We start from the raw sequence: 57,671 nt of genomic DNA on the forward strand, positions 1-57,671 counted from the left end.
AAAGGGCTGAAAAGGCCCGGACAGAGCCGGACACGGCTCAGGGGCACGCGGGTGGACGTGCCCTGATGGATGCAGAAACGTTCCTTCAGGCGTGGGAGCCGGGACTCCCGCTGGTGGTGGACACCAGGCGGTTGCGCGCCCGGCCCATCAGCTCTTCGCGCTCGTCCTCGGTCAGCCCGCCCCACACGCCGTACGGCTCGCGCACCGCCAGCGCGTGGGCCGCGCACTGCGCTCGGACCGGGCACCGCATGCAGACCTCCTTGGCCGAGTTCTCACGTGCACTCCGCGCCGCACCGCGCTCGCCCTCCGGGTGGAAGAAGAGCGAGCTGTCCACCCCTCGGCAGGCTGCCAGCAGCTGCCAGTCCCACAGGTCCGCGTTCGGTCCGGGAAGGCGGGAGAAATCTGCCATTACGTGACCCCTTGTAGCCGTTCTGGGCGGATACCGTGCCTTCGACCGTACATCTCCGGTCTAAGGAGATGAAAATATGACTCATTGCGAATCTAGCCTCAGACACTGGCAAACGACACCAAAAGCGACTAAATGGGGCACAAGTTGTGCGGAAAACCCGTGGGTCCGTCGCGCATCACGGCACTGTGTCCGACCCCTCACGTAGAGTGCCGAAGTCAGTACGCCGACCCGTAACTCTTTCGGGTGACCGTCGTTGAGAGTGCGGAGGCGGTTGAAAACACAAGTGCTCGGGCAGGCGTCCGAGACGGTCGACCGCACAGGTGACGATTCCGTACCAGCCTGGAGGCTCAAGGTGACGCGCATCAGCTCCGGAGGGCGGTCATGACTTCCGTCCTCGTCTGCGACGACTCCCCGCTTGCCCGAGAGGCGCTTCGCCGCGCGGTTGCGACCGTGCCCGGCGTCGAGCGCGTGACGACGGCTGCCAACGGCGAGGAAGTCCTCCGCCGCTGGGGCGCCGACCGCTCCGACCTCATTCTCATGGACGTACGCATGCCCGGCCTGGGCGGCGTCGAGACCGTGCGCCGTCTGCTGTCCGCCGATCCGGGCGCGCGCATCATCATGCTGACCGTCGCCGAGGACCTCGACGGCGTCGCCCTCGCGGTCGCCGCGGGTGCGCGGGGCTACCTGCACAAGGACGCCTCCCGCGCCGAGCTGCGGGCGACGGTGACGCAGGCCCTCGCCGACCCGACCTGGCGGCTGGCCCCGCGCCGGCTGCGCTCGGCCGAGATGGGCGCGGCGCCCACGCTCACCGCGCGCGAGATCCAGGTGCTGGAGGGCATGAGTCACGGCCGCTCCAACGCGGAGATCGGGCGCGAGCTGTTCCTCTCCGAGGACACCGTCAAGACCCACGCCCGGCGCCTGTTCAAGAAGCTCGGCGCCTCGGACCGCGCCCACGCGGTGGCACTCGGCTTCCGCTGGGGACTGGTCCGGTAACGCATGCGCGGCCGCTGCGCTCGGCCTTGGCCCTCGGGTTCTTGGCGGGCGTCGGAGGGTGTGCGCGGGCGGTCGGCCTCGGCGGCGGGGTCGGTCCCTGCCGGTGCCGGGAGCGTTGCCGGGGAGGGTTCCCGTCCGGCGGGGCTCACTTCGGCCGACGCCAGCGGTGCGGTGTGCGGGTGCGGCCGATCGAGACCGCCGGCGGGGTCGGTGGCGGCGGTCGGTGGTACCCCTCGCGGGGGCGTCGGGCTGAGCCCGGCGCCGATCGGTGGACGTCGGGCGCCGCGACATCGGGCTTCGACTGTCGGTGATGCCCCTCATACGCCGGCCGGCCCGGGGCGGACCCCGCGCAGTCGGGCGGCTGCGGTCGCCGGAGGTGTCTCGCCCGGGGGGCCGTCGTGGCTCCGGGTGCCGGGCCGTTCCGTGGGTGCCCGCGGGCGCGAGTGCGCCCCGCCGGGGTCGGCCGCGGCTGGCGGGCGCGAGTGGCCGAATCCGCTCTCGGTCGACTCGCAGCGGCTCGGCTGTGGCGACGGTGCTGCCCAAGCGCGGGCTCACCTGCACCCCCGTACCCACCCTGCCGGAGGCACGCGTGGCGGAATCGACCCCGTTCACGCCCCGCGAGGGACCGCGTGCTGCTTGTTTCGGCGGGGATGCCGCATCCTTGAGGTGTGGAGTCTCTCGGGGACGAGTCGAGCGAGCGGAAAACGAGCGGAAGGGGAGGGCGCAGGAGATGAGTGCCGGCGCACCTGCTCATAACGCTTCGGTGCACAACCACGAACGCGATGCCACGGACCGGACGGCCGCAAGGCACCATGGACCGATGCGCGAGGACGAGGCGGGCACGGCCCCCGGGCCGATCGGCCCCCTGGTGCACCGTGCCGTCGACGGGGACGAGCAGGCCACGCACGACCTGCTCGCACACGTCCACCCCCTCGCGCTGCGCTACTGCCGCACCCGGCTGTCCCGGCTGCCCGGCGACGCCCGCCACTTCGTGGAGGACCTCGCCCAGGAGGTCTGCGTGGCGGTGCTGCTCGCCCTGCCGCGCTACCGCGACACCGGCCGGCCCTTCGAGGCGTTCGTCTTCGCCATCGCCTCCCACAAGGTGGCCGACCTCCAGCGCGCCGCGATGCGCCATCCCGGCTCCACCGCAGTCCCCTCGGACGAGATGCCGGAGCGCCCCGACGACTCGCTCGGCCCCGAGGAGCGCGCCCTGCTCAGCTCCGACGCCGCCTGGGCGAAGAAGCTGCTGGCCAACCTCCCGGAGAACCAGCGCGAACTGCTGCTGCTCCGGATCGCCGTGGGCTTGACCGCGGAGGAGACAGGGCAGATGTTGGGAATGTCACCAGGAGCGGTACGCGTGGCGCAGCATCGCGCGCTGAGCCGCCTGCGCGCCCTGGCCGAGCAGTAGCCTCCGAGCAGTGGCCTCCGAGGCTCCCGTGCTGAAATTCGTACGAACATACGAAGCCTGAAGCGCCCCCATAGCGTGGAATTTGCTCACGACGCTTCCCGTTAGCATGGACATCCGCACCGATCAAGGCCATTTGGGGAAGGTGTCATGACTGCCAACGTCGACGGAGTGCCCGGTAAATTCCAGACACTCGGGCTGACCTACGACGACGTGCTGCTGCTGCCGGGCTCGTCGGACATGGCGCCCGACGACATCGACACCGCCTCGTACGTCTCCCGGAACGTGCGGGTCAACATCCCGCTGCTGTCCGCGGCCATGGACAAGGTGACCGAGTCCCGCATGGCCATCGCCATGGCCCGTCAGGGTGGCGTGGGCGTGCTGCACCGCAACCTGTCCATCCAGGACCAGGCCAACCAGGTCGACCTGGTGAAGCGGTCCGAGTCGGGGATGGTCACCGACCCGATCACCATCCACCCGGAGGCCACCCTCGCCGAGGCCGACGCGCTGTGCGCCCGGTTCCGGATCAGCGGTGTGCCGGTGACCGACAACGACAAGAAGCTGCTCGGCATCGTCACCAACCGCGACATGGCCTTCGAGAGCGACCGCACCCGGCGCGTCCACGAGGTCATGACGCCGATGCCGCTGGTCACCGGCAAGGTCGGCATCTCCGGCCCGGAGGCCATGGAGCTGCTGCGCAAGCACAAGATCGAGAAGCTGCCGCTGGTCGACGAGCACGGTGTGCTCAAGGGTCTGATCACGGTCAAGGACTTCGTCAAGGCCGAGCAGTACCCGAACGCGGCCAAGGACTCCGAGGGCCGGCTGCTGGTCGGCGCGGCGGTCGGCGTGGCCGGTGACTCCTTCGAGCGCGCCCAGGCGCTGATCGAGGCGGGCGCCGACTTCATCGTCGTCGACACCGCGCACGGTCACTCCCGGCTGGTCGGCGACATGATCGCCAAGATCAAGTCCAACTCCTCCGGCGTCGACGTCATCGGCGGCAACATCGCCACCCGGGACGGCGCCAAGGCGCTGGTGGACGCGGGCGCGGACGGCATCAAGGTCGGCGTCGGGCCCGGCTCGATCTGCACCACGCGGGTGGTCGCGGGCGTCGGTGTCCCGCAGGTCACCGCGATCTACGAGGCCGCGCTGGCCGCCAAGGAGGCCGGGGTCCCGGTCATCGGCGACGGTGGCCTGCAGTACTCCGGCGACATCGCCAAGGCCCTGGTCGCGGGCGCCGACACGGTGATGCTCGGCTCGCTGCTCGCGGGCTGCGAGGAGTCGCCGGGCGAGCTGCTGTTCATCAACGGCAAGCAGTTCAAGTCGTACCGGGGCATGGGTTCGCTGGGCGCGATGCAGACGCGCGGCGACCGCAAGTCGTTCTCCAAGGACCGGTACTTCCAGGAGGGCGTCGCCTCCGACGAGGCGCTGATCCCCGAGGGCATCGAGGGCCAGGTGCCCTACCGCGGCCCGCTGTCCTCCGTGGTGCACCAGCTCGTCGGCGGTCTGCGCCAGTCGATGTTCTACGTCGGCGGCCGTACGGTGCCGGAGCTGCAGGACAACGGCCGGTTCGTCCGGATCACCTCGGCGGGTCTCAAGGAGAGCCACCCGCACGACATCCAGATGACGGTCGAGGCGCCGAACTACAGCAGCAAGAAGTGACGCACGCGCACGCGTGCCGGTCGTGACGAGGGCGGTCCCGGGGCATCCGGGACCGCCCTCCGCGTCGCCGGGGACGGCCACCGCACGGCCGGTCGGCGATACTGGAAGACGCTGAAAGCATTCAGGGAAAGGCATGACGTGACTGAGATCGAGATCGGGCGCGGCAAGCGCGGCCGCCGGGCGTACGCCTTCGACGACATCGCCGTCGTCCCCAGCCGCCGTACGCGGGACCCGAAGGAGGTCTCGATCGCCTGGCAGATCGACGCCTACCGCTTCGAGCTGCCGTTCCTGGCCGCTCCCATGGACTCGGTCGTCTCCCCGGCCACCGCGATCCGCATCGGTGAGATGGGGGGCCTCGGCGTCCTCAACCTCGAGGGCCTGTGGACCCGGCACGAGGACCCGCAGCCGCTGCTGGACGAGATCGCGGAGCTGCCGGCCGAGGCCGCCACCCGCCGCCTCCAGGAGATCTACGCGGCTCCGGTCAAGGAGGAGCTGATCGGGCAGCGCATCAAGGAGGTGCGGGACGCCGGGGTGGTCACGGCCGCCGCGCTCTCCCCGCAGCGCACCGCCGAGTTCTCCAAGGCGGTCGTCGACGCGGGCGTGGACATCTTCGTCATCCGCGGCACCACGGTGTCGGCGGAGCACGTGTCCTCCTCGCACGAGCCGCTGAACCTGAAGCAGTTCATCTACGAGCTGGACGTGCCGGTGATCGTCGGCGGCTGCGCCACGTACACAGCGGCCCTGCACCTGATGCGCACCGGCGCGGCGGGTGTGCTGGTCGGCTTCGGCGGCGGCGCCGCGCACACCACGCGCAACGTGCTGGGCATCCAGGTCCCGATGGCGACCGCGGTCGCCGACGTGGCCGCCGCCCGCCGCGACTACATGGACGAGTCCGGCGGCCGGTACGTGCACGTCATCGCGGACGGCGGGGTCGGCTGGTCCGGCGACCTGCCCAAGGCGATCGCCTGCGGCGCCGACGCGGTGATGATGGGCTCCCCGCTGGCCCGTGCCACGGACGCGCCCGGCAAGGGCCACCACTGGGGCATGGAGGCGGTCAACGAGGAGCTGCCGCGCGGCCAGAAGGTCGACCTCGGCACTGTCGGCACCCTGGAGGAGGTCCTCACCGGCCCCTCCCGCACCCCCGACGGCTCCATGAACTTCTTCGGCGCCCTCCGCCGCGCCATGGCCACCACGGGCTACAGCGAACTGAAGGAATTCCAGCGCGTAGAGGTGACGGTGGCGGACAGCCAGCACCGCCGCTGATCTTTTTCGCACGTAAAGGGCCCGGTCACTTCGACCGGGCCCTTTCGTGTGCGCTCAGAGGCGGTGCGCCGCGCCCGTCGGGGTCGCTCCTCGGGTGTCCAGCAAGAGCTGGGCCTTTACCGAGAGGCCCTGGAGGTCGTAGGTGCGGTGGGGTTGGAGGAGGAGGGTGAGGTCGGCGGCTGCGGCGGCTTCGTAGAGGGAGTCGGCGCGGGGGACCGGGCGGTCGAGCACGTGCCAGGCGGGGATGTGGGGATCGTGGTAGCTGACGGAGGCGCCGAGTTCCATGAGGCGGACGGCGATCTCGTGGGCGGGGGCGCCCTGCTGGTCGGCGAGGTCGGCCTTGTAGGTGACGCCGAGGAGGAGGACGCGGGCGCCGCGGGCGGACTTCCCGTGCTCGTTGAGGAGCGCGGCGGCGCGCTGGACGACGTAGTGCGGCATGCGCTCGTTGACCTGCTGGGCCAGCTCCACCATGCGCAGGCCCCGGCTGGCGTGCCCGGTGAGGTCCTGCGGCACGCCGTGGCCGCCGACACCGGGCCCCGGCCGGAACGCCTGGAAGCCGAACGGCTTGGTCTCCGCGCAGCGGATCACGTCCCACAGGTCGACGCCCAGCTCGTGGCAGACGACGGCCATCTCGTTGACCAGCGCGATGTTGACATGCCGGAAGTTGGTCTCCAGCAGCAGTACCGCCTCCGCCTCGCGCAGCCCCCGCGCCCGGACCACCTTGTCGGTGAGCCGGCCGTAGAACGCGGCGGCCGACTCGGTGCAGGCCGGGGTGAGGCCGCCGATGACCCTCGGGGCGGGGGTGTGGTCGCGGCTGCCGGGGTCGGTCCGGCTGGGGGAGTAGGCGAGGTGGAAGTCGCGCCCGGCGCGCAGTCCGGAGCCCCGCTCCAGGATCGGCCGCAGCAGGTCCTCCGTGGTGCCGGGCAGGACGGGCGACTCCAGGATCACCGTGGTGTGCGGGCGCAGCCGCCCGGCGAGGGTGCGGGCGGCAGCCTCGACCTGTCCGAGGTCGAGCTCGCCGTCGGCGCCGCGCGGGGTCGGCGCGCAGATGACGGCGGTGCGGACCCGGCCGAGCTGGGCGGGGTCGGTGCTGGGCCGGAAGCCGGTGGAACGCATCCGGCGCAGTTCGGCGGGGCTGAGCGACCCCGCCTCGGGGCCGGTGGCGTACCCGACGGTGGGGATGCCTGCGGCGACGGCGGCCTGGGCCAGCGGCAGGCCGTAGGGACCGAGTCCGATGACGGCGAGATCTGCGGGCATGGCGTGAGCCGTCCTTCCCGATAGCCGAAGTGGGAATGGCGCGCAAGCCCGGTGGACCGGCTGAGCGAGCGCACAGTCAGACTAGGTACAAATATGACCGTTATGTGTGATTGTGTTCGTGTGTCTTCCGGGTGTCTTCGGAGGGATACGCGCAGGTTGTCCACAGGCTGGGGCCCGTGGTGGCCGAACCCGGCCGGGCCCGCCACACTTTTGAGCATGAGGTTCTGGGCATGAGGAGGGGACGAAGGGGCGGCGCCGCACCGGGCGTGGCCCATCAGGGGGTTTGCGAGAGCGGGAGGCAGCGGTGAGGACAGCGACCCTAGACCCGGCGCAGCGCGCCGAGGCACTGGCGGAGATGGCCGAGCGCGAACTGGACGTGCTGGTGGTCGGCGGCGGCATCGTGGGCGCGGGCACCGCGCTCGACGCGGCCACCCGTGGCCTGTCCACCGGCCTGATCGAGGCGCGGGACTGGGCGTCCGGCACCTCCAGCCGGTCCAGCAAGCTGATACACGGCGGCCTGCGCTATCTGGAGATGCTCGACTTCCCCCTCGTGCGCGAGGCACTGAAGGAACGCGGCCTGCTGCTGGAGCGCCTCGCCCCGCACCTGGTCAAACCGGTGCCCTTCCTCTACCCCCTCCAGCACCGGGGCTGGGAGCGGCTGTACGCGGGCACGGGCGTCGCGCTGTACGACGTGATGTCCATGGCGAAGGGGCACGGCCGCGGCCTGCCCAGCCACCGCCACCTCAGCCGCACCCGCGCCCTGCGCGTCGCCCCCTGCCTGCGCAAGGACGCCCTGGTCGGCGCCCTGCAGTACTACGACGCCGAGGTGGACGACGCCCGCTTCGTCGCCACCCTCGTCCGCACCGCCGCGTCCTACGGCGCCAAGGTCGCCAATCGCGCCCGGGTCACCGGCTTCCTGCGCGAGGGCGAGCGGGTCGTCGGGGTCCGGGTGGAGGACGTGGAGGGCGGCGGGGAGTACGAGATCCGCGCCCGCCAGGTGGTCAACGCGACCGGGGTGTGGACCGACGACACCCAGGGCCTGGTGGGGGAGCGCGGCCAGTTCCACGTCAAGGCGTCCAAGGGCATCCATCTGGTCGTGCCCAAGGACCGCATCCACTCCAGCACCGGCCTGATCCTGCGCACCGAGAAGTCCGTCCTCTTCGTCATCCCCTGGGGCCGGCACTGGATCGTCGGCACCACGGACACCGAGTGGGACCTCGACAAGGCCCACCCGGCCGCGTCCAGCGCCGACATCGACTACCTGCTGGAGCACGTCAACTCGGTCCTCGCGGTCCCGCTCACCCGGGACGACGTCGAGGGCGTCTACGCGGGCCTGCGGCCCCTGCTGGCCGGCGAGTCGGAGGCCACCAGCAAGCTGTCCCGCGAGCACACCGTCGCGCACCCGGTGCCGGGCCTGGTGGTCGTCGCGGGCGGCAAGTACACGACGTACCGGGTGATGGCGGAGGACGCCGTCGACGCGGCGGTGCACGGCCTGGACCGGCGGGTGGCCGACTCCGTCACCGAGGAGATCCCGCTGCTCGGCGCCGAGGGCTACCCGGCGATGTGGAACGCCCGCGAGCGCATAGCCGAGCGCAGCGGACTCCACGTGGCCCGGGTCGAGCACCTGCTCAACCGGTACGGCTCGATGGCCGACCAGCTCCTCGACCTGATAGCCGCCGACCCCACCCTCGGCGAGCCCCTGCGGCACGCGGACGACTACCTGCGCGCCGAGATCGTCTACGCGGCCTCGCACGAGGGCGCCCGGCACCTGGACGACGTCCTCACCCGCCGCACCCGCATCTCCATCGAGACCTTCGACCGGGGCACCCGCAGCGCCCGCGAGGCCGCCGAGCTGATGGCACCCGTGCTCGGGTGGGACGAGGACCAGATCGCCCGCGAGGTCGAGCACTACGAGAAGCGGGTCGAGGCCGAGCGCGAGTCCCAGCGCCAGCCCGACGACCTCACGGCGGACGCGGCCCGGCTGGGAGCGCCGGACATCGTGCCGCTGTAGGGCCGGCCGGAGCTTCACTCGAACGAGTGGCCGGGTGCGGGATCTCCGTTCCCGGCCCGCTCGTTCCAAGGGGGTGTGGGGGCACAACTCGGCGGCGGGCAGGGCCTGGTCGGGACGAGGTTCCGTCGTCGCGGGAGCAGAGTCGGCTCGGTCGGTGATGCCGCTGGTGCGGGTGAGCAAGGTGCGCCGGACGGGGTCCGATTCCCCGCCGGAGTGCCGTGTCCCGGCGCGGAGTCGGGGCAGGAGTCCGGGGACGTTCAGTTCGACCGTGTCGGACGGGGAAAGCCGGTGTTGGGGGTGAGCGGCAGAGCCACGAGAACCGGTATGGACAGGACTGTCCGAAGGGTCGGCATCCCTGCGCCCTTCCGCGCCGGGGGAGATCATCCCGGCAACTGGAACATCTGGTTCACAGGGGGCGCCGGCGCGGCGGACGAGGTGCGCCCGGAGGGGCCCCTGGGCGTCGGCCGGTTGCCGGGTGAGGGACAATGAAGGCTCTGTCAGGGCGGGTTGCATGAGGGGACGCATGTCGGAGGCGGAGCGGGCGGGGTCATCCCGTCAGGAGACTCGTCAGGGCAAGAACGAGCGTCGTCTTCTCGCCGGGCGGTACCGGCTGGGGGACGTGCTGGGCCGGGGCGGCATGGGCACGGTCTGGCGTGCCGAGGACGAGACCCTGGGCCGGACGGTTGCGGTCAAGGAGCTGCGGTTCCCGTCGAACATCGACGAGGAGGAGAAGCGCCGCCTGATCACGCGCACGCTGCGCGAGGCCAAGGCGATCGCCCGTATCCGCAACAACAGCGCGGTGACCGTCTTCGACGTGGTCGACGAGGACGACCGGCCGTGGATCGTCATGGAGCTGGTCGAGGGCAAGTCCCTGGCCGAGGTCATCCGTGAGGACGGCGTGCTGACGCCCCGCCGGGCCGCCGAGGTCGGGCTCGCCGTGCTGGACGTGCTGCGGTCCGCGCACCGCGAGGGCATCCTGCACCGCGACGTGAAGCCGTCCAACGTGCTGATCGCCGAGGACGGCCGGGTCGTGCTCACCGACTTCGGCATCGCCCAGGTCGAGGGCGACCCGTCCATCACCTCCACCGGCATGCTCGTCGGCGCCCCCTCCTACATCTCCCCGGAGCGGGCCCGCGGCCACAAGCCCGGTCCCGCCGCCGACCTCTGGTCGCTGGGCGGCCTGCTGTACGCGTCGGTCGAGGGCGTGCCGCCGTACGACAAGGGGTCGGCCATCGCCACCCTGACCGCCGTGATGACCGAGAACCCGGAGGAGCCCAAGAACGCGGGCCCGCTGGGCGACGTCATCAAGGGCCTGCTCACCAAGGAGCCCGAGCGGCGGCTCGACGACGCGGGCGCGCGGGCCATGCTCAACAAGGTCATCAACGCCGGCGACCGCGAGCCGCTGGACGCCACGCGGGTCGTGCCGATCCCGGCACAGGCCGAGTCGCCCGAGTCTTCCGGGTCCTCCGCGACCCGTCGCGAGGAGTCCGGGGACAAGGTGCGCGGCTCGGTGCGCAAGGCCGCCGGTGCCGCTTCGGCCGCGGCGGCCGCCCGGTCGAAGAGCGACTCCGGGACCACGGCCGGTACCGGTGGCACCGGTGGCGGGGGTACCGGCGGGAAGTCCGACACGCCGAACTCCGTTACGAACAAGCCAAGTTCGAGCTGGCCCGTGATGCCCCGGCCCGACATGGACCTCCCGCCGAGGCCGGCGCCGAAGGCGTCGCTCACCGATGTGGTGCCCCGGCGCACGCTGATCGTCATCGCGGCGGTGATCGCCCTGATCCTGGTGGTGGTCGGCACCGTCCTCGCCCTCACCCTCGGTGGTGACGACGACAAGGGCACCGGTGCGCAGGGCGCGCCCAGCGCGAGTGCCTCCGGCAAGCAGGACACGGGCAAGGACGGTTCCGGCGGCAAGCAGGCGGACGGTTCGGGCTCCGCGCCCGCCACCGACGGCTCCCGCTCCGGCGGGGCCAGTGACGCGAGCACCGCCGACGACTCCGACGGCAAGGGCAAGGACGGCAGCGGCGATTCGGACGACGACTCCTCCGGGGGCAAGGGCTCCTCGGGGAACAAGGGCTCCGGCAGCGCCCCCGTCGTGACGACCCGTAAGGCCCCCCAGGGCTACTCGATCGGTCTGCCCAAGGGCTGGAAGTACGGGTCGTCGAGCGCCGCGGGCGACCGCTACACCGGCCCCGACGGGCAGAAGCTGCTCGTCGCCTGGACCAGCACGCCCAAGAGCGACCCGGTGAAGGACTGGCAGAACCAGGAGCGCTACATGGTGCGCTCCCAGTACGACCGCGTCCGGATAGAGAAGGTGGACTACCGGAGCTGGACCACGGCCGACTGGGAGTTCACCTACGTGGACGGCGGCACCAAGTACCGCTCCGTCGACCGGGGTTTCAAGGTCAACGACCACCTCGGGCACGCGCTGATGTACACCGCGAAGAGCGCCGACTGGGACAGCGCGCTGCGCGAGGACACCTGGAAGACGCTCACCGCGTCCTTCGAGCCCAAGTCGTGACCTGACCGAGCCCGGGTTGGGAGCCCGGAAATCGGTCATCCCCTCGGTGCGGGTTGCCTCCGGCACGTATCGTGAATGGTTGAGAACCGTACGCAGCCGGGTGTGACGCGTGACGGGCGGTGAACGATCGCGGGCGACCGGAACGGCAGGGGGTGGCAGACGTGGACGACTACGCGGGGCGGGTGCTCGCCGACCGCTACCGACTGCCGCTGCCGCCCTCCGACGAGTACGAACTCACCGAGACGTACGCCTTCGACACCTACAGCGGGCAGGAGGTGCTGGTCCGTCAGGTGCCGTTGCCGGAGGTCGTCGAGGCCGAGGTGATCGACGCCGAGGGACTGCCCGAGGGGTTCACGGCGCGTGAGCGCGGCCGGCGCGCCCCGGCGGGCCGCAGCGCCACCCGTACGCCCCGGGACCCCGCCGTCCGGCGCGCCGTGGAGGCCGCGCAGGCGGCGGCCCGGATACCGGACCATCCCCGGCTGGACCAGGTCTTCGACGTGTTCGCCGAGGGCGGTTCGCTGTGGATCGTCAGCGAGGCGGTGTCGGCGCGCCCGCTGTCCGCGCTCCTGGCCGAGCAGCCCCTGTCGCCGTACCGGGCGGCCGAGGTCGCGGCCGACGTGGTGATGGCGCTGCGCGTGCTGCACGCCCACGGCTGGACCCACCGCAACATCACCGCCCGCACGGTCCTGGTCTGCGACGACGGCCGGGTCATGCTGACCGGCCTCGCGGTCGGCGCGGCGGAGGAAGCGCTCTGCGGCTACGACCCGGTCCCGGCCCAGGACGGCCCGGAGGACCACCCGCTGCCCGACCAGCGGCAGCCCGGTGCGAGTGTCGTACCGCGTGCGGCCGGGGCGGCGGCCGTGGCCGACCCGGACCCCGAGGCCGCACGGCGTGCCGCGATCCAGGCGCGCGTGACGGGCGGCCTCCCCGCACCCGCGGGCAACGGCGACTCCGGTGCGCCCGCGCCGGCCCTGCCGCGCCCGATGGAGAGCGGGGACGACATCCGGGCCGCACGCGCCGGGGCCATCGCCGCGTACCGCGCGGGGGCCCGTGCGGCGGCGCGCGTACAGGAGTCGCAGCGGGACGGCCGTGCCGCCCTGCCCGGCGCGCGGACGCCCGCCGAGGGGGAGATCGCGGAGGAGGGCGGCAATCCGCCCGGTCACGTGGCCGACCCGTACGGGGTGGCCGGACGCCCCTGGCACGGCGCGGCTCCCCGGGGCGGACGGCCGGAGGCGGCGCCGCCGTACCCGTTGAACCCCGCCCAGCCGGGCGTGCCCGCTCCGCCCCGGCCCGCGCTGCCCGCACAGAACGGCCGGAACGGCGGTTCGGGGGCTTCCGGTTGGGACGAGCCGGAGACGGCCGGAGCGCGGCGCGGGCCCGGTACCGCCATCGCGGCCGAGCGGTCGCGGCACATGCGCATGACGGTCGTCGGCCCGGTGACCGAGCGGTGGGCGCCGGAGCAGGCCGGGCCGGTGCACGAGAACTGGCAGCTGGCGGCGCCCGTCGGCCCCGCGACCGACCTGTGGGCGCTCGGCGCGCTGCTGTTCCGCGCCGTACAGGGACACGCGCCCTACCCGGAGGAGTCCACCGCCGAGCTGGTGCAGCTGGTCTGCGCGGAGCCGCCCGCCTACGCCGAGGAGTGCGGGCCGCTGCGGCCGGTCGTGGAGTCGCTGCTGCGTCAGGACCCCATCGAGCGACTGGACTTCGAGGAACTGAGCGGCTGGCTGCGCTCGCTGGTGCGCTCCGCGCCCGAGCCGGACGCCGGTGCCCATGTGGTGCCGGTGCCGCCCAACGACCCGACCCGGCTGCCGATAGTGCGCCGGCGCGGTGAGCTGGCCCGTTGGCGGCGCCGCAACAAGGCGCCGGTGCCGCATCCGCACGCCCGGCACAAACGCGCCCGGCAGGAGGCGCAGGGCTCCCCGCGCAGCCTCGGCCGCACCCTGCTGCTGCTCGTCCTCCTGCTGCTGGCCGGGGTCGTGGCGTACGCGGTGATGTTCATGCCCAAACAGGGCGAGGACGGCGACCGGGCCGGAGCGGCCGGGCAGGCGAGCCCCGCGCCCTCCCACGAGCGCCAGCCGTCCCAGGAGGCGAGCACCCCGGACGACGGGCCCACCGCGTCCTCGCCCGCCACCGAGACCCAGACCGGGGGCGGGGCGGCGGCGGACGGGTTCACGCTGCGCACCGACCCGGCCGGCTTCAAGGTCGCCGTCGCCAAGGGCTGGTCCCACGCGCCGCGCAACGGCAGCGGCCAAGTGATCTATTCGCACGGGAACTTCGAGCTCGTCGTCGTCCCCGGCCGGGACAGCACGTCCACCTACGGCACCGACCCGATGGTGTACCAGCGGGACAAGGAAAAGGAGTTGCAGCCGTACCGCGACTCCAGCTGGGCCACAGCGTCCGGGCTGCGCACCATCGAGGTGGGCGGACGCACCATGGCCGAGGGGCAGTTCACCTGGACCGACGCCCAGGGGCGCGACCTGTTCGTGCGGAACATGGCGATGCTGCTGAACGGCCGGTACCACATCGTGCAGGTGCGCGGCCCGGAGGCGGAGCGGGACGAGGTCACCCGGCTGTACGACCAGGCGACGGCCACCTACCGCTACACCGGCTGAGGCGACGCTCCGACAGGGCCCGTTGCGGAAGCGGCCGTTCGGTTGCGCCCGTTGTGCGGAAGCGACAACCGTCACAGTGCGGATTCCGTGGCACCCCGCCGGTTCCCTGGGCGGGGGCCGGTCCATAGTCTGACCCTGACAAGAGCATTGCGGGGCAACGTGAATCAGATGCAGGGCCAGCTGGTGGCGGGCCGCTACCGGCTCACCGATTCCATCGGCAGCGGCGGCATGGGACGGGTGTGGCGCGCCCATGACGAGGTGCTGCACCGGAAGGTCGCCGTCAAGGAGCTGACCGCGGCGCTGTACGTCGCCGAGAGCGACCAGCACGTGCTGCTGGCCCGTACCCGCGCCGAGGCCCGCGCCGCCGCGCGCATCAACCACTCCGCCGTCGTCACCGTGCACGACGTGCTGGAGCACGACGGCCGCCCGTGGATCGTGATGGAGCTGGTCGAGGGCGAGTCGCTGGCCGACGCGGTCAAGGAGCGCGGGCGGATAGAGCCCCGCGAGGCCGCGCGGATCGGGCTGTGGGTGCTGCGGGCGCTGCGCGCGGCGCACACGGCGGGGGTGCTGCACCGCGATGTGAAGCCGGGCAACGTCCTGCTGGGCGGGGACGGCCGGGTGCTGCTCACCGACTTCGGCATCGCGCAGATAGAGGGTGACAGCACCATCACCCGTACCGGTGAGGTCGTCGGCTCGGTCGACTACCTCGCGCCGGAGCGCATACGCGGTCACGACCCCGGCCCCGCCTCCGACCTGTGGGCGCTCGGGGCGACGCTGTACACCGCCGTCGAGGGCCGCTCGCCCTTCCGCCGCACCTCGGCGCTGGGCACCATGCAGGCCGTCGTGGAGGAGGACGCCGAGGAGCCCCGCGAGGCCGGCGCCCTCGCCCCCGTCATCGCCGCCCTGCTCCACAAGGACCCGGCCCGCCGCCCCGACCTGGCCACGGCCGAGCGCATGCTGGACGACGCGGCAGCGGGCCGCGCGACACAGACCGCGCCAATGTTCGCCCCGCCCCCGCAGAACCCCGCCCCCGCGACCCGCGACACAGCCGTCACCCCGGTCGCCCCGGCCCGGCGCGGCCATCGCACCCGGATGCTCGCCCTGGCCGCCGCGGCCGTCCTGGTCTTCGGCGCGAGCCTGGCCGTCGGCTACCTCCAGTGGGGCGGCGGCCACCACACCGACGGCAAGGGCGGCGACCCCACCAGGAGCCCGTCCGCGTCGGCCACGAACAGCGCCGGCACCGCCCCCGACGGCTGGCAGCGGTACGACGATCCGGTCGGCTTCAGCCTCTCCCTGCCCAAGGGCTGGAAGCGGTCCGTCTCCATCGACCAGGACGGCATCCGCCAGGTCGACTACTCGCCAGACAAGGGCAAGCACCTCGTACGGGTGGCCGTCGACACCGACCCCGACTTCCGCACCTCCTACGAGCACCTGACCGACCTCGACCAGCGGGTCTCGCCCCGGCTGCTGGAGTACAAGCGGCTGGTCCTCAAGGAGGAGGTGTTCCGCGACGAGCCGGGCGCCCGCTGGGAGTACACCTGGAACGCCCTGGCCAAGGACGGCCCCCACTACTTCCCGGGCCCGTACCACGCCATCGACGTCGGCTACATGAAGGCCGACGACACCGAGTACGCCATCTACGCGTCCTCCCCGGCCGACGACTGGGACACCACCAAGGAGCAGTTCACCTCCATCCTGCGGAGCTTCCAGGAGGGCTGACGGCCGCCACGTACGTACCTTGGCCGGTCAGCGCCCCGGAGGGGGTGGGTCCGGTGCGGCATGATGGGCGGTATGGGGACCGAGGGGCACGACCTCCGTGTGGTCGCGGGCCGTTACCGCCTTGAGGCGCGCATCGGTCGCGGCGGGATGGGTGTCGTCTGGCGGGCCGACGATCTGGTGCTGGGCCGTCAGGTGGCCGTCAAGGAACTCACCCTGGACGACTCGCTGTCCGAGGCCGATGCGCGCAGGCGCCGGGAGCACTCCTTCCGGGAGGCGCGGGCGGTCGCGCAGCTGCGGCACCCGCACATCATCGTGGTGCACGACGTGGTCGAGCAGGACGAACGCCCCTACCTCGTAATGGAGTTGATCGACGGCTGCTCGCTCGCCGAGCGCATCGCCGCAGGCGGCCCGGTGGAGGCCGCCGAGGCCGCCCGGATCGGCGCCGACCTGCTGAGCGCGCTGGCCACCGCGCACGCGGCCGGGGTGCTGCACCGGGACATCAAGCCCGCCAACGTGCTCCTGGAGTCCGGCACCGACCGGGTGGTGCTCACCGACTTCGGCATCGCCCGGGTCGCCGGGGCGACGACGCTCACCGAGACCGGGTCCTTCGTCGGCTCGCCCGAATACACCGCCCCGGAGCGGATGTCGGGGCTGCGCGGCGGGCCCGCCTCCGACCTGTGGTCGCTGGGCGCGCTGCTGTGCGCCGCGCTCAGCGGCGAGTCGCCCTTCCGGCGCGACTCGCTCGGCGGCATCCTGCACGCCGTCGTCACCGACGAGATCCGGCCGCCCGCCGAGGCCGGCCCGCTGCTCCCCGTCGTCCGGGGCCTGCTGGAGCGCGACCCCGAGCTGCGGCTCGGCGCGGCCGACGCCGAGCGCATGCTGCGTACGTACCTGGAGACCGGCAGCATGCCGCCCGCGTCCGGGGTCCCCGCCGCCGCGCGCACGCTCCGGCTGCTCGGCGGGGTACGCGGCGCCAAGGCCGACACGCCGCCGGCCGCGCCCGAGCCCCCGCGGAGCCCCACCGCGCCGGCGTCCCGGAGACGGGCCCGGCTGATCGCGGCCCTGCTGGTCGCCGCGGTGGCCGGAGCGGCGGTGTCGGCGGCGGTGCTGATGGTCCACGAGCACCGGGGCGGCGGCGACGACGCGCCCGGCGCCCCCTCCGCCTCCCGCACCCCGGGCCCCACCGGCACCCAGGCGCCCTCCGGCTACCGCACCGTCCGCGACCCGGCGGGCTTCGCCCTGGCGGTGCCCGAGGGCTTCACCCGCGAACGGCAGGGCGAGCGCGTCTTCTACCTCTCGGCCGGGGGCGCCTTCCGCCTCGGCATCAAGATCTCCCCGCCGGAACCGGGCGGCCCCGCCGCCGTCCTGGAACGCCTCGCGGCCGAGGGCGCGGACAGCAACCCCGGCTACCGCGACGGCCGCGTCACCGAGACCAGCCACGAGAAACACCCGGCCGCCCTCTGGGAGTTCACCTGGAACGGCTACACCGCCGCCGAGGGCCCCCGGCACACCTACGACCTGTGCTGGGAGGAGGGCGGCCGGATGTACGACGTGTGGGTGTCGGGCCCGTCCGGCCGGGTGCGCGAGGCGCGCGAGCACTTCGACGTGGCCGTGGACACCTTCACCGTCACGGCCCCTTGAGGGCATCCCCGCTCGGTCACGGCTCTGTGACCGGTTTCCGATCCCCCTGGCTGGGGGCGCGGACCGCTTGGTAGGCATGAACCATGAGCAGCGACGGGGGAGTCGGCCGCGCGGCCGACGACACGACGAGTTTTGTACTGCGCCCGCCGGACGAGGCGCCCGAGCGGCCGCCGGTACCGGCGCAGGCGCCCGAGCCGCCGAGGGAACCCGGTGCCGGGCGGCTGATCGCCGGGCGGTACCGGCTGCTCGGCAAGCTCGGGCACGGCGGGATGGGCACGGTGTGGCGGGCCCGGGACGAGACGGTGGAGCGCGAGGTGGCCGTCAAGGAACCCCGGGTGCCCGAGCACCTCTCCGAGCGCGAACGCGCCACCGTCTTCGAGCGGATGCGCCGCGAGGCCCGCGCCGCCGCCCGCCTCGACCACCCGTCCGTGGTCGACGTGCACGACGTCGCCGTGGTCGACGGACGCCCCTGGATCGTCATGGAGCTGGTGCACGGCCGCTCCCTCGGCAGCGCCCTCCAGGAGGGCACGCTGGACGCGCGCGAGGCGGCCCGGATCGGCCTCGACGTGCTCGGCGCGCTGGAGACCGCGCACGCGGCGGGCGTCCTGCACCGGGACGTGAAGCCGGACAACGTCATGCTGGGCCGGCACGACCGGGTCGTCCTCACCGACTTCGGCATCGCCCAGATCGAGGGCGAGACCCAGCTCACCGACACCGGCGGCTTCGTCGGCTCGCCCGAGTACACCGCGCCGGAGCGGGTGCTGGGGCGGCGGCCGGGACCGGCGAGCGACCTGTGGTCCCTCGGCGTGGTCCTGTACACGGCGACCGAGGGCGTGTCGCCGTTCCGGCGCAGCAACACCCCGGCCACCCTCCAGTCCGTCCTGCACGCCACCCCCGCGCCGCCCGCCGCGCGGGGCCCGCTGGCCGAGGTCATCGACGGTCTGCTCCGCAAGGACCCGGCCGCCCGTCCGACGGCACCCCAGGTACGCGCCCTGCTGGAGGCCGCCGTACGGCCCCCCGCGCCGCCGCCGCGCACGATGGCCGCACCCAGGTGGCGGCCGGGCAGGAAGACGTGGCTCGCGGCGGGGGCGGCCGTGGTGGTGGCCGCGACCGTGGGCTGGCTGGTGCTCGCCGACCCGTTCGCGGGCCCGCTGCCGGACGGCTGGACCGACCGGCAGACGCCCGCGCTGGGCGCCACCCTCGCCGTCCCGGAGAGCTACCAGGTGAAGGTCCCCGAGAAGGACGACACCGACAAGGACTGGGTGTCCTACTCCGACTGGAGCGGTGCCGTCTCCGTCGTGCTGAGCCTGGACCGCAAGGGGGACGACTCCCTGAGCGGCATCCAGAGCAACGCGGCCGCCCAGATGTACGCCGACGACGAGAAGTTCAAGAAGGACGGCGCGTACCAGCTCGACATGCCGGGCGGCGCGAGGACGAAGCCGGACGGCTCGGCCACGTACCAGGGGCGGAAGGCGGCGCGGAACACCGTCTCCTACACCACCGACGACACGCAGAACCCGCTGCCGCGCGAACTCCAGCTCTTCTACTACCGGACCGCCTCGGGCGACATGTACAAGCTCGTCGTCGGCTATCCGGGCAAGGGCGACTTCACCGCGCGGGGCCGTGAGGTGGCCCGGCAGGCGATCGCCGGAGTGCGCTTCGACAAGCCCTGAAACCAGCCGAGTTGACGGCGTGCATGCGCGTCGACAAGCGCCGGGTGCGCGCGGTACTGATGGGGCATGAGTGACGACGGCGCACCCCCGCACGGCGAACCCCTGCTCGGCGGGCGCTACCGGCTCCTCGAACCGGTCGGCGCCGGGCCGACCGGCACCGTCTGGCGCGCCCGCGACGAGCGGGACGGGTCCGTGGTCGCCGTCAAAAAGCCCCGGCTGCCCGGCGGTCCGGCGACTGAGGAGGCCGGACGGACCGCGCACCGGCTGCGGCGCGAGGCCGGCGCCGTCGCGCGGGTGCGCCATCCGTCCGCCGTACGGGTCCTCGACGTGGCCGGTGAGGACCAGCCGCCCTGGATCGTCATGGAGTGGGTCGAGGGCGAGTCGCTGCGCGAGACCGTGGGGCGCGGTCCGCTGCCGCCCGCCGAGGCGGCACGGATCGGGCTGGCCGTGCTGGGCGCGCTGCGCGCCGCGCACGCCGTCGGCATCGTGCACCGGGACATCAAGCCCGCCAACGTGCTGATCGAGTCCGGCACCGGGCGCGTGGTCGTCACCGACTTCGGGATCGGCGACGGGCACACCGAGGACGCCCCCGAGGGGTTCGTCGCGCCGGAGCGGGCGTCCGGGCGGGGTGCCGGTCCCGCCTCCGACCTGTGGTCACTCGGCGCGCTGCTCGCCGCCATGACGGACGGCGCCCCCGGCCCGCTCGCCCCGCTGCTGGAGAGCCTGCGCATCCCGGACCCCGACGCCCGGCCGGACGCGGCGGAGGTGGCGGCGGAGCTGGAGAGACACGGCGGAGTCCGGGCCGGGGAGCCGGAACCCGCACCCGTCCCGGAGCCCGCGCGGACCGTCGTGACCCCGGCCCCGGCCGTCCGCCGGACCCCGCTCGCGGCCCTCGGACTGCTGCTGTCGAAAAAACCCGGCGCCGAGTGACCGGGCCGACAACGCGCTGATCAGCACGTTTGCCGCCAGTGATCACTGGCGGAATGTGTGCGGCCGGTGAAACCCCGTTACCGACGGGTACCCAAAGGGGAAGCCACCGGCATACCCTGCCGCTCATGACGGACTCGCAGGCCCCGGAAGTCACCGGCACCAACCCGATCGCCCCGGCCCCCGAGGGCGTGCGCACCGCCGCCGACGTGGTCACCCCCGAGCTGCTGGCCCAGCTCACCAAGGGCGTCACCGGCTCGGGCCGGACCAGCAACCACTCCCCGCTCACCGGGGCCAAGCTCGCCGACCTGCCCGAGTCCACCCCGGACGACGTCGCCGCCGCCTTCGAGGCCGCCCGCGCCGCCCAGCGGGTGTGGGAGCGCACCCCGGTGCGCGAACGGGCCGCCGTGCTGCTGCGCTTCCACGACCTGCTGCTGGAGCGCCAGTCGGAGGTGCTCGACCTCATCCAGCTGGAGACCGGAAAGGCGCGGCTGCACGCCCACGAGGAGGTGCAGGCCGTCACCGTCGCCGCCCGGCACTACGGCCGCCGCGCCCCCGCCTACCTGCGCCCCAAGCGGCACACCGGCGCCATGCCGACCCTGACCAAGGTGACCGAACTGCGCCACCCGCGCGGGGTCGTGGGCCAGATCGCCCCCTGGAACTACCCGCTCGAACTCTCCGTCGGCGACGCCCTGCCCGCCTTCGTCACCGGCAACGCGGTCGTGATGAAGCCCGACACCGAGACCTGCCTGACCGCCCTGTGGGCCCGTGACCTGCTGATCGAGGCCGGACTGCCCGCCGGGGTCTTCCAAGTGGTCCTGGGCGAGGGCCCGGTGGTCGGCCCGGAGATCGTCCGGCACGCCGACTACGTCTCCTTCACCGGCTCCACCCGCACCGGCCGCGAGGTCGCCCAGGGCGCCGCCGCCCGCCTGATCGGCGTCTCCCTCGAACTCGGCGGCAAGAACGCCATGCTGGTCCTCGACGACGCCGACATCGAGAAGGCCGCCGCCGGCGCCGTCCGCGCCTGCTTCTCCTCGGCCGGACAGCTCTGCATCTCCATCGAGCGGCTGTACGTCCACGAGTCGGTCGCCGACGCCTTCCTGGAGCGCTTCGTCGCCCGTACCAAGGCCATGCGGCTCGGCACCGCCCTGGCCTACGGCGCCGACATGGGCTCGCTGGCCGGGGAACGCCAGCTCAAGGCCGTCGAGGCGCATGTGACCGAGGCCGTCGCCAAGGGCGCCAAGGTGCTCGCGGGCGGGGTGGCCCGGCCCGACATCGGCCCGTACTTCTTCGAGCCGACCGTCCTCGACGGCGTCGACGACACCATGTCCGTCTGCGCCGAGGAGACCTTCGGCCCGGTCGTCTCCGTCTACCGCTTCGGCTCCGACGACGAGGCCGTGGAGCGCGCCAACGCCACGCCCTATGGCCTCAACGCCTCGGTGTGGACGTCCGGTTCGAAGCGCGGCCTGGAGGTCGCCGCCCGGCTGCGCACCGGCACGGTCAACGTCAACGAGGGGTACGCCCCCGCGTACGGCAGCGCCCAGTCCCCGATGGGCGGCATGAAGGACTCCGGCCTCGGCCGCCGCCACGGCTCCGAGGGCATCCTCAAGTACACCGAGGCCCAGACCGTCGCCCGCCAGCGGCTGCTGCCCATGGCGCCCTCGCTCGGCATGGACGACGCCGCGTACGCGGCCTTCATGAGCCGCAGCCTGAAGGTGATGAAGGCGCTCCGCTTCCGCTGACCCTCCTGATCCGATCCGCCCGTTCCACCCGTTCTCGACGAGGAGAGCACGTGCCGCAGGAGAAGACTGTCCCCACCCGGACCGAAGAAGGGCGCGAAGGGCGCGACGACGGTTACGACTACGACGTGCTCGTGGTCGGCTCCGGCTTCGGCGGCTCGGTCACCGCCCTGCGCCTGACCGAGAAGGGCTACCGCGTCGGCGTCCTGGAGGCGGGCCGCCGCTTCACCCCGGCCACCCTGCCCCGCAACTCCTGGGACCTGCGCAACTACCTCTGGGCCCCGAAGCTCGGCCTGTACGGCATCCAGCGCATCCATCTGCTGGGCAACGTCATGGTGCTGGCCGGCGCGGGCGTCGGCGGCGGCTCCCTCAACTACGCCAACACCCTGTACGTACCGCCGAAGCCGTTCTTCGAGGACGCCCAGTGGCGGCACATCACCGACTGGCAGGACGAGCTGTCGCCGTACTACGACCAGGCCAAGCGGATGCTCGGGGTCCGGCTCAACCCGACGACCACCCCGTCCGACACGCACCTGAGGGCGGCGGCGCAGCGGATGGGCGTCGGCGACACCTTCCACATGGCGCCGGTCGGCGTGTTCTTCGGGGACGGCGAGGACGCCGACGGTTCGGCGAAGGCGCGGCCGGGCGAGCAGGTCGCGGACCCGTACTTCGGGGGTGCCGGGCCCGCGCGGCGGGCGTGCACCGAGTGCGGGGAGTGCATGACGGGGTGCCGGCACGGGGCGAAGAACACCCTCAACGAGAACTACCTGTACCTCGCGGAGAAGGCGGGCGCGGTGGTGCACCCGCTGACCACCGTCGTCTCCGTCACCGACGACTCACGCGGCGGCTACGCGGTCGCCACCCTCCCGACCGACCGCAAACGCACCGGCCAGGGACGGCTGTTCACCGCCCGCCGGGTCGTCCTCGCGGCCGGCACCTACGGCACCCAGACCCTGCTGCACCGGATGAAGGCCAACCACCTGCTGCCCCACCTCAGCGCCCGGCTCGGCGACCTCACCCGCACCAACTCCGAGGCCCTGGTCGGCGCCCAGACCGACGACCGGCGCTACCGCAAGGCGCACGGCGCGGAGAAGGTCGACTTCACGCGCGGGGTGGCCATCACGTCCTCCGTCCACCCGGACGCCGACACCCACATCGAGCCGGTCCGCTACGGCCGGGGCTCCAACTCGATGGGCGGCCTCACCATCCTCCAGGTGCCCTACGCCGAGGGCTCCTCCCGCGTCCTCGGCTGGCTCGCGCACGCCGTCCGGCACCCGGTGCAGCTGGTCCGCTCGGTCTCCAACCGGCGCTGGTCGGAGCGGACCATCATCGGCCTGGTGATGCAGTCGCTGGACAACTCCCTGACGACGTACCTGAAGCCCGGCGGCGTGGGCAAGGGCCTGCTGACCGCCCGGCAGGGCCACGGAGCGCCCAACCCGACCCAGATCAAGGCCGCCACCGAGGCCGCCTCCGCGCTCGCCGCCGAGATCAACGGCTTCGCGGGCAGCAACGTCGGCGAGCTGATGGGCACCCCGCTGACCGCGCACTTCCTCGGCGGCTGCCCCATCGGTGACTCCGCCGAGACCGGCGTGATCGACCCGTACCACCGGCTGTACGGGCACCCCGGCATCTCTGTGGTGGACGGGGCGGCGGTCTCCGCCAACCTGGGCGTGAACCCGTCGCTGACGATCACCGCGCAGGCCGAGCGGGCCATGTCGTTCTGGCCGAACAAGGGCGAGGAGGACCCACGGCCGGCACAGGGGGCGGGGTACGAGCGGCTGGAGGCGGTGGCGCCGCGTACGCCCGCGGTCCCGGCGGACGCCTTCGGCGCGCTGCGGCTGCCGCTGCTGGCGGTGCCCGAGGTGCCGCGCAAGAAGGGCTGAACCCGCGACGGGCAAAGAGACGACGGGCAAAGAGAGAGGGACCTGCGTCCCCCTCCGAACGCAGGTCCCTCGATTCTCACCGTTTTCTTGATCCCGGTGCCTGGTTCGATGCGTGAGGACGCCTTGGGGTTGTACCGGGGGCCCGTATTCCGGTGTGGTCTCGATCACATGTGTGCCAGGCATGACGAAGGGCCCCGGGCTCGGCCGCGGGGCCCTTGTCGTCGGCGCCGGCGTCAGGGATGCGCCGGGGCCGGGGGGAAGCGGTGCCGGGGATTGCGCGGGGGACAGGGGAGGGTGCGCTGCGTGCCGCACGCCCTGAGGCGTCCACGGCCCGCCCGGTCCGGCACGGGTTCATGTGTGCAGTTGTCCGCCGGACGGCCCCGGGCGTCCCCGGAGCCGGCCGTTCTCTTGGGTGACCGGGCTGCTGTCCCCTGCCGTCCGGTCACTGTTCCGGGACGAGGTCCCACGGCGTACGGCACGACCCGTACGCCTCATCGCCCCGGCGAGCCACGCGTGGTTCTGTCGGGCCCGCCCCTGGCTGGCACGGACATCGGGCTCAACGAAGCGGTGCGCGAGCCGGTCACGCGCCGTACGGGTGAGAGCGGCACCGAACTCAGATGCGACCCCGGCACAGCTCCAGCAGGGTCATGGCGAGCGCGGTGCCCGGCTTGCCGAGGGCGTCCCGGTAGCGGCCGAGGATCTCCATCTCGCGGGACAGGCTCACCCGGCGGCCGCCGGTGGCGATCCGGGTCTGCTGGACGACGGCGGAGACGGCCATCCGCTCCTGGACGAGGCCGATGATCCGGTCGTCGAGGGCGTCGATTTGCGTCCGGGCGTCGTCGATGGTCCGCTCGGGCTCGGTGTGCGAGGTGGCGGTGGTCATGCGGGGCTCCTGGTGGCTGATGGCCGCCCCGGACCGGCAGGACCCGGAAAAGACGACAGGCGCTCCGGGCCTTGTCGGCCCGGAGCGCCTGTCGGAAGTCGCTTGTTATGTGCTCAAGCGAGACGACCATGGCAGCCGGCGGGCCCGGTGCCATAGGTAAAGAAGAACGTCGTCTGGGTGAACACGGGGTCAGTATGCCACGACCACCGGTCACCCCGGACCGCCTGTGGACAGCGCCCTCCGGCGTCCGGGAGGGGGTCGGCGCCCACCCCGTTAGAATCGGTCATACAGACCCCCGCCCCACCGCCGGAAGGCACCCCGTGTCATCAGCGACCCAGTCTGCCGACGCCCCCGACACCGTTCTGGTCGTCGACTTCGGCGCGCAGTACGCCCAGCTCATCGCCCGTCGCGTCCGCGAGGCGCGGGTCTACAGCGAGATCGTGCCCAGCAGCATGCCGGTGGCCGAGATGCTCGCCAAGAACCCCGCGGCGATCATCCTCTCCGGAGGCCCCTCCTCGGTCTACGAGGAGAACGCCCCGCAGCTCGACGGCGCCCTCTTCGAGGCCGGCGTCCCCGTCTTCGGCATGTGCTACGGCTTCCAGCTGATGGCGCAGACCCTCGGCGGCACCGTCGACAACAGCGGCGCCCGCGAGTACGGCCGTACCGGCCTGCACGTCTCGATGTCCGGCTCCACCCTGTTCGAGGGCACCCCGGACGAGCAGCCCGTGTGGATGTCCCACGGCGACGCCTGCTCCGCCGCCCCCGAGGGCTTCACCGTCACCGCCTCCACCGACGTGGTCCCGGTCGCCGCCTTCGAGAACGACGAGAAGAAGCTCTACGGCGTCCAGTACCACCCCGAGGTCATGCACTCCACGCACGGCCAGCAGGTGCTGGAGCACTTCCTGTACCGGGGCGCGGGCCTGACCCCGTCCTGGACCACGGGCAACGTCATCGACGAGCAGGTCGCCGCGATCCGCGAGCAGGTCGGCGACAAGCGCGCCATCTGCGGTCTGTCCGGCGGCGTGGACTCCGCCGTCGCCGCGGCCCTGGTGCAGAAGGCCATCGGCTCCCAGCTCACCTGCGTCTACGTCGACCACGGCCTGATGCGCAAGGGCGAGACCGAGCAGGTCGAGAAGGACTTCGTCGCCGCCACCGGCGTCCAGCTCAAGGTGGTCGACGCCGAGGAGCGCTTCCTCAAGGCGCTCGCCGGGGTCTCCGACCCCGAGGAGAAGCGGAAGATCATCGGGCGCGAGTTCATCCGCGTCTTCGAGCAGGCCCAGGCCGAGATCATCGCGGACGAGGGCCCGGCCGTGGAGTTCCTGGTCCAGGGCACCCTGTACCCGGACGTGGTCGAGTCCGGCGGCGGCACCGGCACCGCCAACATCAAGTCCCACCACAACGTCGGCGGCCTCCCCGAGGACCTCGAGTTCCAGCTCATCGAGCCGCTGCGCAAGCTGTTCAAGGACGAGGTCCGCATGGTGGGCCAGGAGCTGGGCCTGCCCGAGGAGATCGTCCAGCGCCAGCCCTTCCCCGGCCCCGGTCTCGGCATCCGCATCGTCGGGGACGTGACCAAGGAGCGCCTGGACCTGCTGCGCGAGGCCGACGCCATCGCCCGTGAGGAGCTGACCGCCGCCGGTCTGGACCGCGAGATCTGGCAGTGCCCGGTCGTGCTGCTCGCCGACGTCCGCTCGGTCGGCGTCCAGGGCGACGGCCGCACCTACGGCCACCCGATCGTGCTGCGCCCGGTCTCCTCCGAGGACGCCATGACCGCCGACTGGTCCCGGCTGCCCTACGACGTGCTGGCGAAGATCTCCACCCGGATCACCAACGAGGTCCGCGACGTCAACCGCGTCGTCGTCGACGTGACCTCCAAGCCGCCGGGCACCATCGAGTGGGAGTGACCCGGGTGCCGGTCCGCTGACCGGCACCGCCCGAGGTGGAACGGCTCCGGCCGTTCCACCTCTTTTTCGCTGTCCCGGCCCCTTTTGGTACCCCGCCACCCGACGGTAACTTCCGGTCCGTAAAGCACCCCAGCGCTGGAGGACCCATGCACCGGCCCACCCCTCCCTCGCCGCTGCCCACCGACAAGCTGCGGTTCGCCATGCCGCCCATGCACGAGTCGGTCGACGAGGAACGCCGTCACCGCAAGGAACGCCTCGCGGGCGCCCTGCGCCTCTTCGGGCGCGCCGGGTTCGAGGACGGCGTATCGGGCCACATCACCGCCCGCGACCCGGAGTTCAGCGACTGCTTCTGGGTCAACCCCTTCGGGATGCCCTTCAAGCACGTCACGGTGAGCGATCTGGTCCTGGCCAACCAGGACGGGCAGGTCGTCGAGGGCGGCTACCACGTCAACCAGGCCGCCTTCACCGTCCACGCGGCGGTCCACGCGGCCCGCCCGGACGTCGTCGCCGTCGCCCACTGCCACTCCACGTACGGCCGCGCGCTCGCCTCGCTCGGCGAGGTCCCCGACCCCATCACCCAGGAGAGCTGCGCCTTCTACGAGGACACCGCGCTCTACGACGCCTACACCGGTGTCACCGTCGACGCCGAGGAGGGCCGCCGCATCGCCTCGGTGCTCGGCTCCAACAAGGCCCTGGTGCTGCGCAACCACGGCCTGCTCACCGTCGGCGACTCGGTCGACGCGGCCGCCTGGTGGTTCATGTCCATGGAACGCTCCTGCCGGGTCCAGCTCACCGCCGAGGCCGCCGGGCGCCCCGTCCTCATCGAGCACCGGCAGGCCGTCGCCACCCGCGAACAGCTCGGCGGGGACCTGGTGGCCTGGATCAACTACCAGCCCCTGTGGCAGGACATCAGCCGCAGCGAACCCGACCTGCTGAGCTGAGCCTCCCGCACGGGCGTGCGAGTGGGTCAGCAGGATGGGCGGTCCTTTCCGCCCTGCGCGGACCGGCGAACCCGAGGTGCCCGGGGTAGGGCACAATTCGCCTTGTTCACAGGGGAGTTGCTCGGCCACCGCACGCACCGTGCGTGACGGCCGCATTCCGGGATCTCGGGCAGCGGGGAAGGCGGGCGTCGGTCGTGGCGGTGCAGGAGGCGAGGCAGGGCGCGGCGGACGGCGCGGGGGCCCACGGGGGCGGCTGTGCGTGCGGGGACTGCCCGCACGGGGCACGTGAGGGGCACCGGCGGGCCGTCGCGGCCTTCCGGCAGCGCCGCGACGAGTTCGCAGCCGGACGCGGGCTGCCCTCGGCCGTGGCGCACTCCGCCTCGGCGTCCCGGCAGTGGATCTCCGCCGAACTCGCCCAGCGCGCCGAGGCGGTCGCCGAACGCGGCCGCGCCGAGGGCGATGCCTGGCTCGCCGGTCTCTGGACCCGCACCGCCTTCCTGGCCTGGGGCGCCGTGGTGATCCTGCTGCTCGCCCAGGCGCTCACCGCGATCGGCGCGGGCTGGAGCAGCGCCCGCACCGCCGGACTGCTCGCCGCGGTCGCCGTCGCGTGCGCGCTGACCCTCGCCGGCTTCCTCCACCGGGCGCGCGGCGGGGCGCTGGCCCCGATGATCGGCGAGGACAACCGGATGTCCACCTCGCGCACGGTCGCCGCCTGCTGGGTCCTGTTCGTCGCCTACGCCGTCCTGCTGCTCGCGGGCCGCCTCGCCGCCGCCTCCGACCCCGCCGAACGCGACTCCCTCCTCACCGGTCTCGACCTCGCGCGCGGCGCCGGTGTGGTGACCGTCCTCGCCGTGGTGTGCGGCATCGCCGTCCTGGTACGCCGGGTGGTCGGGCTGCGCGTCCTCGGCCAGCGGCTCCAGAAGGTCCCGGCACACCGGCCGCGCGCGGCCGACCTGCTCACCGACGACGCGGGCCGGGGTGCCTTCGCCGACATCCAGTACGTCGTCGTCAGCGCCGTCGCCCTGGTCTTCGCCGCCGTCCGCCTCGGCCGCCGCCCGGACCAGCTTCCCGACCTGCCCTGGGGGCTGGCCGTGCTGGTGCTGATCTCGGCGGCCACCTACCTGGCGGGCAAGTACGCCGAGGGCGGCCGTCCGGTGGTGCTCTCCGTGGTCCGGGCCCGCGAGCCCGGCGACCTGGACGGGCCGATCCGCACCGGGGACGACATTGAGATCCGCGGCACCGGCTTCGTCCCGCCCGGCGCCCAGGGTGCCGACCGGCTCGCCCGCATGGTCGTGCGCATCGGCGCGGTCGACGTCCATGTGCCGCTGATCCCTGTCCCCGGCGGCTTCCGCAACCCCACCGACAGCGTCCTCACCGTGCCGGTCCCGGTCGAGGTGGAGCCCGGCGCGGTGGAGGTGCAGGTGATCACGGCGGCGGGACCGGCCACCAACCGGTACCCCATCGAGGTGACGGACTGACCCCCCGTACGCTGCACCGATATCCGGAAAATCGGCCGGGGAGGATTGAACCGGCCCCCTTCGTCATACGTATCGTCGGGTGAGGGGTCCGGGACGGCGGGCGAGAGGCGGCTAGCAGTGATGACTCACGGTATGCGGACGGACACGCGCACCTCCCATCTCGACGGAGACCGTGACTGGCGGGCGGCCGCCACCCGTTACGCCCTCCTGCCACTCCGGATCTTCCTCGGCGTCACCTTCGTCTACGCCGGCCTGGACAAGATCACCGACAGCGCCTTCATGAAGGCCGCCGGCGCCGGTTCGCTCGGCGACACGATGCGCGGGGTCCGGGACTCCTCCGCCATCCCGGCCCTGGTCGACCTGGCCCTCAAGAGCCCCGTCGGCTTCGGCTACGCCATCGCCTTCGGTGAGCTGGCCGTCGGCATCGGCATCCTGATCGGACTCCTCGGCCGGCTGGCCGCCCTCGGCGGCGCGCTGATCTCGCTGAGCCTGTGGCTGACGGTGAGCTGGGCCTCCAGCCCGTACTACTACGGCAACGACCTCGCCTACCTGATGGCCTGGCTCCCCCTCGTCCTCGCGGGCACCCCCTATCTCTCCGTCGACGCCTCCCTGCGGGACCGGCGCCGACGCCGGTCGGGCGGGTACCGCTAGCCGGGACGGCGGGCCCCGCCCGGCGGGCCGGACCGGGCCGGGGGCTCGGTCTTCTTCTCCTCCGCGCCGCCGCGTCCGCGCAGGGCGCGGGTGAGGACGGTGGTCGCGCCCGCCAGGAACAGGCCGCCGACGGCCAGGGGGATCGCCGTGAACCACGGGATGTCCCACAGCCCGCGCGCGTCCCCCAGGTACAGGGCGCCCGCGACGGTCAGGCAGACCCCGCCGACCAGCCGGCCGGGCTGGAACTCATGACGCAGCACGGCTGACCTCCACCTGTCCTATGCCCACATGCAGGCCGATCCGCAGCACACCGGCCCCCTTCGCGCCCTTGTCCGGCGCCAGATTCGTCGTCTCGTGCCGGCCCGGCCGCACGTCCAGGTCCTTCGTGTCGTCACCCGGCAGCCGGATGTCGCCCACCCCCACGTCGATGCTCAGCACCGCCGCCGCGTCCGCCGGGACGATCACGCGCAGCCGGCCCGCTCCCAGTCCCGCCCGGGTGGACACCGTCTGGTCCTTGGCCAGGCGCACCCTGGTCAGGTCGAGGGTGGCGGAGCCGGACCCCAGTTCGTAGACGGGCTGGACTTCCGCCGTGGCCGCCGGACGCCAGGCCGTCTGCCGCCAGTGCGAGGTGACATCGCTCGGCATGACCGCGCTTCCGGCCAGCAGCAGCGCCGTCACCAGGGCCAGGAAGGCGGACCCGCCTCCCGTGCGCCCCAGGAAGGCGCTGACGGCTATCCCCAGCCCGAACACCACCAGGGCGCAGGCCAGCCCGGTCTGGAGGCTGGTCGCCAGCGGACGCGTCTCCCAGGTACGGCTGCCGCCGGCATAGCCCGCCAGCAGCGCCAGCAGGAACAACCAGCCGCTGATCCAGCGCGGTCCCCGGGGCTTGGGGCGCTTGTCGGGCGGGGTGCGCCCGGCGAGGGAGTGGGGCCAGGGGAGCTGCATGACGAATTCGATGGGCGGGGAGGGCGAGACGTGCTGCTCGTAGTCGTCGCTCGGGCCCCAGAAGTACCCGGTGCCGCCGACGTGGGTGCCGTCCTTGACGATCGGGTCCCGCCACCAGGAGGGCCCGCTGTAGTAGATCGGCGGTGCCTGGGTCTCCGGCGGGGCGTCGGCCGCCGCCTGCGCGGCTATGGGGTTGCCCTTGGCCGGCTTCGGCTCGTCGCTCGGGGAGGGGTCCGGGTCGGTGGCGGCGCGGTGCCGCGACCAGTACCCGGCGCCGGCCAGCAGCAGGGAGAGGACCACGGCGAAGGTCAGCACCCCGCCGTTGCGCAGGGTGGTCAGGATGACGCCGCAGCCGATCAGGGCGAACAGGACGGCGGCCAGCGCCTGCCCGTCGACCCGGCCGGTCAGCAGCTTGCGTACCTCGTTCTCCTCCTCGTCGTCGTACGGCACGAGGAGCCAGGCGAAGCCGTAGAAGATCAGGCCGATGCCGCCGGTCGCGGCCAGCACGGCCAGGGTGATGCGGAAGATCACCGGGTCCATGTCCGTGTGCCGGCCGAGGCCCGCGCACACGCCCGCGATCATCTTGTGCCGACGGTCGCGGCGGAAGCGCCGGGGGGTCTCGGCGGCGCGGTTCCTCGCCGGGGTCTCCGCTTCTCCCGTGTCCCTCACCGCTCCACCCCCTTTCTCCGCGCCCCGCTCTCCCGCGGGGCCGCTGCCGGGTCCTGGACCGGTCCCGGCGTGCTCGTGATCCGTCATGTGTCCATGGTGACGGGCCGGGAGCCGTGTGGGCAGTCGGGCCGACCCTGGTCGAACCCTGAAATCGTCCCTGAGACGAGCGGGGGAGATGTTCGACTCCGAGTCGGGGTCCCGGCCCGGACCGGCCCGCAGAGCCGGGGGAAACCCTGATGAAGATCAGGGGAGTCTCGGGGGACGACCCTGATGCCCGGGCCCCCGCCGCCGTGTGACCATCGGTGGCATGCCGGACGCCGCAGCACTCCCCCTCGAAGACCCGCGGCCGCCGCGCAAGCTCTACCGCAGCGGTGACGGCCGCTGGCTGGGCGGGGTGGCGCGGGGGCTCGCCGGGCATCTCGGGCTGCCCGTGGTGTGGGTGCGGCTCGCCTTCGTCGGCCTGTTCATGGCGAACGGGCTCGGCGCGCTGCTGTACGCCGCGTTCTGGTTCTTCGTGCCGCTCGGCGTCGGCGGGGTGGGCGACCACAAGCCGGCCTCGCTGGTCGGCACCGAGACCTCGCCGGAGGGGCGGCGCAGACTCGTCGCCCGCAAGCCGGACAAGGGGCAGATGGTCGCGCTGCTCCTCATGGTCATCGTGTCCATGGTCTTCCTGGGCAGCGTCAACCTGACCAACACCGCCAAGGCGTATCTGGTGCCGGTGGTGCTGGTCGCGGCCGGTGTCGCCCTGGTGTGGCGGCAGGCGGACAACGCCCGCCGGGCCCGCTGGGTCGAGGTCGGCGGCCGCCGGCGCACCCTCACCCTGCTCCGGGCGGCCGTGGGCGTGCTGCTGGTCACCGCCGGGGTCTCCGCGATCTTCGTGATGCAGGTGTCCGCGGCCCACCTGGGCGCGGTGCTGGAGGCGGCGCTCGCCGTGCTGGTCGGCATCACCCTGCTCGCGGGCCCCTATCTCGTGCGCGTGACGCAGGACCTGTCCGAGGAGCGGCTGATGCGCATCCGCGCCCAGGAGCGGGCCGAGGTCGCCGCGCACGTCCACGACTCCGTGCTGCACACCCTGACCCTGATACAGCGCAACGCGGACAACGCCGGGGAGGTGCGCCGCCTGGCCCGCGCGCAGGAGCGGGACCTGCGCACCTGGCTGTACAAGCCGGAGGGCACCGGCAAGGACGAGGCCGACGAGCCGGACACGGTCGCGGAGGCGGTGCGGCGCAACGCGGCCGAGGTGGAGGACAAGCACGGCGTGCCCATAGAGGTCGTCGTGGTGGGCGACTGCCCGCTGGACGACCGGACGACCGCGCAGATGCAGGCCGCGCGCGAAGCGATGGTGAACGCCGCCAAGTACGGTGGCGAGGGCGGCGCCGTACAGGTCTACGCGGAGGTCGAGGGCCGTAGGGTCTTCGTGTCCGTCCGCGACCGGGGTCCGGGCTTCGACCTCGACTCCATACCCGCCGACCGCATGGGGGTCAGGGAGTCGATCATCGGGCGCATGGAACGCAACGGCGGTACGGCCCGGCTGCGGCCGGTGCCGGACGGCGGCACGGAAGTCGAGCTGGAGATGGAGAGGGCGGAGAAGACGGCATGAGCGATGCGACCGAGGCGAACGGCACGACGGGGGAGGCGGAGGTGGCCGAGGGCACCGAGGGTGCGGTCGGGCGCCATGTGCGTGTCGTGCTCGTGGACGACCACCGCATGTTCCGTACCGGTGTGCAGGCGGAGATCGGGCAGACCGCGCGGACCGGGGTCGAGGTGGTCGGAGAGGCGCCGGACGTCGACCAGGCGGTCTCGGTCATCACCCGGACCCGGCCCGAGGTGGTCCTCCTCGATGTCCATCTGCCCGGCGGCGGCGGGGTCGAGGTGCTCCGGCGCAGCGCGGCCCTGATGGCGGACCCCGAGCAGCCGGTGCGCTTCCTCGCGCTCTCCGTGTCCGACGCGGCGGAGGACGTGATCGGGGTGATCCGGGGCGGGGCGCGCGGCTATGTCACCAAGACCATCACCGGGTCCGACCTGATCGACTCGATCTTCCGGGTGCAGGAGGGCGACGCGGTCTTCTCGCCCCGGCTGGCCGGGTTCGTGCTGGACGCGTTCGCCTCCACCGACGCCCCGCCGGTCGACGAGGACCTCGACCGCCTCACCCAGCGCGAGCGTGAGGTGCTGCGGCTGATCGCGCGCGGCTACGCCTACAAGGAGATCGGCAAGCAGCTCTTCATCTCGGTGAAGACGGTCGAGTCCCATGTCTCCGCGGTGCTGCGCAAGCTCCAGCTGTCCAACCGGCACGAGCTGACCCGCTGGGCCACGGCCCGCCGGCTGGTCTGACCCCGACGTATCCCCGGGACATCCCCGACGCACCCCCTAGGCCACCCGGGTGGCCCCCGCGAACGGCATCTGGTCGATGGGGGCGACCCGGACCGGCGCCGAGGGGTTGGGCGCGTGGATCATGCGGCCGTTGCCCACATAGATGCCCACGTGGCTGACTCCGGAGTAGAAGAACACCAGGTCACCGGGCTGGAGCTGGGAGCGGGAGACGCGTCGGCCCGCGTTGATCTGGGCGTAGGTGGTGCGGGGCAGGGAGACGCCCGCGGAGCGGTAGGCGGCCTGGATCAGCCCCGAGCAGTCGAAGGCGTTGGGCCCGGTCGCGCCCCACACGTAGGGGCTGCCGAGCTTGCGGTAGGCGTAGGCGACGGCGGCCGAGGCGCGTGAGGTGGGCGCGGGCACCGGCCGCGCGGTCGGCGTGGTCGTCCGGCCGGCGGACGTCCTGCCGGAGCCGGCCGGGGCGGAGCGGCCTCCGCCTGCGGCGCGGACCTGAACCGCCCGGGTGCCGGTGGTGGCCTTCTCCCGCTCCGGCGGGGTGAGCCGGGCGAGCAGTTGCCGGGCCTGCTCGAGCTTGGTCGTGACGGCGTCCTTCTGCCGCTTCAGCTCCGCCTGCCGGGACCGTACCGACTTCGCCTCGACGCGGGCCGCGCCGCGCAGCCGCTCGACCTCCCGGAGCTGGGCGCGTACCCGGGTCACCTGCTGGGCCTGGTGGTGGCCGGCGCGTTCGGCGAAGGCGGCGTCGTCCAGGTAGCGGTCCGGGCTGCTGGAGAGGGCGAGTTGCCAGCTCGGGGCGATCGCGCCCTCGCGGTACTGCGCGGCGGCGGAGGCGCCGAGGGCGTCGCGGGCGGTGTTGAGTCTGTCCTGCCTACGGGCGGTCTCGTCGCGCAGGGTGTTGAGCCGGTGCTGGGCGGCGCTCGCCTTCTCGTGGGCGCCGTTGTACTTCTCGGTGGCGGCCTCCGCCTCCCGGTACAGCCGGTCCACCTGGGTCCTGACCTGGGCGGTGGTGAGTTGCGGCTCGGCGTGTCCCGTTCCGTCGAAGGCCGTCGCGGTGGCCGCTCCCGCCAGGGCGAGAGTGGCGGCCGTGCGGGCCGTGTTGCCGCTGAGTGAGCGCGCTCGGAGCTTTCGGTGCGCTGCCACCTGGACCGTCACGTCCTTCCATGGGACTCGTGCGGCCGAGGGCCTCCGGTCCCTGGCGGGGCCGGTGTCCGGCGGCCGTCCGCACAGGGGAGACGGCGGCCGACGGACGGTCCTCGGCGGTGCTGTCCGGCTGCCGCCCCTGGTCCGGGCGACTGTGGGGAGCCGGTCACCTGGGGGAGGACGCTAGGCCGATTGGTGACAGCTTGGTAACGCGTGTACGGAACTGTCCCCGACGGGCCTGTATGTGACCGTGTCCGACCGGGATGCGGCGGTGCCACGGGCGCCCATCCGAAGCCGGATGATCAAAGAGGGGCAGACGGGACCCGAGGGAGGCAGGGGGTGCTAGGCCGTGTCCGGAAAGTCCCGCCTGGCTCGCGACGCCTGGCACGTGCCCTCGCGGCGTTGTCGGGATCGTCCTCGTACGCCCAGTACGAGGGCGACCCTCCGCCTTGCGAGTGCACGCACCAGACGCCGCGAGCCCTGCCCTCCGGGCAGACGGCGCCACTTTCCGGACACGACCTAGGGGGTCTCTTGCCGATCAGGCCGGATCAGGGCGCGGCACCAGGCGTCGCGAGCCCGGCATGATCGACAAGGCACCCCCTGGGAGCGGGGGAGCCCCGCGAGAGGGTGAGATCGGCCGGAGCCGTACGCAGGACGCGGCCCCCGGTACGGTGCCGACGGGATGTCGGGAACTAGGCTCGGCTTTCATGACCGTACTGATCCATGTCTTCGTCGCCCTGCACATCATCGGCATCGCCGCGCTGCTCGGCGGTTTCCTCACCCAGCTGAAGGCGATGGGCCGGGGTACCGCGCGCTTCGTGCCGGCCATGCTGCACGGCGCGATCACCATGCTGGTCACCGGTGTGGTGCTGGTGGGCCTCAACCAGGCGGACGGTCACCACGTCAACAACATCAAGATCGGCATCAAGCTGGCGCTGCTGATCGTCATCCTCGGCCTGGTCTATGTGAAGCGCGACGAGGAGACGGTCGACAAGGGGATGTTCGGCCTGGTCGGCGCCCTGACCACGGCGAACATCTTCATCGCCGTGCTGTGGACGTGACGTCCGGCGCCCCCGCCTCCCGGGGGCAGCGGTGCCCGGCGCGCGCCGCGAGCACCGCGCCCGCGGCGGCCGCCAGCCATACGGCGACCGCCACCCAGACCAGCACCTTGCCCGGCCCGCTGAGCCAGGAGACGTCCAGGGCGGCCGAGACCGCGAGCGTCGCGGTCGCCGTCATCCCCATCGAGAACACGGTGGCCCAGCGCAGCAGGCCGTAGCGGGTGCGGGGGCGTGCCAGCTCGGCCAGTACCAGTACCGCGTAGCAGGCCAGGTCCAGGGCCAGCAGGATCGCGGTGACCTGGTGCAGGACCCCGCTGTCGTCCTTGTTCCACAGGTACAGCCGGGCGCTGTCGGCGGAGATCAGTCGGGCTCCGGCCAGCGCCGAGATGGACAGGGCGCCGCCCGCGATCCAGTGGTCGCCCGGCCCCTGGAGCACCTGGCGGGAGTCGAAGCGGGGCAGGGCGAGCGCGTAGAGCAGCAGGCCCAGCCAGAACAGCACCAGCGCGGCGTGTGCGAGCCAGGCCGTCGCCTCGGCCCCGGCCAGGGTGGCCGCCAGTACCGCGAGCGCCTGTGTGGCCACGCAACACAGGAACACCGTGCCCGGCATGCGCTGCCCCCAGTTCCGCAGCACGGAGACCAGCAGCACCGGCCAGAGCAGCGCGGCCAGCGCCAGCAGGGCCCCGGCCAGGGACTGGACGCCGAGCAGCGAGACCCGGGTGCCGAGCACCGCCGTGGCCGCCACCGCCGTGAGCGCCGCCGGGTCGCGGGACTCCTCCGCCCAGCGTCCTCGCTGCCCCGCCAGCCGGAACGCGAAGGTGCCGGCCAGGGCCAGCCAGGCGAGGCAGGCCAGGACCAGGAAGATCCGGGAGACCACCTCGACGCCCGCCAGCCGCAGGCCGATGGAGACGACGGCGGTCGCCATGACGGCGGTGCCCGCCGCCGGAGGACGCTCCGCCACCCATGTTCGCAAGCCCGAGATGCCCGACATGTCCCTGATGCTAGGGAGCGGCGCGGTCCCGGCGGGGAGGGCACGCGCGCGTGGGGCTCGAAAAGAGGACCGGGCCGTCAGGGGGCCGTCCCGCCCGGAAGGAGAGACCGTTCCGCCCGGGACGGGAGATCGTTCCGCCGGGAATCCGGCCATGTTCCCGGGACCGGGACCGGTTGTCGGTGCGGCGCCCTAGACTCGTAGAGCGATGAGCAGCCTCTTTGACGACAACTTCCTGGCCAGCCTCCAGCCCCCGCGGGGACCCGAGGAGGAGTCCGCGCCGCCCGAGGACGAGCACGCTCCGGAGCCGGTCCCGGACGACCTGTTCGGGGGGAAGTTCGACGTGCCCCCGGACCGGGACACCCACTACCGCGACGGCGCCCCGCGCCCGCCGGTCGACGCGGCGGCCCTGCTGGAGGGGCTGAACGAGAACCAGCGCGCGGCCGTCGTCCACGCCGGCTCCCCGCTGCTCATCGTCGCGGGCGCCGGTTCCGGCAAGACGCGGGTGCTCACCCACCGCATCGCCCACCTGCTCGCCGAGCGCCATGTGCATCCGGGCCAGATCCTCGCGATCACCTTCACCAACAAGGCCGCGGGCGAGATGAAGGAGCGCGTCGAGCAGCTCGTCGGCCCGCGCGCGGGCGCGATGTGGGTCATGACCTTCCACAGCGCCTGCGTCCGCATCCTGCGCCGCGAGTCCAAGAGGCTGGGCTTCACCTCGTCGTTCTCGATCTACGACGCGGCCGACAGCAAGCGCCTGATGGCCCTGGTCTGCCGTGACCTGGACCTCGACCCCAAGCGCTACCCGCCCAAGTCCTTCAGCGCCAAGATCAGCAACCTCAAGAACGAGCTGATCGACGAGGAGGACTTCGCCGCCCAGGCCACCGACGGCTTCGAGAAGACCCTCGCCCAGGCATACGCGCTCTACCAGTCGCGGCTGCGCGAGGCCAACGCGCTCGACTTCGACGACCTGATCATGACCACGGTCAACCTGCTGCGTGCCTTCCCGGACGTGGCCGAGCACTACCACCGCCGCTTCCGGCACGTCATGGTCGACGAGTACCAGGACACCAACCACGCGCAGTACGCGCTGGTCCGCGAGCTGGTCGGCACCGGCGCCCACGATGAGGACGTACCGCCCAACGCGCACGACGTCCCGCCCGCCGAGCTGTGCGTCGTGGGTGACGCGGACCAGTCGATCTACGCCTTCCGGGGCGCGACCATCCGCAACATCCTCCAGTTCGAGGAGGACTACCCGGACGCGACGACGATCCTGCTGGAGCAGAACTACCGCTCCACGCAGACCATCCTGTCCGCCGCCAACGCGGTCATCGAGCGCAACGAGTCCCGCCGCCCCAAGAACCTGTGGACCAACGCCGGCCAGGGCGCGGGCATCACCGGCTATGTCGCGGACACCGAGCACGACGAGGCCCAGTTCGTCGCCGACGAGATAGACCGCCTCACCGACGCCGGCGACGCCAAGGCCGGGGACGTGGCGGTGTTCTACCGCACCAACGCCCAGTCCCGTGTGTTCGAGGAGATCTTCATCCGGGTCGGCCTGCCGTACAAGGTCGTCGGCGGAGTGCGCTTCTACGAGCGCAAGGAGGTCCGGGACGTCCTGGCCTACCTGCGCGTCCTCGCCAACCCCGAGGACTCGGTGCCGATGCGCCGCATCCTCAACGTGCCCAAGCGGGGCATCGGGGAGCGTGCCGAGGCGATGATCGACGCCCTCGCCCAGCGCGAGAAGATCAGCTTCCCGCAGGCGCTGAAGCGGGTGGACGAGGCGTACGGCATGGCCGCGCGCTCCACCAACGCGGTCCGGCGGTTCAACGCGCTCATGGACGACCTGCGCACCATCGTCGAGTCCGGCGCCGGACCGGCCACCGTGCTGGAGGCGGTCCTGGAGCGCACCGGCTACCTCGCCGAACTCCAGGCGTCCACCGACCCGCAGGACGAGACCCGGATCGAGAACCTCCAGGAACTCGCTGCCGTGGCGCTGGAGTTCGAGCAGGAGCGGGAGGACGGCGAGCAGGGCACGCTGGCCGAGTTCCTGGAGCGGGTCGCGCTCGTCGCGGACTCCGACCAGATCCCGGACGAGGAGGACGGCGACGGCGTCATCACGCTGATGACCCTGCACACCGCCAAGGGCCTGGAGTTCCCGGTCGTCTTCCTCACCGGCATGGAGGACGGCGTCTTCCCGCACATGCGCGCCCTCAACCAGACCAAGGAGCTGGAGGAGGAGCGCCGCCTGGCCTACGTCGGCATCACGCGCGCGCGGGAGCGGCTCTACCTCACCCGCGCCGCGCTGCGCAGCGCCTGGGGACAGCCGTCGTACAACCCGCCCTCCCGGTTCCTGGAGGAGATCCCGGCCACCCACCTGGAGTGGAAGCGGACCGGCGCCTCGGCCGCGCCCTCCTTCGGCAAGGCCGCCTCCTCGGTCGCCTCCACCCTCTCCTCGTCCCGGTCCCGCTCCTCGGCGGCCGGTGCCTCCGGGTTCGCCACCCGCCGGGCCGGCGAGAAGCCGGTGGTGTCGCTGGCGATCGGCGACCGCGTCACCCACGACCAGTTCGGCCTCGGCACCGTGGTCGCGGTGGCCGGCGAGGGCGACAAGGCCCAGGCCACGATCGACTTCGGCGGCGGCAACGCCAAGCGCCTGCTGCTGCGGTACGCGCCGGTGGAGAAGCTCTAGACACGACGCGAGCCCCGCCGGAAGGGCGGGGCTCGCGTCGATGTCAGGCCGGTGCGATCAGGTCGGGTCCAGACCGTGGCTGCGGAGCCAGGGCAGGGGGTCGATGGCGGCGCCGCCCGCCGGCCGGACCTCGAAGTGGAGGTGGGGGCCGGTGGAGTTGCCGGAGTTGCCGGAGTAGGCGACCGGCTGGCCGGCCTTGACCGAGGTTCCGGAGGGTACGCGGTAACTGGAGAGATGGCAGTACCAGGTCTCCGTGCCGTCCTTCGCCGTGAGGACCAGCATGTTGCCGTAGGCGCTGTTCCACTTGGTGGTGACGACACCGTCGGTCGCGGCCATCACGGTGGTGCCGTACGACACCGGGAAGTCGATGCCGGTGTGCACGGACATCCAGTTGACGCCCGCCTGCCCGAACTGGGCGCTGAGGCCCTTCTGGAGCACCGGGAGCATGAACTTGGGGCGGAGTCTCTCCTTGAGCGCGGCCTCGGCGGCGGCCTTCTTCTTCTCCAGCGCCTGCTGCGCCTTGAGGTCGATGCGCTCCTGGGTCCGGCTCACCCGGTCGGTGAAGTCGTCGGCCCCGGCGGACAGGGTCCGCAGCTGGGTGTCGAGCTTGCTGTTGGCGACGGACGGCTTCACCGTGTGCGTGTCGGCCGCCGAGGCGGCGGCCTCCTGCGTCCCACCGGTCAGGTCGCCCACCGAGGCGGCGGCGATACCGGCCACCCCCATCACACAGGCCGAGGGCACGGCGACCGTCAGCAGCGCGGAGCGCTTGGCGGGGGTACGGCGCCGGGAACGGGCCGCGGCGCGGGAACCCGCACGCGGGGCCGGGGTGACCTCCTCCTGGTCGTCCAGGAGGGCGGGGACGGCGGGGAGTTCACCGGTGCCGGTCAACTCGTCTTCGGCGTCCTGGTGTTCGCCGTACGGGTGGTCCGCGTGCTCGGCGTAGGCGGCGTCGTCCCCGTACGGGTCGTGGGTCACCTGGTCGAAGGTGGCCGTCGCCTGCTGGTCGAACGGCTCCTCGGCCCGCTGGTGCTCGGGCGTGCCGTCGGTGTTCCACTGGGTGGCGTCGTAGGCGCCGGTGTCGAAGGTCTGCGTGCCCCAGTCCCACTGCTGGGCGGGGTCCGGGGCGAGCTGCTGCCCGTACTGCGCCCAGGCGCCGGTGTCCTCGGGGGTGCCCTGCGCGGGAACGGTCCAGGCGGTGGTGTCGTAGGCGCCCGTGTCGTACGCGGTGTGCTGCTGGGCCGCGTAGGGGTCGTGGGCGAGGTGCCCGTCGTCCCCGGTCTGCCAGTGCGTCGTGTCGTACGCGCCCGTGTCGTGCGGGACGTTCCGGTATCCGCCGAGGTGCGGGTCGGCGGCGTAGGCCGCCTCGGCCACCGGGAAACCGGTGGTGTCGTAACCGCCGTACGTGGTGAGGTCGTCGTACGGGACTTCCGGTGCTCCGTACGGCGCGTAGTGCGCGGTGGAGGCGTCGGAAGCCGGAGCCGGGGTCATGGTCCCCGACGGGTGACGGTCGTTCACCAACTTCTCTTTCGCCTCGACAACAGGGGCTGCCAGAGCAGTGCGGTGACTGTACCCGGCGGTATGCGGGCGCGACAATCTTCCGCTGGTTTCATGTGGACGGGAAACGGGCATTCGGCCGTGTTTCGGGGTTTGCTGAACGCGAGTTTGGCCCTGTGTTCGAAGAACGTTCGAGAATTTGTGACGCTACGTCATCCCTGAGAAGGCTGTGACAGCGCTGCCAGCCACCTCGTGTACCACCTGTGGAAGTCCCGCTCCAATGGAGTGAAGCCGCCCCAGTCGGGGTCGAGGAACCAGACCTCCCCGGCGTGCGGTCCGTTCAGGACGAGGCGGACGTACGTTCCGCAGCCCGCCTCGGCCAGCAGCAGCGTGCCCTGCGTCAGCGTGTCGGCGGCTGCGCCGAGGCGGCCGGGCGCGGGCCCGGTGAGGGGGAAAGGGGAGGCCAGGCGGCCGGGGAGCCGGTCGCGCGCCCACTCGCCGTCCACCGCCCAGTCGTCGTCGGCCTCGGGGCGCGGGGTGACCAGCGGCAGCAGTCCATGGGCCGGGCCTGCCGGGCCGTCGCCCACCTCGGCGACGAAGGAGCGGTACTGCGGGGGCAGCTCGATGCCGTGGAGCGCCTCGAAGGCGCGGATCTCCGGTTCCGGCAAGGGAGGTCGCAATGTGTAACGGTGTGTATCCGCCCCGAAACGCTCCATGGTTCGGTCGCGCGCCGCGGCCTCCCGCAGGCGAGCCCTCACGGCGGTCCGGTCCCAGCTCTCCACGGGAGCGAACCTAACGAGGGCGGGCGACCTGCTCGTGTGCCGGGTCGCTCAGGCGACCGTCAGGCCGCCGCCCTCCTGGCGGCGCATGGCGGACTCGGAGTCGAGGGCCTCGCGGATGCCGGCGGCGACCGTGGGGTGGACCGGGAGGGCGAGGTGGCCGATGCCGCTGACCTGGATGTTGTGCGCCTCCAGGTCGGGGTGGTCGACGCAGGCCGCCTCCAGTGGGGCCATCACGGAGTCCAGGTCGCTCCAGAAGCTGACGAAGCGGGTGCGGCAGCCCGGGGCCGGGCGGGCCAGCTCCTCGATCACCGGGGAGTCGGGCCGCATCTGCCGGACGATCGGGTGCGCGTTGGCCAGCGGTATCGCGCGGGTCCCGGAGTGCGGGGTGCCCAGGGTGACCACGGTGCGCACCCGGACGTCACCGCCGAGACACTGTGCGTAGTACCGGGCTATCAGGCCGCCCAGGCTGTGGCCCACGATGTCCACCTGCGCGCTGCCGGTGCGCTCGCAGATCTCCTCCACATGCCGGCCGAGCAGCTCGGCGGCGGTGCGGATGTCGCAGGTCAGGGGGGAGTAGTTCAGCGATTCCACCCGCTGCCTGCCGTGCTGGGCGAGGCTGCGGCGGAGCAGGACGAACACGGAGCGGTTGTCGATGAAGCCGTGCACGAGGACGACCGGCGGCCCGGTCGGCACAGGGAGTCTCGACGTGCCCGCCGGCGCGGGAAGGGCGGCCTGGCGGCGCTCCTGGGTGAGGCCGGTCGGGTACAGCAGCAGGTGACCGGCGAGGATCGCGGCCTCCAGTGCGGTGGCCTTCACCAGCGTCACGGACACGGAGGCCAGTCTGCCGGGCCACAGACGCCGGCAGATCGGGAGGAAGAGTGGCAGTACCCCGGTGACCTTCATTGGCCGACCTCCTGTCGGCACGCGGGGGGCGGCTCTGTCCCCCGCGTGCCCTCATGTCCCACCATGTGATTTCCCCCTCGCCGGGTGCCGCGAAACAGTTCGCTGGGGGATGCTGGGGATAACGTTCGTTCACTTCCGGCAGGTGGCGGAACGTGCCAGGTGTGCGGTACTTGTCGGTGCGGGACGGAGGCGGCCGCTTCCGAGGTCCCTCGTGGTGGGCGCTTGATGGAGGCAGTGATGGGTGTGGCAGCCGGTCCGATCCGCGTGGTGGTGGCCAAGCCGGGGCTCGACGGCCACGATCGCGGGGCCAAGGTCATCGCCCGCGCGCTGCGGGACGCGGGCATGGAGGTCATCTACACCGGCCTGCACCAGACCCCGGAGCAGATCGTCGCCACGGCGATCCAGGAGGACGCCGACGCGATCGGCCTGTCCATCCTCTCGGGCGCCCACAACACGCTCTTCGCGGCCGTCATCGACCTCCTCAAGGAGCGCGACGCCGCCGACATCCTCGTCTTCGGCGGCGGCATCATCCCGGAGGAGGACATCCCGCCGCTGCGCGAGAAGGGTGTCGCCCAGATCTTCACCCCGGGTGCGACGACCACGACCATCGTGGAGTGGGTCCGGGAGAACGTGCGCCAGCCCGCCTCCTCCTCCTGAGCCCTCTCAGGCTCCGCCGCCCGGCGTCAGCTCGCGCACCATCGCCGCGCGCAGCCGCAGGGTGGTCGCCAGCCGCTGGAACGCCTCCGCCCAGTAGCCCCCGGCGCCGGGGGAGGCGTCCTCCCGCTCGTCCGGCACGGCCAGCAGGCTGTCCAGCCGGGCCGTCTCGGCCGGGTCGAGGCAGCGCTCGGCCAGGCCCATCACCCCGCTGAAGCTCCACGGGTAACTGCCCGCCTCCCGCGCGATGTCGAGGGCGTCCACGACCGCGCGGCCCAGCGGCGCCGTCCACGGCAGCGCGCACACGCCGAGCAGCTGGAACGCCTCGGACAGTCCGTGTCCGGCTATGAACCCGGCGACCCACGCGGCCCGTTCGTCCGCCTCCAGCGCGGCCAGCAGCTTCGCCCGGTCCGCCAGCGACACCGCGCCCGGCCCGCCGGCCTCCGGTGCGGACGGCGCGCCCAGCAGCGCCCGCGCCCACCGCGCGTCCCGCTGCCGTACGGCCGCCCGGCACCAGGCGGCGTGCAGCTCGCCCTGCCAGTCGTCCGTCACGGGCAGCGCCACGATCTGCTCGGGCGTGCGTCCGCCGAGCCGGTCCGGCCAGGTGTCCAGCGGTGCCGCCTCGACCAACTGGCCCAGCCACCAGGACCGTTCACCCCGGCCCGCCGGAGGTCTGGCGGTCACGCCGTCGCGCTCCATCCCAGGGTCGCAGGCGGCCGGTGCCTCCACGACGATCGCGGCCGCGCTGCCGGTGTGGTCCAGGGCGACGCAGGTCGCGGCCCGCCGCGCCATCCGCGCCGCGAGCGCCGAGCCGGGCAGGGTGGACAGCAGCTCGGCCGCCGTCGCCCGGACGTTCCGGCTGCGGTCGCCGAGGGACTGCTCCAGGAAGGGCTCGTCGTCGGCCGTCAGGCCCGCGCGCAGCGAGTCCAGGAACATCAGCCGGTCCTCGGCCCGCTCCTGTGCCCAGGTCTCCGCGAGCAACTCCCGCGCGGCGGAGGGGGTTCGGGCGCGGAGCGCGGTCAGCAGGGCGACACGTTCCGCGAACAGTCCCTCCCGCCACAGCCGCCGTATGCCCTCGTCGTCCTCCGCGTCGGGCAGCGCCGAGGTGCCCCCGGAGGCGGAGCGCTGGGCGAACCGCCAGTCCGGGTTCAGCCGGGCCAGCCACAGCGCCCGCGCGCCCGCGAACTCCAGCGCGGCCGGGCGGAGATCGGTGCGGGCGCGGGCCGCGTCCAGCAGGGCGGGCACCATGTGCGGGGGCGCCGCATAACCGTGTGTGTTGGCCGACGCCAGCCATTGGGGGAGGAGTTCGGTCAGGTCGGGGGTGCTGCCCCGGCGGCCGCCGCCTCCGCCGGGGCGGTCGGCCAGCAGGAGGGTGAGGCGGTGGGCCGCAGCGGGTGGCAGGGCGGGGCGGGTCTCGGCGGGGGCGGGTTCCGGGCGGGGGCCCGCCGGTCCGGGACGCAGGCCGGCCCGGCGTCGTACGGCCGCCACTGCGGCGGCGTCCAGCAGGGCGGCCGGGGCCTCGCGGCCGGCGAGGTCGGCGGGGTCGACCGGGAGCGTGCGGCGGTCGGTGCCCAGCAGGGCGGTGGTGAGGAGGTCGTCCCAGGTGGGCGCCGTGGTCATGGGTTTCCCTTCCGGGCGGGAGGTGGACGGGGGCGGGGTGGTCAGCACAGGCTCACCGGCGCGGCCGTCCCTTCCGCCCACGCCGTCAGGGGCGTGAAGCCCCGGTGGCCGCACTCGCCGAACACCCTGAGCGGAGCCCCTCCGGCCAGCGCGACCAGCCGCCACAGGACCGGACGCGCCAGGAACGACGGGGTCAGCGGCAGCGCGGTGTGCGCGTCGGCGTCGGCCAGGTGCCAGGAGCCGGAGGTGTCCTCCGGCACGGGTATGACCGCGTCCAGGGTGACCGGGACGGAGTCCAGCCAGGGGTCTTCGCGCAGGGCCTCGCCGTAGGAGGCGAGGGCCCGGGTGGTCGTGGTGCCGGGCGGGCGGGAGGCGGCGGGTGCCGCCGGGGCGTGCCGCTCGCCCAGGGTGGCCCGGACCTGGCCCGCGCCGGGATGGTCGGACAGCTCCGCGTCCAGGGACATCCCCACCGGCAGGGAGAGTTCGGGGGCCCTGCCCGCCGCGCCGAAGGAGAGGAGCAGGCGGGTGCGGCCCGAGTCCGCGCCGTGCAGCCAGATGCGGCGGGTCGTCAGCTTGGCGTCGGCCGTGTCGTACTGCGCCAGCACCTGCCAGTGGTCGCGCACCGGTGGCCCGTCCGCCGGGGTGGGCAGGCCGAGGCGGGTGCGGACCGTGGCCGCGAGGGCGTCCGGGAGCCGGTCGCGGTGCAGCCAGCCCTGGTCCAGCAGATGGAGCAGGGCGCACTCCTCCAGCAGCCGGGCCGGCCAGCCCGTACCCGACGCCGGTATGGTCCCCAACTCCCGCACCCGAGCGGCGAGTCCGGGTGCCTGGGCGTCGACCATGCGGGCCGCCGTCTCCTCCCACAGCCCGTATCCGGCGCGCTCGGCCGAGGCCAGGCCGTCGCGGAGGAGGTCGGCCAGGCGGCGCTCCAGCTCGGTCGCGCCCGCGGTGACCCGCTGGTCCCGGCGCTCCGCCCGTTTCCGCGCGGCGTCCGGGTCGGCCGCCGAACCTGCCGCCGCCTGCGTCTTTTTGACCTCCGCCCGCCCGCGCCGGCCCGCGAGCCACTGCTCGGCCCAGTCCGGCGCCGACTCCGACTCGGGCACCGCGCCCTCGTCCCCGGCCCAGAGCAGCAGCAGCCCCAGCGCGTGTTTGCACGGGAACTTACGGCTCGGACAACTGCACTTGTACGCGGGCCCGGCGGGGTCCGACAGGTCCACCACCGTCTGGTACGGCTTGCTGCCGCTGCCCTTGCACAGTCCCCACACCGCCCCCTCCCTGCCGCTGCCCGCACCGGACCACGGCCCCGCCACACCCAGTTTGCTTCCCGCTTTGCGCGACGACGCGTCAGGCGCCAGGTCAAGCACCTGCTCCGCGGTCCGGCGCACCCCCTGCTGAGTCATGCCAACGACGTTAGAACGCCCCACTGACAATCGGTCACGGAGCCGTGTTCATGCAGATCAGAGCGATTGTCAGTGGGGTGCTGCATGGTGGATGCCAGATGACCCACGGCCGAGCTGGAGGGGGCCTCAGCCATGACTGTGTCCATGGAACCCACGCACACCGAACCGATCGCGGACCAGGCGCCGCAAGCGTTGCGACCGCATGCCGAAGACGCCTTCGCCGCCGAACTCACCGCGCTCGCAGCGCAGGACGACCGGCCGCGCCCGGAGCGCTGGAAACTGTCACCGTGCGCGGTCGCCACGTATCTGCTCGGCGGCACGCTGGCGGACGGCACCGTGATCACACCCAAGTACGTGGGCCCGCGCCGGATCGTCGAGGTCGCCGTCACCACGCTGGCCACCGACCGCGCCCTGCTGCTGCTCGGCGTGCCCGGCACGGCCAAGACCTGGGTGTCGGAGCACCTCGCGGCCGCCGTCAGCGGCGACTCCACCCTGCTGGTGCAGGGCACCGCCGGCACCCCGGAGGAGGCGATCCGGTACGGCTGGAACTACGCCCGCCTCCTCGCCCACGGCCCGAGCCGGGACGCCCTGGTGCCCAGCCCCGTCATGCGGGCCATGTCCGAGGGCATGACGGCGCGGGTCGAGGAGCTGACCCGGATTCCGGCCGACGTGCAGGACACGCTGATCACGATCCTGTCCGAGAAGACCCTGCCGATCCCGGAGCTGGGCGAGGAGGTGCAGGCCGTGCGCGGCTTCAACCTCATCGCCACGGCCAACGACCGCGACCGGGGCGTCAACGACCTCTCCAGCGCGCTGCGCCGCCGCTTCAACACCGTGGTGCTGCCGCTGCCGGAGAGCGCCGACGCCGAGGTGGACATCGTCAGCCGCCGGGTCGACCAGATGGGCCGCTCGCTCGATCTGCCCCAGGCGCCCGAGGGGCTGGACGAGATCCGCCGTGTGGTCACCGTCTTCCGCGAGCTGCGCGACGGCGTGACAGCCGACGGCCGCACCAAGCTGAAGTCGCCGAGCGGCACCCTGTCCACGGCGGAGGCCATCTCCGTCGTCACCAACGGCCTCGCCCTGGCCGCCCACTTCGGCGACGGCGTGCTGCGCGCCGGAGACGTGGCCGCGGGCATCCTCGGGGCCGTGGTCCGGGACCCGGCCGCCGACCGGGTCGTCTGGCAGGAGTACCTGGAGACGGTCGTGCGCGAGCGCGACGGGTGGACGGACTTCTACCGGGCCTGCCGGGAGGTGAGCGCGTGAGCGAGGCCCCGCCCCCGGCCGGGGCGTTCGACGCGGGCCCGCTGCTGTTGGGCGTCCGGCACCACGGGCCGGGCTCCGCGCGGGCGGTGCGGGCCGCGCTGGACGCCGCCGCGCCCGCCGTGGTCCTCATCGAGGGCCCGCCCGAGGCCGACGCGCTGGTCCCGCTGGCCGCCGACCCGGGTCTGCGTCCGCCGGTCGCGCTGCTCGCCCACGCCGTGGACGAGCCCGGCCGCTCGGCGTTCTGGCCGATGGCGGAGTTCAGCCCCGAGTGGGTGGCGATCCGGTGGGCCGTCGAGCACGGGGTCCCGGCCCGCCTTATCGACCTGCCGGCGACCCACTCGCTCGCCTGGCAGGAGGAGACGGCCGACAGCGACCCTGAAGAAGAGGCCGAGCACGCGCGCGTGGACCCGCTCGCCGCCCTCGCCGAGGCCGCCGGGTACGACGACCCCGAGCGCTGGTGGGAGGACGCCGTCGAGCACCGGGGTCCGGGCCTGGGTGAGCCGTTCGCGCCGTTCGCCGCGCTGGAGGACGCCATGGGCGCCCTGCGCGAGCGGTACGGCGACGGCGGCCGGCCGCGCGACCTCGTGCGCGAGGCGTACATGCGGCTCCAGATCCGTGCCGCCCGCAAGGAGTTCGGGGAGGAGGTGGCCGTGGTCTGCGGCGCCTGGCACGTGCCCGCCCTCCGCGCGAAGGCCACCGTCAGTGCCGACCGGGCGCTCCTCAAGGGCCTGCCCAAGCTCAAGACCGACCTGACCTGGGTGCCCTGGACCCACCGCAGGCTGGCCCGGTCCAGCGGCTACGGCGCCGGGATCGACTCGCCGGGCTGGTACGCCCACCTGTTCGGCGTGCCGGACCGGCCGGTGGAGCGGTGGCTCACCAAGGTCGCCGGGCTGCTGCGCGAGGAGGACCGCATCGTGTCCTCCGCCCATGTCATCGAGGCGGTCCGGCTGGCCGACACCCTCGCGGTGATGCGCGGCCGCCCGCTGGCGGGCCTGACCGAGACCACGGACGCCGTCCGGGCGGTGCTCTGCGAGGGCTCGGACGTGCCGCTGTCCCTGGTGTACGACCGGCTGGTGGTCGGGGACGTGCTGGGCGAGGTCCCGGAGTCCGCGCCCGCCGTACCCCTTCAGCGGGACCTGGCCCGGGAGCAGCGCCGGCTGCGGCTCAAGCCGGAGGCGCTGGAGCGCGAGCTGGAGCTGGACCTGCGCAAGGACACCGACGCCGCGCGCGGCCGGCTGCTGCACCGGCTGCGGCTGCTCGGCGTCGGCTGGGGCGAACCGGCCCGCTCGCGCGGGAGCACGGGCACCTTCCGGGAGACCTGGCGGCTGCGCTGGGAACCGGAGCTGTCGGTGCGGATCGCCGAGGCCGGGGTGTGGGGCACCACCGTGCTGGGCGCGGCCACCGCCAAGGCCGAGGCGGACGCGGTCGGCGCGCGGGCGCTGACCGACGTGACCGCGCTGGCCGAGCAGTGCCTGCTCGCCGGGCTGCCGGACGCGCTGCCCGTGGTGATGCGGGTGCTCGCCGACCGCGCGGCCCTCGACGCCGACGTGAGCCACCTCGCCCAGGCGCTCCCCGCCCTGGTCCGCTCGCTGCGCTACGGCGACGTGCGCGGCACCGACACCGGCGCGCTCGCCGATGTCGCGGCCGCCCTCGCGGAGCGCGTCTTCATCGGGCTCCCGCCCGCCTGCACCACCCTGGACAGCGACGCCGCCCAGGAGATGCGGGGCCACATCGACGCCGTGCACGGCGCGGTCGGACTGCTCGCCGAGACGCTCACCGGGCACGACGGCCTACGGCCCCGCTGGCGGGCGGTGCTGCGCACGCTGTCCCGGCGGGAGACGGTGCCGGGGCTGCTCCGGGGCCGGGCGGCGCGGCTGCTGCTGGACGACGGGGAGCTGGCGGCCGAGGACGTGGCCCGGCTGATGGGGCTGGCGCTGTCGCCGGGGACACCGCCCGGAGACGCGGCCGCGTGGGTCGAGGGGTTCGTCGGCGGGGGCGGGGGAGGGCTGCTGCTGGTGCACGACGAGCAGTTGCTCGGCCTGGTCGACGCCTGGCTGACCTCCGTACCCGCAGACGCGTTCACCGACGTGCTGCCGCTGCTTCGCCGCACCTTCTCGGCGTACGAGCCCGGGGTGCGCAGGACGCTCGGGGAGCTGGTCCGGCGCGGTCCGGGCAGCGGAGCCGGGGCCGTGGGGCACGCGGCGACCTCGTCCGGCTTCGCGCCGGAACCCGATGCCGGACGCGCGGACGCCGTGCTGCCGGTGCTGCGTCTGCTGCTCGGGCTGACACCGGAGCGGCAACCAACGACGGACGACGACCTCGCGGGGGTGGGGGCATGACGAACGGGACGACACGGCTCGACGGCGACGCGGAGCGGCTGCGCCGGTGGCGGCTGGTGCTCGGCGGGGACCAGGCGGACGGCACCGGGGTCGCCCTGTCCGGCCGGGACGCGGCGATGGACGGCACCCTGACCGCGCTGTACGGCCGGGGCGACAAGGCGGGCAAGAGCCCGGCCGGGCGGGAGCGTTCGGCGGGACTCGGCGGTTCGGCGCCCTCCGTGGCGCGCTGGCTCGGGGACATCCGGACCTACTTCCCCTCCTCCGTCGTGCAGGTCATGCAGCGCGACGCCATCGACCGGCTCGGGCTGGCCGCACTGCTGCTGGAGCCGGAGATGCTGGAGGCGGTGGAGGCCGACGTCCATCTGGTCGGCACCCTGCTCTCGCTCAACAAGGCGATGCCGGAGACCACCAAGGAGACCGCGCGGGCGGTCGTGCGCAAGGTGGTCGAGGACCTGGAGAAGCGGCTGGCCACCCGCACCCGCGCCACCCTCACCGGCGCCCTGGACCGCAGCGCCCGGGTCAGCCGGCCGCGCCACCACGACATCGACTGGAACCGCACGATCGCGGCCAACCTCAAGCACTACCTGCCGGAGTACCGGACGATCGTGCCCGAGCGGCTCATCGGGTACGGGCGGGCCGCGCAGTCGGTGAAGAAGGAGGTCGTCCTCTGCATCGACCAGTCCGGCTCGATGGCCGCGTCCGTGGTCTACGCGTCGGTGTTCGGGGCGGTGCTCGCCTCGATGCGGTCGATCAGCACGCGCATGGTCGTCTTCGACACCTCGGTCGTCGACCTCACCGACCAGCTCGACGACCCGGTGGACGTGCTCTTCGGCACCCAGCTCGGCGGCGGCACCGACATCAACCGGGCGCTCGCCTACTGCCAGTCGAAGATCACCCGGCCCGCCGAGACGGTGGTCGTGCTGATCAGCGACCTGTACGAGGGCGGCATCCGGGACGAGATGCTGAAGCGGGTCGCGGCGATGAAGGCGTCCGGCGTGCAGTTCGTGACCCTGCTCGCGCTCTCCGACGAGGGGGCGCCCGCCTACGACCGGGAGCACGCGGCCGCGCTGGCCGCGCTCGGCGCCCCGGCGTTCGCCTGCACCCCGGACCTCTTCCCGGAGGTGATGGCCGCCGCGATCGAGAAGCGCCCGCTGCCCATACCGGACACCGCGTGACAAGCGGGATGGGGGGAGCGGTCGAACAAGTGCACCCCAAGAGGCACGGCGTGTCAGGGAAAACGGCATCATGTGACAGGTATCACCGCTCGGGTGTGACTCGCGATTTAGAGGCCCCCGGCAAGCAGGGATAACCTGCGAGACGGACATGCCGCGCGCTCGGACACCGTGTGCGCACCCCTTGTGACAAGCGGACGTCACGTTGCCCTTCGCGGCACGCCCACGCATCCAACGACCGCGAGATCACTGATAGGGACGGAAGCGCGTGGACCTGTTCGAGTACCAGGCGAGGGACCTCTTCGCCAAGCACGATGTACCGGTGCTGGCCGGTGAAGTCATCGACACGCCTGAGGCGGCGCGCGAGATCACCGAGCGTCTGGGCGGCAAGTCCGTCGTCAAGGCGCAGGTGAAGGTCGGTGGTCGTGGCAAGGCCGGCGGCGTCAAGCTCGCCGCCACCCCGGACGAGGCCGTCGCCCGCGCGACGGACATCCTCGGCATGGACATCAAGGGCCACACGGTCCACAAGGTGATGATCGCCGAGACCGCTCCGGAGATCGTCGAGGAGTACTACGTCTCCTTCCTCCTCGACCGTGCCAACCGCACCTTCCTCTCCATCGCCTCCGTCGAGGGCGGCATGGAGATCGAGGAGGTGGCGGCCACCCGCCCCGAGGCCGTCGCCAAGACGCCGATCGACGCCATCGACGGCGTGGACGAGGCCAAGGCCCGCGAGATCGTCGAGGCCGCCAAGTTCCCGGCCGAGGTCGCGGACAAGGTCGTCAACGTCCTGATCAAGCTGTGGGACACCTTCATCAAGTCGGACGCCCTCCTCGTCGAGGTCAACCCGCTGGCGAAGGTCGCCTCCGGCGAGGTCCTGGCGCTGGACGGCAAGGTGTCGCTCGACGAGAACGCCGAGTTCCGTCACCCCGAGTACGAAGAGCTGCACGACAAGGAAGCGGCCAACCCGCTCGAGGCCGCCGCCAAGGCGAAGGGCCTCAACTACGTCAAGCTCGACGGCCAGGTCGGCATCATCGGCAACGGCGCGGGTCTCGTCATGAGCACCCTGGACGTCGTCGCGTACGCCGGTGAGAAGCACGGCGACGTGAAGCCCGCCAACTTCCTGGACATCGGTGGCGGCGCCTCCGCCCAGGTCATGGCGAACGGCCTGGAGATCATCCTGGGCGACCCGGACGTCAAGTCCGTGTTCGTCAACGTCTTCGGCGGCATCACCGCCTGCGACGAGGTCGCCAACGGCATCGTCCAGGCGCTGCAGCTCCTGGAGGAGCGCGGCGAGAAGGTCGAGAAGCCGCTCGTCGTCCGCCTCGACGGCAACAACGCCGAGCTGGGCCGCAAGATCCTCACCGACGCCGACCACCCGCTGGTCCAGCGCGTCGACACCATGGACGGCGCGGCCGACAAGGCCGCCGAGCTGGCCCACGCCGCCGCCAAGTAAGCACTCAGGACGAGGACACCAACACACCATGGCTATCTGGCTCAACAAGGACAGCAAGGTCATCGTCCAGGGCATGACCGGCGCCACCGGCATGAAGCACACCAAGCTCATGCTGGGTGACGGCACCGAGGTCGTGGGCGGCGTCAACCCGCGCAAGGCGGGTCAGACCGTGGACTTCGACGGCACCGAGGTACCCGTCTTCGGGACCGTCAAGGAGGCCATCGAGAAGACCGGCGCCAACGTCTCCGTCATCTTCGTGCCGGAGAAGTTCACCAAGGACGCCGTCGTCGAGGCGATCGACGCCGAGATCCCGCTGGCCGTCGTGATCACCGAGGGCATCGCCGTGCACGACACGGCGTCCTTCTGGGCGTACGCCGGCAAGAAGGGCAACAAGACCCGGATCATCGGCCCGAACTGCCCCGGCATCATCACGCCGGGCCAGTCCAACGTCGGCATCATCCCGGGCGACATCACCAAGCCGGGCCGCATCGGCCTGGTCTCGAAGTCCGGCACGCTGACGTACCAGATGATGTACGAGCTGCGTGACCTGGGCTTCTCGACCGCCGTCGGCATCGGTGGCGACCCGATCATCGGCACCACGCACATCGACGCCCTGGCCGCGTTCCAGGACGACCCCGACACCGACCTGATCGTGATGATCGGTGAGATCGGTGGCGACGCCGAGGAGCGCGCGGCCGCGTTCATCAAGGACAACGTGACCAAGCCGGTCGTCGGCTACGTCGCGGGCTTCACCGCGCCCGAGGGCAAGACGATGGGCCACGCCGGCGCGATCGTCTCCGGTTCGTCCGGCACCGCCCAGGCGAAGAAGGAGGCCCTCGAGGCCGCGGGCGTCAAGGTCGGCAAGACGCCGACCGAGACGGCCAAGCTGGCGCGGGAGATCCTGAGCGCCTGACGCTCGGCCCCCTTCGGGCAGCACACCGGCGGGCCCGTCCCCTTCTCGGGGGGCGGGCCCGCCGCTGTTTTTTTCCGCGTGCGGGGGTCAGCCGGGTGACGGTGCCAGCCGTTCCGGGCCGTTGCCCGACTCCCCGCGCAGTTTGGCGCGCAGGGTCAGCTCGGTCTGCGAGAGCGGGCCGAGGGCGGGGGCCGGGGGGACGCCCCGTACGGCCTGGGCCGGGGCGATGGGTGCCTCGTAGTGGGTGGGTGCCGTGCGCAGGGTGAGGCCGGTCGCGCCGATGATGGCGACGGTGAAGGCGATGGCCGCGCGGGTCCAGAAGACGTTGCGGCGCTCGCCCGTGGTGCGGACGTTGGCCGGGGCGTCGGCGCGGAGCCGTTCGGTGGAGGCGAGTTCCGTCAGGCGCCGGTGCAGGGCGGCCGGGTCGGCCAGTTCGGGGACCTGGGCGGCGACGGCCTCGCGGGCGCGGGTCAGCCGGCCCGCCGCGGCCGGGGTGCTCGCCTCGGTCTCGGCCGCCGTCTCGGGCAGGTCGAGGCCGACGCCGTCGTACAGCACGAGGGTGCGGCGGTAGGAGGGCGGGAGGCGGAGCAGCGCGTCCAGCAGGGCGCGGGCGTCCGGGTCGGCGGGCGGCGGCTCGGGGGTGCGGTGGCGGGGGCGGAAGCCGTGCCAGGGGGAGAGGGCGTACTCGTACGCCGTCGCCCGGACCCAGCCGCCCGGGTCGCGGTCGCGGGCCACCTCGGGCCAGCGCTGCCAGGCCGCCTGGAACGCCCGCTCCACCGCCTCGCGGGCCAACTCCCGCCGCCCGGTGAGCAGATAGGTCTGGCGGACCAGGGCGGGGGCGCAGAACGCGTAGAGCGCGTCGAACGCCTGATCAGGGGTCAGGGTGGGTGCGGTGCTCTGCGTCACGGCTCACCCCTCTGTGTGAATAGGCACATAAACATATATTGGGCGACACTTCGGGGGTTCGCCTGTTACGCCGGGAAAGCGCGTGTCGTTGGGAGCATGGCGGGCGTGATGCCGCTGACACTCCGTCGCCTGTCGTCGTCCCTGCGGTCCCGGATGCGCGACCGTTCACCCGGCCTGGGCCCCGCGCTGGCGGGCGGTGCGCTCGCGGCCGGGCTCGGGCTCGGCGCGTGCGCGGCGCTGGTGATGGTGCTGTGGGTCAGTTCGCCCTACCCGGACAGCGGACCCGGCGGCGCGCTGCATGTCGCGGCCGCGCTGTGGCTGCTGGCGCACGGGGTCGAACTGGTCCGCGCCGAGACGCTGTCCGGGGCGCCGCAGCCGGTCGGCCTGACCCCGTTGCTGCTGCTCGCGCTGCCGGTGTGGCTGGTGTACCGGGCCGCGCGGGACGCCACCGACGCGTCCGACGAGCCCGAAGGCCCGCCCCCGGTCCCCGCGCGCACGGCGTGGACGGGGGTCGTGCTCGGCTACCTCGGCGTGGGCGGTGCCGCCGCGCTGTACGCCTCCGGGGGTGAACCCCGGCCCGAATGGCTCTGGGTGACGGTGTGTCTGCCGCTCCTCGTCGGCGGGGCCGCCGGGGTCGGCGTCTGGACGGGCTCCGGCCGGCCGCACCCGCCGGTGTCCTCCCGGCTCCCGCACTGGGTACGGGTGGACGCGCTCGGTACGGCGGCCCGCGCGGCCGGAGCGGCCACGGCCGTGCTCACCGGGGGCGGGGCGCTGCTGCTCGGCGCGTCCCTCATCTGGCACGGGGACACCGCCCGGCTGGCGTTCACCCAGCTCACGGAGGGATGGACCGGGCGGCTCACGGTGCTGCTGCTGGCCGTCACGCTGGTCCCCAACGCGGCGCTCTGGTCGGCCTCGTACGCGCTCGGCCCCGGATTCGCGCTCGGCGCCGGGCACATGGTGCATCCGCTCGCCTCGGACCCCGCCCCGCTGCTCCCCCCGTTCCCGCTGCTGGCCGCCGTGCCCGACACGGGCGCCGGTACGCCGCTGAACTGGGCGGTCGCGCTGGTGCCGGTGGCGGCCGGGGTGACGGCGGGCTGGTTCGTGGCGGGGGCCGCCGTGCGGCGGGGGCGGCCGTGGCTGCACTGGTCGGCCGGACGGAGCGTCGCCGTCCTGGCGCTGGCCGCGCTGTTCTGCGCCCTGGCCCTCATGCTCCTCGCCGAACTCTCCGGTGGCCCGCTGGGCGCCTCGACCCTCTCCCGCTTCGGCCCCCTCGGCTGGCAGACCGGCCCGGCGGCCGCCGCCTGGCTCCTCCTGCTGGGCACCCCGGTGACCCTCACGGCACGAGCCTGGCGCCTGCACACCCTCCGCAGCGCGGGCGTCCTGCCGTCCCGCCGCGGGAAGCAGCGCACCTGGCTGCCCCGGGCGACGGCGGAGACCCCCGCGAAGCTCCCCGCCCCCACCCCGGCGGAGCCGAAGCAGGAGGAGCTGTACGACTTCCTGGAGTCGGACACCCCGGAGTCAGCCCCCGCGCCCCGCCCTCCGGAGCCGGCCGAAGCCCTCCAGCCCGCCGACGAGAACGTCACCGAGGCTCCCCCAACGGCCGTCGCCGAGCCCGCCGCCCCGGAGACCACCCCGGACCCGGCGGAACCGGACCCGGCGGAACCGAACCCGGCCTCCTGAAGCCTCCGCAGCAGGATTCAGGAGTTCGCCGACCCCAGCACCCCCCGCAGCTGCTCCGGCAGGAGCTGGTCGCAGGACTGCTTCGACTGCTGGGTGAGGGCGTCGTTCACGCACGTGTAGTAGTCGCGGTACACCAGCTTGACGCTGAAGAACGCGGCGACGAGGACCAGGGCGAGCCCGGCGGTGATCATGCCCGTGACGGCCGCCGTGACCTGGGGGCGGGTGCCGGTCGGGCGGGGTTCGTCCGGGGAGGGGGTGCGGGGCTTGGCGCGCAGGGAGCTGCCGCCCCAGTAGAGGGCGAGGGCGCCGAGGAGCAGGGAGACGTAGGGCCAGCCGAGGAGGACGAAGAAGATGGCCCACATGCCGGACAGCAGCGCGTAGCGGGCGCGGCGCTGGGCCGGGTCGGTCGGGTCCCAGCGCTGCTTGCCCGTACCGCCGCCGCCCTGGGCCTCCGGACCCGTGCCGGGGCGCTCACCGAAGCCGCCGGGGGCGCGGCCGGGCTGGCGGTCGCTCCACTGGCTGCCCCAGCGCGAGTCCCCGGAACCCTCGTGACCCTCGTGGCCTTCCTGGCCCTCCGGGTGACGCGGGCGCCAGGGCTGGTCGGGGCGGTCCTCGGGCGGGGGCGCGTACGGGTTGTCGTCCTTGCGGTCACCGCCGCGGTCGTCGTCGCCCCGGCCGCAGGAGGGTGTCCGGGGCGGCGAGGCCGGCCGGTCCCGCAGCAGGACAACGCCACGCTCGCCCTCCTGGCCGGTCGGCGGCGGGAACGTGAGGAGTCGCGGGCTGCGATCGGGCATCAAAGGAGCGTCTTCCCCTAGGTGATTCGAAGTCCGGCATGAGCTGTCATCCCGTGAACGCGCCGCACGACGGCCGCGTTCCCGAGCCGGCTCGTCCAGAACGCTACCTTCCGGCCACGCCCCCGTCCCGTGGGGGCCGTCCGGAGTGCCGGTATCGTTGCTGGCGGCCGGCCGCTTCGTAGACTTCCCCGTATGGCGGGACGCGAAGCATTCGTAGAACCCTACAAAAGCCGGCCGGACACACCGCCGTCCCGAGAAAGGGCCTCATCGTGGCCGCCACCCCCGCCGGTCCAGCGGCCCGGCGACTCGTCGTGCTGGTCTCCGGTTCCGGCACCAACCTCCAGGCCCTGCTGGACGAGATCGAGCGCGTCGGCGCCGAGACGTACGGCGCGCGGATCGTCGCCGTGGGGGCCGACCGCGACGGCATCGAGGGGCTGGCCCGCGCCGAGCGCGCCGGGCTGCCCACCTTCGTCTGCCGGGTGAAGGACTACGCGGCCCGCGAGGAGTGGGACGCGGCGCTCGCCGAGGCGGTCGCCGCCCATGAGCCCGACCTCGTGGTCTCGGCCGGCTTCATGAAGATCGTGGGCAAGGAGTTCCTGGCCCGGTTCGGCGGCCGGTTCGTCAACACCCACCCGGCCCTGCTGCCGAGCTTCCCGGGGGCCCACGGCGTACGCGACGCGCTCGCGTACGGCGCCAAGGTCACCGGCTGCACCGTCCACTTCGTCGACGACGGCGTCGACACCGGGCCGATCATCGCGCAGGGCGTGGTGGAGATCCGGGACGAGGACGACGAGAGCGCGCTGCACGAGCGCATCAAGGACGTCGAGCGAAGGCTGCTCGTCGAGGTCGTGGGGCGCCTCGCCCGCAACGGCCACCGCATAGAGGGACGAAAGGTAGTTATCCCGTGACCGCCACCGCCGAGAG

Annotated in this window: 43 protein-coding genes and 1 pseudogene (1 of these 44 running past the window's edge); 30 read left to right on the forward strand and 14 right to left on the reverse strand. The window is 73.1% G+C overall.

Going from position 1 to position 57,671, the window contains the following annotated elements; translation table 11 throughout:
* Positions 1–85: 85 nt before the first annotated feature.
* On the reverse strand, positions 86–409 hold the full coding sequence (locus D0Z67_RS17520; protein ID WP_031180829.1) for a WhiB family transcriptional regulator: 324 nt from the start codon (positions 407–409) through the stop codon (positions 86–88).
* Positions 410–790: 381 nt separating this feature from the next.
* Between D0Z67_RS17520 and D0Z67_RS17525 the strand changes: the two genes are divergently transcribed.
* The 4 genes from D0Z67_RS17525 to D0Z67_RS17540 all read left to right on the forward strand — a co-directional run bounded on the left by D0Z67_RS17525 (position 791) and on the right by D0Z67_RS17540 (position 5,729).
* Complete coding sequence (locus tag D0Z67_RS17525; RefSeq protein WP_003948568.1) at positions 791–1,402, forward strand: response regulator transcription factor; 612 nt, start codon at positions 791–793, stop codon at positions 1,400–1,402.
* A gap of 820 nt (positions 1,403–2,222) precedes the next feature.
* Entirely contained in the window at positions 2,223–2,810 is a 588-nt protein-coding gene (locus tag D0Z67_RS17530; RefSeq protein ID WP_031180828.1) for a sigma-70 family RNA polymerase sigma factor, read from the forward strand.
* 147 nt (positions 2,811–2,957) lie between these two features.
* Positions 2,958–4,466: an IMP dehydrogenase gene (gene guaB, locus D0Z67_RS17535; protein WP_031180827.1), complete on the forward strand. Its 1,509-nt coding sequence runs from the start codon at positions 2,958–2,960 to the stop codon at positions 4,464–4,466.
* A 138-nt stretch (positions 4,467–4,604) separates the two neighbouring features.
* Positions 4,605–5,729, forward strand: a complete 1,125-nt coding sequence (locus tag D0Z67_RS17540; protein ID WP_030811813.1) for a GuaB3 family IMP dehydrogenase-related protein — start codon at positions 4,605–4,607, stop codon at positions 5,727–5,729.
* A 54-nt stretch (positions 5,730–5,783) separates the two neighbouring features.
* Here D0Z67_RS17540 and D0Z67_RS17545 read toward each other — a convergent pair whose 3' ends face one another.
* Complete coding sequence (locus D0Z67_RS17545) at positions 5,784–6,986, reverse strand: nucleotide sugar dehydrogenase (protein WP_031180826.1); 1,203 nt, start codon at positions 6,984–6,986, stop codon at positions 5,784–5,786.
* Between the two features lie 304 nt (positions 6,987–7,290).
* Between D0Z67_RS17545 and D0Z67_RS17550 the strand changes: the two genes are divergently transcribed.
* The 9 genes from D0Z67_RS17550 (at position 7,291) to D0Z67_RS17590 (ending at position 23,712) form a co-directional block, all read left to right on the forward strand.
* Positions 7,291–8,997, forward strand: coding sequence for a glycerol-3-phosphate dehydrogenase/oxidase (locus tag D0Z67_RS17550; protein WP_031180825.1), 1,707 nt, complete (start codon positions 7,291–7,293; stop codon positions 8,995–8,997).
* Positions 8,998–9,520: 523 nt separating this feature from the next.
* Entirely contained in the window at positions 9,521–11,518 is a 1,998-nt protein-coding gene (locus D0Z67_RS17555; RefSeq protein WP_031180824.1) for a serine/threonine-protein kinase, read from the forward strand.
* A 161-nt stretch (positions 11,519–11,679) separates the two neighbouring features.
* On the forward strand, positions 11,680–14,130 hold the full coding sequence (locus D0Z67_RS17560) for a protein kinase (protein ID WP_031180823.1): 2,451 nt from the start codon (positions 11,680–11,682) through the stop codon (positions 14,128–14,130).
* A gap of 168 nt (positions 14,131–14,298) precedes the next feature.
* Positions 14,299–15,849 (forward strand): serine/threonine-protein kinase, encoded by a 1,551-nt coding sequence (locus tag D0Z67_RS17565; RefSeq protein ID WP_031180822.1) that lies wholly within the window; start codon positions 14,299–14,301, stop codon positions 15,847–15,849.
* 72 nt (positions 15,850–15,921) lie between these two features.
* Entirely contained in the window at positions 15,922–17,490 is a 1,569-nt protein-coding gene (locus D0Z67_RS17570) for a serine/threonine-protein kinase (protein ID WP_031180821.1), read from the forward strand.
* An 83-nt stretch (positions 17,491–17,573) separates the two neighbouring features.
* Positions 17,574–19,163 (forward strand): serine/threonine-protein kinase, encoded by a 1,590-nt coding sequence (locus tag D0Z67_RS17575; RefSeq protein WP_031180820.1) that lies wholly within the window; start codon positions 17,574–17,576, stop codon positions 19,161–19,163.
* Positions 19,164–19,229: 66 nt separating this feature from the next.
* The gene (locus D0Z67_RS17580) at positions 19,230–20,093 is read left to right on the forward strand and encodes a serine/threonine-protein kinase (RefSeq protein WP_031180819.1); all 864 of its coding nucleotides are present in this window, start codon (positions 19,230–19,232) and stop codon (positions 20,091–20,093) included.
* A 125-nt stretch (positions 20,094–20,218) separates the two neighbouring features.
* Positions 20,219–21,832, forward strand: a complete 1,614-nt coding sequence (locus tag D0Z67_RS17585; RefSeq protein ID WP_031180818.1) for a succinic semialdehyde dehydrogenase — start codon at positions 20,219–20,221, stop codon at positions 21,830–21,832.
* Positions 21,833–21,882: 50 nt separating this feature from the next.
* Entirely contained in the window at positions 21,883–23,712 is a 1,830-nt protein-coding gene (locus D0Z67_RS17590) for a GMC family oxidoreductase N-terminal domain-containing protein (protein WP_031180817.1), read from the forward strand.
* Between the two features lie 613 nt (positions 23,713–24,325).
* Here D0Z67_RS17590 and D0Z67_RS17595 read toward each other — a convergent pair.
* Positions 24,326–24,595, reverse strand: coding sequence for a chorismate mutase (locus D0Z67_RS17595; protein ID WP_031180816.1), 270 nt, complete (start codon positions 24,593–24,595; stop codon positions 24,326–24,328).
* A 320-nt stretch (positions 24,596–24,915) separates the two neighbouring features.
* On the opposite strand from D0Z67_RS17595, the gene guaA reads away from it, so the two are divergent.
* From guaA to D0Z67_RS17615, 4 genes are all read left to right on the forward strand, one after another.
* Positions 24,916–26,496 carry a glutamine-hydrolyzing GMP synthase gene (gene guaA, locus D0Z67_RS17600; protein WP_031180815.1) on the forward strand — a complete coding sequence of 527 codons (1,581 nt, stop codon included), beginning with the start codon at positions 24,916–24,918 and terminating at the stop codon, positions 26,494–26,496.
* Positions 26,497–26,642: 146 nt separating this feature from the next.
* Positions 26,643–27,437 (forward strand): class II aldolase/adducin family protein, encoded by a 795-nt coding sequence (locus D0Z67_RS17605; RefSeq protein ID WP_031180814.1) that lies wholly within the window; start codon positions 26,643–26,645, stop codon positions 27,435–27,437.
* Positions 27,438–27,631: 194 nt separating this feature from the next.
* Complete coding sequence (locus tag D0Z67_RS17610; RefSeq protein WP_031180813.1) at positions 27,632–28,915, forward strand: hypothetical protein; 1,284 nt, start codon at positions 27,632–27,634, stop codon at positions 28,913–28,915.
* Between the two features lie 120 nt (positions 28,916–29,035).
* The gene (locus D0Z67_RS17615; RefSeq protein ID WP_078873237.1) at positions 29,036–29,566 is read left to right on the forward strand and encodes a DoxX family protein; all 531 of its coding nucleotides are present in this window, start codon (positions 29,036–29,038) and stop codon (positions 29,564–29,566) included.
* Here D0Z67_RS17615 and D0Z67_RS17620 read toward each other — a convergent pair.
* Together D0Z67_RS17620 and D0Z67_RS17625 are read right to left on the reverse strand one after the other, a co-directional pair.
* Complete coding sequence (locus D0Z67_RS17620) at positions 29,563–29,826, reverse strand: hypothetical protein (RefSeq protein WP_031180811.1); 264 nt, start codon at positions 29,824–29,826, stop codon at positions 29,563–29,565. The genes D0Z67_RS17615 and D0Z67_RS17620 overlap by 4 nt on opposite strands.
* Positions 29,813–31,267: a PspC domain-containing protein gene (locus tag D0Z67_RS17625; RefSeq protein WP_031180810.1), complete on the reverse strand. Its 1,455-nt coding sequence runs from the start codon at positions 31,265–31,267 to the stop codon at positions 29,813–29,815. The genes D0Z67_RS17620 and D0Z67_RS17625 overlap by 14 nt, the downstream gene beginning before the upstream one ends.
* A 220-nt stretch (positions 31,268–31,487) precedes the next feature.
* Here D0Z67_RS17625 and D0Z67_RS17630 point away from each other — a divergent pair, with 220 nt between their 5' ends.
* The gene (locus D0Z67_RS17630) at positions 31,488–32,780 is read left to right on the forward strand and encodes a PspC domain-containing protein (protein WP_031180809.1); all 1,293 of its coding nucleotides are present in this window, start codon (positions 31,488–31,490) and stop codon (positions 32,778–32,780) included.
* A complete protein-coding gene (locus tag D0Z67_RS17635; protein WP_031180808.1) occupies positions 32,777–33,511 on the forward strand; it encodes a LuxR C-terminal-related transcriptional regulator in 735 nt (244 codons plus the stop codon). The genes D0Z67_RS17630 and D0Z67_RS17635 overlap by 4 nt, the downstream gene beginning before the upstream one ends.
* Before the next feature lie 36 nt (positions 33,512–33,547).
* Here the strand turns inward: D0Z67_RS17635 and D0Z67_RS17640 are convergent, their stop codons facing one another.
* Positions 33,548–34,645, reverse strand: a complete 1,098-nt coding sequence (locus D0Z67_RS17640) for a C40 family peptidase (protein WP_031180807.1) — start codon at positions 34,643–34,645, stop codon at positions 33,548–33,550.
* Between the two features lie 707 nt (positions 34,646–35,352).
* Between D0Z67_RS17640 and D0Z67_RS17650 the strand changes: the two genes are divergently transcribed.
* A complete protein-coding gene (locus tag D0Z67_RS17650; RefSeq protein WP_031180806.1) occupies positions 35,353–35,706 on the forward strand; it encodes a hypothetical protein in 354 nt (117 codons plus the stop codon).
* Here D0Z67_RS17650 and D0Z67_RS17655 read toward each other — a convergent pair.
* Positions 35,684–36,691: an SLAC1 family transporter gene (locus D0Z67_RS17655; protein ID WP_131589665.1), complete on the reverse strand. Its 1,008-nt coding sequence runs from the start codon at positions 36,689–36,691 to the stop codon at positions 35,684–35,686. The two genes, D0Z67_RS17650 and D0Z67_RS17655, sit on opposite strands and share 23 nt — an antisense overlap.
* Before the next feature lie 205 nt (positions 36,692–36,896).
* On the opposite strand from D0Z67_RS17655, the gene pcrA reads away from it, so the two are divergent.
* Positions 36,897–39,377 (forward strand): DNA helicase PcrA, encoded by a 2,481-nt coding sequence (pcrA, locus tag D0Z67_RS17660; RefSeq protein WP_031180804.1) that lies wholly within the window; start codon positions 36,897–36,899, stop codon positions 39,375–39,377.
* 57 nt (positions 39,378–39,434) lie between these two features.
* Here the strand turns inward: pcrA and D0Z67_RS17665 are convergent, their stop codons facing one another.
* The 3 genes from D0Z67_RS17665 to D0Z67_RS17675 all read right to left on the reverse strand — a co-directional run bounded on the left by D0Z67_RS17665 (position 39,435) and on the right by D0Z67_RS17675 (position 42,556).
* A complete protein-coding gene (locus D0Z67_RS17665) occupies positions 39,435–41,006 on the reverse strand; it encodes a M23 family metallopeptidase (RefSeq protein ID WP_199812167.1) in 1,572 nt (523 codons plus the stop codon).
* Positions 41,007–41,083: 77 nt separating this feature from the next.
* Entirely contained in the window at positions 41,084–41,539 is a 456-nt protein-coding gene (locus tag D0Z67_RS17670; protein WP_051887627.1) for an SMI1/KNR4 family protein, read from the reverse strand.
* A 162-nt stretch (positions 41,540–41,701) separates the two neighbouring features.
* A complete protein-coding gene (locus D0Z67_RS17675) occupies positions 41,702–42,556 on the reverse strand; it encodes an esterase/lipase family protein (protein WP_031180801.1) in 855 nt (284 codons plus the stop codon).
* A gap of 237 nt (positions 42,557–42,793) precedes the next feature.
* Here D0Z67_RS17675 and D0Z67_RS17680 point away from each other — a divergent pair, with 237 nt between their 5' ends.
* Positions 42,794–43,213, forward strand: coding sequence for a coenzyme B12-dependent isobutyryl CoA mutase small subunit (locus D0Z67_RS17680; RefSeq protein ID WP_031180800.1), 420 nt, complete (start codon positions 42,794–42,796; stop codon positions 43,211–43,213).
* A gap of 6 nt (positions 43,214–43,219) precedes the next feature.
* Here the strand turns inward: D0Z67_RS17680 and D0Z67_RS17685 are convergent, their stop codons facing one another.
* The gene (locus D0Z67_RS17685) at positions 43,220–44,830 is read right to left on the reverse strand and encodes a DUF5691 domain-containing protein (RefSeq protein WP_031180799.1); all 1,611 of its coding nucleotides are present in this window, start codon (positions 44,828–44,830) and stop codon (positions 43,220–43,222) included.
* 41 nt (positions 44,831–44,871) lie between these two features.
* Positions 44,872–46,227: an SWIM zinc finger family protein gene (locus D0Z67_RS17690; protein ID WP_037774804.1), complete on the reverse strand. Its 1,356-nt coding sequence runs from the start codon at positions 46,225–46,227 to the stop codon at positions 44,872–44,874.
* Between the two features lie 132 nt (positions 46,228–46,359).
* On the opposite strand from D0Z67_RS17690, the gene D0Z67_RS17695 reads away from it, so the two are divergent.
* From D0Z67_RS17695 to sucD, 5 genes are all read left to right on the forward strand, one after another.
* Complete coding sequence (locus D0Z67_RS17695; protein WP_031180797.1) at positions 46,360–47,490, forward strand: ATP-binding protein; 1,131 nt, start codon at positions 46,360–46,362, stop codon at positions 47,488–47,490.
* Positions 47,487–49,829, forward strand: a complete 2,343-nt coding sequence (locus D0Z67_RS17700; RefSeq protein ID WP_031180796.1) for a DUF5682 family protein — start codon at positions 47,487–47,489, stop codon at positions 49,827–49,829. The genes D0Z67_RS17695 and D0Z67_RS17700 overlap by 4 nt, the downstream gene beginning before the upstream one ends.
* Positions 49,826–51,004 carry a VWA domain-containing protein gene (locus D0Z67_RS17705; RefSeq protein ID WP_031180795.1) on the forward strand — a complete coding sequence of 393 codons (1,179 nt, stop codon included), beginning with the start codon at positions 49,826–49,828 and terminating at the stop codon, positions 51,002–51,004. The genes D0Z67_RS17700 and D0Z67_RS17705 overlap by 4 nt, the downstream gene beginning before the upstream one ends.
* 265 nt (positions 51,005–51,269) lie before the next feature.
* The gene (sucC, locus tag D0Z67_RS17710; RefSeq protein ID WP_031180794.1) at positions 51,270–52,454 is read left to right on the forward strand and encodes an ADP-forming succinate--CoA ligase subunit beta; all 1,185 of its coding nucleotides are present in this window, start codon (positions 51,270–51,272) and stop codon (positions 52,452–52,454) included.
* A gap of 28 nt (positions 52,455–52,482) precedes the next feature.
* Complete coding sequence (sucD, locus tag D0Z67_RS17715; RefSeq protein WP_031180793.1) at positions 52,483–53,367, forward strand: succinate--CoA ligase subunit alpha; 885 nt, start codon at positions 52,483–52,485, stop codon at positions 53,365–53,367.
* Between the two features lie 87 nt (positions 53,368–53,454).
* On the opposite strand, the pseudogene D0Z67_RS17720 reads toward sucD, so the two are convergent.
* Positions 53,455–54,249: pseudogene (locus D0Z67_RS17720) on the reverse strand (RNA polymerase sigma factor); the annotation flags it as partial.
* A gap of 132 nt (positions 54,250–54,381) precedes the next feature.
* On the opposite strand from D0Z67_RS17720, the gene D0Z67_RS17725 reads away from it, so the two are divergent.
* Complete coding sequence (locus D0Z67_RS17725; RefSeq protein ID WP_199812166.1) at positions 54,382–55,953, forward strand: cell division protein PerM; 1,572 nt, start codon at positions 54,382–54,384, stop codon at positions 55,951–55,953.
* Positions 55,954–55,970: 17 nt separating this feature from the next.
* Here the strand turns inward: D0Z67_RS17725 and D0Z67_RS17730 are convergent, their stop codons facing one another.
* Positions 55,971–56,747 carry a chromosomal replication initiator protein DnaA gene (locus D0Z67_RS17730; RefSeq protein ID WP_131589666.1) on the reverse strand — a complete coding sequence of 259 codons (777 nt, stop codon included), beginning with the start codon at positions 56,745–56,747 and terminating at the stop codon, positions 55,971–55,973.
* A 269-nt stretch (positions 56,748–57,016) separates the two neighbouring features.
* Between D0Z67_RS17730 and purN the strand changes: the two genes are divergently transcribed.
* Entirely contained in the window at positions 57,017–57,655 is a 639-nt protein-coding gene (gene purN, locus D0Z67_RS17735) for a phosphoribosylglycinamide formyltransferase (RefSeq protein WP_031180789.1), read from the forward strand.
* Positions 57,652–57,671 carry the beginning of a bifunctional phosphoribosylaminoimidazolecarboxamide formyltransferase/IMP cyclohydrolase gene (gene purH / locus D0Z67_RS17740; protein WP_031180788.1) on the forward strand. It continues 1,552 nt past the right edge of the window, so 20 of the gene's 1,572 nt are visible here — the first part of the coding sequence; it begins with the start codon at positions 57,652–57,654; the stop codon falls past the right edge of the window. The genes purN and purH overlap by 4 nt, the downstream gene beginning before the upstream one ends.

The organism is Streptomyces seoulensis (assembly GCF_004328625.1).
Taxonomy (GTDB): domain Bacteria; phylum Actinomycetota; class Actinomycetes; order Streptomycetales; family Streptomycetaceae; genus Streptomyces; species Streptomyces seoulensis.

What these genes read in the sequence shown, in the direction of transcription:
- D0Z67_RS17580 (WP_031180819.1), top strand. Translation starts at nt 19,230, where the DNA reads ATGAGTGACGACGGCGCACCCCCGCACGGCGAACCCCTGCTCGGCGGG.
- D0Z67_RS17545 (WP_031180826.1), bottom strand. Translation starts at nt 6,986, where the DNA reads ATGCCCGCAGATCTCGCCGTCATCGGACTCGGTCCCTACGGCCTGCCG.
- D0Z67_RS17530 (WP_031180828.1), top strand. Translation starts at nt 2,223, where the DNA reads ATGCGCGAGGACGAGGCGGGCACGGCCCCCGGGCCGATCGGCCCCCTG.
- D0Z67_RS17605 (WP_031180814.1), top strand. Translation starts at nt 26,643, where the DNA reads ATGCACCGGCCCACCCCTCCCTCGCCGCTGCCCACCGACAAGCTGCGG.
- D0Z67_RS17730 (WP_131589666.1), bottom strand. Translation starts at nt 56,747, where the DNA reads ATGCCCGATCGCAGCCCGCGACTCCTCACGTTCCCGCCGCCGACCGGC.
- D0Z67_RS17680 (WP_031180800.1), top strand. Translation starts at nt 42,794, where the DNA reads ATGGGTGTGGCAGCCGGTCCGATCCGCGTGGTGGTGGCCAAGCCGGGG.
- sucD (WP_031180793.1), top strand. Translation starts at nt 52,483, where the DNA reads ATGGCTATCTGGCTCAACAAGGACAGCAAGGTCATCGTCCAGGGCATG.
- D0Z67_RS17520 (WP_031180829.1), bottom strand. Translation starts at nt 409, where the DNA reads ATGGCAGATTTCTCCCGCCTTCCCGGACCGAACGCGGACCTGTGGGAC.
- D0Z67_RS17585 (WP_031180818.1), top strand. Translation starts at nt 20,219, where the DNA reads ATGACGGACTCGCAGGCCCCGGAAGTCACCGGCACCAACCCGATCGCC.
- D0Z67_RS17685 (WP_031180799.1), bottom strand. Translation starts at nt 44,830, where the DNA reads ATGACCACGGCGCCCACCTGGGACGACCTCCTCACCACCGCCCTGCTG.
- D0Z67_RS17705 (WP_031180795.1), top strand. Translation starts at nt 49,826, where the DNA reads ATGACGAACGGGACGACACGGCTCGACGGCGACGCGGAGCGGCTGCGC.
- D0Z67_RS17575 (WP_031180820.1), top strand. Translation starts at nt 17,574, where the DNA reads ATGAGCAGCGACGGGGGAGTCGGCCGCGCGGCCGACGACACGACGAGT.
- D0Z67_RS17665 (WP_199812167.1), bottom strand. Translation starts at nt 41,006, where the DNA reads ATGCCCGTTTCCCGTCCACATGAAACCAGCGGAAGATTGTCGCGCCCG.
- D0Z67_RS17690 (WP_037774804.1), bottom strand. Translation starts at nt 46,227, where the DNA reads ATGACTCAGCAGGGGGTGCGCCGGACCGCGGAGCAGGTGCTTGACCTG.
- pcrA (WP_031180804.1), top strand. Translation starts at nt 36,897, where the DNA reads ATGAGCAGCCTCTTTGACGACAACTTCCTGGCCAGCCTCCAGCCCCCG.
- D0Z67_RS17635 (WP_031180808.1), top strand. Translation starts at nt 32,777, where the DNA reads ATGAGCGATGCGACCGAGGCGAACGGCACGACGGGGGAGGCGGAGGTG.
- D0Z67_RS17565 (WP_031180822.1), top strand. Translation starts at nt 14,299, where the DNA reads ATGCAGGGCCAGCTGGTGGCGGGCCGCTACCGGCTCACCGATTCCATC.
- D0Z67_RS17725 (WP_199812166.1), top strand. Translation starts at nt 54,382, where the DNA reads ATGCCGCTGACACTCCGTCGCCTGTCGTCGTCCCTGCGGTCCCGGATG.
- D0Z67_RS17615 (WP_078873237.1), top strand. Translation starts at nt 29,036, where the DNA reads ATGACTCACGGTATGCGGACGGACACGCGCACCTCCCATCTCGACGGA.
- D0Z67_RS17525 (WP_003948568.1), top strand. Translation starts at nt 791, where the DNA reads ATGACTTCCGTCCTCGTCTGCGACGACTCCCCGCTTGCCCGAGAGGCG.
- D0Z67_RS17630 (WP_031180809.1), top strand. Translation starts at nt 31,488, where the DNA reads ATGCCGGACGCCGCAGCACTCCCCCTCGAAGACCCGCGGCCGCCGCGC.
- D0Z67_RS17675 (WP_031180801.1), bottom strand. Translation starts at nt 42,556, where the DNA reads ATGAAGGTCACCGGGGTACTGCCACTCTTCCTCCCGATCTGCCGGCGT.
- D0Z67_RS17555 (WP_031180824.1), top strand. Translation starts at nt 9,521, where the DNA reads ATGTCGGAGGCGGAGCGGGCGGGGTCATCCCGTCAGGAGACTCGTCAG.
- D0Z67_RS17650 (WP_031180806.1), top strand. Translation starts at nt 35,353, where the DNA reads ATGACCGTACTGATCCATGTCTTCGTCGCCCTGCACATCATCGGCATC.
- D0Z67_RS17570 (WP_031180821.1), top strand. Translation starts at nt 15,922, where the DNA reads ATGGGGACCGAGGGGCACGACCTCCGTGTGGTCGCGGGCCGTTACCGC.
- D0Z67_RS17595 (WP_031180816.1), bottom strand. Translation starts at nt 24,595, where the DNA reads ATGACCACCGCCACCTCGCACACCGAGCCCGAGCGGACCATCGACGAC.
- D0Z67_RS17695 (WP_031180797.1), top strand. Translation starts at nt 46,360, where the DNA reads ATGACTGTGTCCATGGAACCCACGCACACCGAACCGATCGCGGACCAG.
- D0Z67_RS17625 (WP_031180810.1), bottom strand. Translation starts at nt 31,267, where the DNA reads ATGACGGATCACGAGCACGCCGGGACCGGTCCAGGACCCGGCAGCGGC.
- guaB (WP_031180827.1), top strand. Translation starts at nt 2,958, where the DNA reads ATGACTGCCAACGTCGACGGAGTGCCCGGTAAATTCCAGACACTCGGG.
- D0Z67_RS17655 (WP_131589665.1), bottom strand. Translation starts at nt 36,691, where the DNA reads ATGTCGGGCATCTCGGGCTTGCGAACATGGGTGGCGGAGCGTCCTCCG.